This window comes from Paenibacillus radicibacter (genome assembly GCF_024721995.1).
Classification (GTDB): Bacteria; Bacillota; Bacilli; order Paenibacillales; family NBRC-103111; genus Paenibacillus_AM; species Paenibacillus_AM radicibacter.
Genome location: NZ_JANQBC010000002.1, coordinates 57,672 through 115,342 on the forward strand (window position 1 = coordinate 57,672; position 57,671 = coordinate 115,342).

A 57,671-nucleotide genomic window follows, 5' to 3' on the forward strand; every position below is an offset into this window, starting at 1 on the left:
AGTCCAACAATCGTCTGTGAAAGCGGCATAATCATACCACCACCAATACCTTGTACGGCACGGTAGGATACGAGCTGCTCCATCGTCGTCGCTGTCGCACAGAGGAACGATGCTCCAACGAAGATGACCATACCTAGTAAGTACATCCCGCGGCTGCCGAACATGTCGGCAAGCTTACCAACTATCGGCACGACGGTTGTGGATGTTAACATATACGCTGTTGTCACCCACGCAAACAAAGTTAATCCATTCAAATCTTCGATAATGGTCGGCATTGCCGTACCCACAATCGTTTGTTCCAAAGCACTAAAGAACATCCCAATAATAAGTCCGATTAGTACAATATTTCGGTTAATGCCTTTCTTTTCTGTCTTCATACGATCAGCTCTCTTCTCTATACATTATGAATTTGATTCTTGTTCACGCTGGTGTTCAGGGGCAACGATCCCATAACAGAGCAAATTCATCATTTGATCTGCAGCGTTCTGCGCCTGATGGATACCTTCACTTGACATCATCTTCGTAATAAACTCATTGATGCAAGCCATAAACATCATTATCATCTGTGGGGCAATATCCTTACGGATCGTCCCTTTTTGTTGCGCTCGAAAAATAAACAGTTCAAAATCAGGCATCATATGATCCCGTTGATAATCCATCGTTTTCTTTAATAGAAGCGGATATTCCGTCATCAACCCTTGGAAAAAAGCCTCATATTTCGTACGCAACTGCTTTTCACAGGAAAGCTTTGATATGATCTCAATCATATCGTCTGAGCTTTCAAATATCGCACGCATATGCATATGGTGTTCGCGAGCAACCTTCTCGCAAACCTCCTCAATCAAGCCTTCTTTGTTTTGAAAATATTTATAAATCGTCATTTTCGATACGGGAACTGCTTCAGCCACATCATCCATGCTCGTCTCACGGATACCTTTTTCGAAAAATAACTGACAGCCCTTTTCAAGCACTTGCTGTTTCTTACGACTCATCACACTCAACACCCTTGTAATATTTAATGGCGCAAAGTCCATTATAGCGGGATATGAATAATAATCAAGCTTTTTTTGTACTCAAAATGATTTTCAAGTACATTAATGACAAATTAAAAAGCTTTCAAGAATGCCGCGTTTCCCAAAAGCTTACGTAACTCACATTACTCATATGGATCTTTTTTAAAACAACGAAAGCCCTGCCTCTCTTTCATCCTTACGGTTCCTAGACCGTGCCAGTGAGAATTAAATCGATCTTACTTTGATTTCAGGGTGCTTTTTGTTCCTGCAGAATTGAAGTCATTGTGGAAGGGTCAAGCTTCTTATATCTTGCTTATTATTTGCGTGGTCGCAATATGGAGGAATAAAAAGTTACCTGTTACGAGTAGTAAAGGGGTTATTGAGTTCACTTGATATTCAATCATACAGGACAAAGCCTATATTGTCAACAACAAAAAAGGAGATCGCAATTTGCGTCTCCTTTGCTTCCTATCGCATCGTGTCGCCGCCTCTGGTAATTAGCCTTAGTACCAAGAAAATCGTCCATGGTAAGAAGCGATTACGACGGTATGCTAAATATCGACTGCCCCACTTGGGATCATACTTTTCTTTCTGCTCACGAATTTCACTGAAACTAATCGTAACTGACATATTATTGAAAAAGGCTGCCGCGATCCGTTCGGAAATGAAGGAATGATCTCGCTGCCCAACATTCGCAAGCGGTGCTAACCCTAGATTAAATCGGTGATAACCGACCTCCTTCGCCCATTCAAAGAGGTTCATGTACAAGACATCCGTGATCTCCTTGAGCTCATCTGGTGTATGCCTCATTAAGTCAACTGACACTTCATAAGACTGATACACAGGCATAATCGAAGCGAAAGCAACCATCTCCCCATCGGGTCTGCGCAAAGTCGCAATCGGCGCACGCTCTAGATAATCACGATCGAAGAATCCCATCGAGAATCCTTTTTCCTTTTTTTTATCCAAAAAGGCATCGGATACCCGTTTCATCTCCTCAAAGACAGCATCTTGGAATGGAGGCTGCACGACTTCAAATACGTAGCCTTCTTTCTCGTATTGCTCCCGAAGCAACTTCTGCTGCTTATACTGGCGTCCGCATTCACTAAATTTCTGTAAATCAACAAGCGCTTCCTCACCTAGCTTGAAGAAACGGAAACCAAGATCATGGTACATCGGCATTAAGCTGCTATGTGCTTGATAGAAAATCACATGATACCCATACCGATCCACTTTGTCTAAGAACAGTTCTAATAGACGCGGGAATGAGTCAGGATGACCTGAAGGATCACCTAGTACGATGAGACGGTTTCCTTTTCTTACAAATTGAAGCATCGCTTTCCCATCATGAGAGAGGAAAAACCGCTTATCTCCTAAGTAACCAAGATGACTAAGTACATTCCCGCCATTCTCCTTCAAGAACAGTTCTAGTCGTTCGAAGGAAGCCGGAACGCCTGGTACCATTTTGCGTCTTGTACGGTCAAACCAGTAGGAACCCACAACGATAAATACGACTGTGAACGTCATCGTCACACAAGTGATCATATTTAGACCCCAGAGTGGGATATAGACCAATGAATCGAAATCTGGATCTCCGGAGAGAACAAGCTCTGCAGTCGCCAGTGTAATGAGATAGAAAAAATACAACAAGAAACCGGCAAACGCCGCGTATATAACACTACCAATTATCGATACTTCAATTCGTACTCGATTAAACTGCTTACGAAGAAGGAACAGTAATAACCCTAATAATAACAAGCCAATTGACGTCTCTATGTACAAACCACGTAGAATACTAGTGATCGTAGCTCCAACTATTGCAACCATCGTCAAGAGATAAGCGCGCTGTGTTCGCTTATAGATCCCTTTTGTCATTGCAAGTATGATTAAAGCAAATGCAAGTGTCAGCCCCGAGGACATGTGAATGAACCAACTCGGAAATAAGAAATGAATACTTTCATCACGTTCAAGTGAGTTAGGTATTAACACGGTAAAGTATAGTGCAATACCACCAACAAAAGTTAGCACGGCGAGTGATCCGTCACCCAATTTTTGCATGAGAACACGCTGAATGGTCCAGAATACCCCCCACGCTTCCCTTGTTTGCTGCACGATCCCCTGTTCTTCCACATGCTTGACGACAACACCTGACATCTCGAATGCCGCAAAGATGAGGCCAAGTCCGAACGGGATAAAGTAATAAACCAGTCGATACAAGAGTAGCGCGGACAACACGACACCCTTATCAACGCCAAGCGACTCCATCCCGATGATGAAGATAAGATCAAATGACCCAAGACCGCCAGGTACTAAGCTGATCGTTCCAGCAACCGCTGCGACAACGAAAGCTCCTATTGCTTCTGCATAGCCAATGTTTACACCTAACAAACGAAGCATGACGTACGCAGTACTACCGGCTGTTAACCATTCAACAAACGACACTACGGTGTACATCAAAGTCGTCTTAGCAGATGCAGTAGCTTTTCCTTTCCATCTGGAGAGCAAGATATACACAGGTAAGAACAAGAAAATCCCGCTAAGTGCAATCCATAACCATGGACTAGAGTTAAGTACGGGACGAACAGGAAGTACATCAATTAGAACAAAGAAAGAAAGAATGGATAAACCACTAAGCAAGGATGGCGCCATCCAAGCGATCCCTTTAACCAATTGCCCGTTCTTCTGCTTTACATTGTCTCGATATAGCAGCGCCCGTAAACTTGCACCAGCAAGTCCACCAAAACCGAATATGCCGTTAAACGAGTTGGCGATCCACGACACTCTAAATATTTTGCCAAAAGATGCTTTCCCTTTGAGCGATCGAATCAGTATGTAATCATAAAAAAACATCGTAAATACAGCAATAGCACCGATCACTATTGCGAAGATGAACCCACCGCTCGGGATACTCTTGATTGCCCGAATTGCTTCACCAAGTGATAGACCTTCGAGTTCTTTTTTCAGATGGAAAAATACAAATACAATAATCGCAATCGGAAATAGAAACTTAAATAGACGCAACAAAGTACGTTTGGATAACATCTGCTGGCCTTCTTTCTGTGTGACTCGCACTTTGTAGTATACCCCATTGCCATTATGAATTAAACAAATAAGTTAGGCAAGCACCAACGATTAAACAATTGGTACCTGCCTATAGGGGTTTAAGTGATTGATTGTTACTTACGCCTCGTAACAGAACCTGAGCCAGAACTTGTCTTAGGTGGACTTGGTTTCTTCTCTGTTACCTTGAAACCACCACCACTTGAACTAGAACCACTTGATTTGGAACTACTTGAACTCGAGCTGCCTGAATTTGAGCTTTTTGAGGAAGAACTTGACGAATTGGATGTGCTTGATGAACCTGTAGAGCTTGATGAGTTGGTAGAACTCTTGTCATCTCTGCGGATAACCTTGCCCGTCGAATCTTTTGACGTATTCGGCGCAGGTGTTGATTTACTTTGTTCATCTGACTTCTTGAAGATGTTCGTCGTTGATTTATTCGAATCGCTGGAACTACTCGATCCTGTACTGTTGTTTGTTCCCCGCTTCGTAACGGAACCTTTACGATCCACTGTCATAGGAGGAGCTTGTTTCTTCTCTTCTTTTGTTGGAGTTTTATAAATGGTTTGCGGTTTATAGATATCCCTGCTCGTATATCCGCGATACTTACGTGCATGACTATCCCCGACAAAGTCGAACACTTCATCTAATATTTTTAAAGTAATATACGCTTGTAAGAAATCAGATGCGTAGTTGTTCTCAACATACGCTTTGTTATCTACTTCAATTAATGTATCTGTCGGTTTAGCAGGATCTTTCTGGATATTATATAACTTATCCGAGTAGACAAGGAACATTCGCTCCGGATCTTCTTTAGATATTTGCTGTGGTTTGTTCTGATCCGCAATTTCTTTAGCCACTCCAGGTACCGTCTTGTCTGGTGCCCGATATACATAAGATTGTTGGGATCCTTGCTTATTTACTGATTCCAGAGGGTAATTATCCTTTACCGGATCGCCGCCACAGGCGACAAGAAGCGGAAGCAGCAAACTAAAGACGAGCGTTAATTTCAAGGCATGTAACAGCCGTCTTGCCATTACGTTCACTCCCTATTTAATTACCACGGATCACTTTCACATCTCCTGGCAAAATCCATTCTCCTTCATACAGCATGAATCTGCCGTCCTGCCATTCCACGCGGAACAGTCTAGAGTTGTCAGATTGATACTGCCACACATACTGATCTCCACCTTGTTTGAACGGAGTTCTGCCATTGGTAACGACGAGTCCGGAGTACTGCTCTTCTAAGTAATAATTCGTTCCATCGAGTTCCATCGTTGTAGGCACTTCATCTGGCGAGTCCAGACGACCATCAATAGGAAGATACAAGGAATAGGTTAATTTCTCGCGTTCTTCAATATGCAAATAGTTAATCGTATTCCCATCTTGCAAAGTCAATACTACCGCATTACGCTGGCGATTCTGAACGCGTCCAACTACTTCATAAGTAACGAGTGACACTTCACAAATATCTCCGGGTACAAGGGACAGCATACTTTTTTCTTTTTTCGGCGGCTCTGGCTTTGCAACAAGGTTTTTGATGCGTTGAAATATACTCATGATAGGTCGCCCTTTCTACATGTTAATTGTTAGCTTACTAATAAATACGATGCGATAACCAGTGCACCGACAACGTGTAACGACCCGCCTAATAGAGCATGCGCGATCTTACCTTGTTTAGTACCTTCATCTAAGTTCAAGGCTACTGTCCACTTTAGTACGTTACGAATGATGAGTTCAAGTATAAGTAGGATGACAAATGAGACAACAGATGCGAGTACAGCATCCCATAAATCATTGGAACTGCGAATGGATTGACTCAATATATAACCCTGAGCAAACAACTTCATCACGAAACGAATTGCCACCGCAACATTCCCATTCTTAATTTCTTCCATGTCCTTATAACGAGTAAATAATGAATCAATCCCCATTAAGACAACCAAGAGAACAGCTCCAACTCCTGTCCACACAAGTGTTGCCAATATCGTCATCCAAGTCATGCGTTAAATTTCCTCCTTGAGCAAACTTCTTACTTAAAAGAAAAACGTCTTGCGACGTTTTCCCTGAATTTCATATTGTGTAGATTACTTTTGCTCGTATTGCTTCATAAGAGCTGCAAGCTCGTCATCTACTGCTTTGCCTGAACCAAGCTTTTCGAATTCATCATCAAGGGATGCGCCCTTAGCAGTCATCTCGTTACTTGCTTCTGCTTGTGCTTCCATTTGAAGCATTTTCTCTTCCATACGTTTAAGTCCAGAAGATGCAGTATCGGAACCAAGTCCTGACATCGCTTTATTGATTTCTGTTTGTGCTTTAGCAGCATTGTAACGAGCTACTAATGTTTCACGTTTATTTTTCATCTCAACAAGATCTTTGCGCATTTCATCAAGCTTCTTGCGAAGGTTATCTGCAGCAAGTTTGTTTTGATCGTAAGTCGCTTTGTACTCATTCATTTTTTGCTCGCAAGATTTCTTCTCTTCTAGAGCACGACGAGCAAGATCAAGATTTTGCGCTTGAGCAGCCATATGTGCTTGCTCTTCACGTTTTTTCACTAGAGCTTCTTGTTCTTCATAAAGAACTTTGAACTTCTTCTCAATAGCGATTTGAGCAGCTACTGCTTTCTCTGCATCTTCAAGATCCTCTTGCATATCACGAAGGTATTGATCTGTCATCTTGATTGGATCTTCAGCTTTCTCAATAAGTGAATATACATTAGATAGTGTTAAATCACGTAATCTTTTAAAAATAGACATGGTTTCATTTCCTCCTCGAGATGGTGTACTCCCTAATTTTGTTCTCCCTAATTGATACGTGCTCAGAAAAAATACGTTTCATTTTCACGCTAAAAAAATCTTCTATTATCATATCATATGGTGAATTTCGAGGATACAGTTTCTGTAAAATATTCTTTAGTGCTTAATTAATACAGGAAAACCGGCTTGCATAAACTGCAAGCCGGTTTCTATGAATGAAATCATTATGGCATATAAACTTTCGCGCCAGGTCCTAGATCTATACCTAAGAACATCCATAGGATCAACATTAATACCCATGCAATTGTGAACGCCACAGAGTATGGAAGCATCGTCGATACAAGTGTACCAATACCAATCTTCTTATCATACTTTTGTGCATATGCAATCACGACTGCGAAGTACGCCATTAATGGCGAGATAATATTTGTTGTGGAATCCGCGATACGGTAAATCAATTGTGTAAACTCAGGCGTGTATCCAATCTGCATCATAATAGGCACGAATACCGGAGCAAGCAAAGCCCATTTAGCAGATGCGGAACCGATAAAGATATTAATAATACCACAGATTACGATAAACACGAGGATAAGCGGAATGCCCGTTAGTCCCGTTTGAGTCAAGATCTCTGCACCCTTAATCGCAAGAACCATGCCCATGTTCGTTTCATTAAAGTAAGCGATGAATTGACCTGCCATGAAAGCAAGAACAATATATCCACCCATCGATGCAATCGTATCCGACATTTGCTTCGCAACATCTCTACCATTTCGTACCGTTTTCGTTACATATCCATATACAAGACCAGGAATCAAGAAGACGATTAAGATGGAAGGCACAAGATTTTTAATGAATAGCGAGTTACTAAATCCATTAGGGCTATGAAGCGGACCCCAGCTCGGTACAACAAGTAGGGACAAACCGAAACAAGTTACGATAAACGCTACAAGAGATAACCATAGTCCCTTTTTCTCAAGCGAAGTAATTGCTGTTACTTCTTCACGCTTAATCTCACCGTTATAGACACCTAATCTTGGTTCTACAATTTTATCTGTTACAAATGTTCCAACAATTGTGATTAGAAAAACAGATGCGCACATGAAGTAATAGTTCATCGCGACCGTAATATTTTCTGCATAAACCGGATCAAATGTAGCAGCCGCTGCTTTTGTTAGATCCCCAAGCAATGGATCGAGTGATGTTAATAGTAAGTTCGCACTGAAACCACCGGAAACCCCTGCAAACGCAGCCGATAAACCTGCAATCGGATGTCGTCCAAGACCTAAGAATAGAATCGCACCCAGTGATGTTAATACCACATAACCTGCATCAGCAGCCATGGATGACATAACCCCACCAAATACAAGAGATGCTGTCATCAATTGTTTCGGTACACTCGTTACGAGTGCTTTAAGTGCAGCTGCAATTAATCCTGAACGTTCTGCAACACCAATACCTAGCATACATACAAGCACGGTACCAAGTGGCGCAAATCCTGTAAAGTTCTTAATTGCGCTTTCAAATAAGTATTGAATTCCTTCTGTACTAAGTAGATTTTTGATCGCTAATGTTTCACCCGGTTTAACGGGATGCTCAACACTAATTCCCATTCCTGCAAAGATGGCCGATAGCACAATGATCGCTACAGATAGGAAGAAGAATAGCATGATAGGATCAGGTAACTTATTACCAATTCGCTCGACCATATCTAGGCTGCGCAAGACTAACCCCTTTTTGCGGGTAGTTGGTTGATTCTTAGTTGACATATTGCCCCACTCCTCCTCTAGTTGTTTTATCGTTGTTGTTCAGGGTTTATGATGTTATGGTTTTCACAATCGATTATTAGTATAGGGCAATTCATTTATAAAATAAAGTTATAATTGATTTGATATTTTTACCAGAATACCGATTTGTTATGAAAATAAAAAAGACGAAGCTCTCTTTTGTAAGAGAATTTCGTCAAATATAACATAATAACAACCAATTTTAGCGTTTACTCACAAACTCATCATAAGATCGAATGATAGGATAAGGAAGTGCATTCGTCCAGTCCAAATATTTCATAGCATGTGAGGTATTGAACATAACAACCGATTCATGAGACGAAATGCTTCCCGCTTCAACCAATTTGATTAAGCCAGCAAGTGTGGATGCGCCCTCTGGCGAAGATGAAATGCCAAGTCTCCCCATCATCTGCTGGGCGGCCGTAATTTCTTCCTTCGTAACAGCAACAACCTCCCCATTCACCTTACGTAGTATACGTACGATTAGTGAACCATCTGGAGGCTGAGGTACCCTTAGTCCAGTTGGTGCTGAAGTGACTTCTTTATTCAGACAAGCAGACTCATTCACATTTAGAAAAGCATCCACAATCGGTGTACATCCCTCTTCTTGTACAGATACAATGCGTGGGAACTCCCCGCTAACAAGACCTAATCCCTTCATTTCATGAAACGCTTTCCAAAGTCCAATAACCCCTGATCCGCCGCCTGTCGGATATATAATCACATCTGGCAGTTGCCAGTTTAATTGTTCAGCAATTTCATACCCCATCGTCTTCTTACCTTCAACACGACCGGGTTCTTTAAGTGTACCCACATTAAACCAACCCTCAGCTTCTCTTCCCTCTTCAATGATTCGCCCTGCATCATGAATGAAGCCATCTACTAAATACACGTGCGCACCATAATTACCCGATTCCTCGACAATTAGACCTGGACAATCCTTCGGAACGAAAAGGTAAGACTCCATATTTGCGCGTGCCGCATAAGCTGCTAGAGCAGACGCAGCATTACCATTAGAAGGTACTGTTACTTTCTTGATTCCTCGCTCATGAAGGAGAGATACCGCTACTGAGAAACCTCGTGCTTTAAAGCTGCCAGAAGGGTTCTGTTCTTCTCTCTTGACTGAAATCGAATGTATATTAAGAAACTGCTCCAGATTAGGCATTCGAAGCAGCGGTGTCCACCCTTCACCCAATGAAACAATTTTATCCTCATCTTGAATAGGTAGCATATCACTATAACGCCATAGAGAAGTAACTCTTTGTGACAAGGGAACGCTATTAAGCCTATGCTTGGCTCTTTCCAGATCGTATTCGACAAGCAATGTGCCACCACAATCACAACGCCCGATAAGCGCCAGTGGAATTTGTTTCCTGCATTCAGCGCAAACAAGCCAGCATTTGTTCATTTTATCCCTCCTGCATTTCTACGAAAAGTATACGATTTTTTTCCACCTCATTTAACGTATACAACAGCGGAAAATCGGAAACGGCTTAAACCTAAACCCTATAATTATTCCCCTCTTTGCCTAGAACAAGGGATACTTCCTCTTCATATATTGTTGCGAATAAGCCGTTTTCGTTAACAATATATAAGGGAGGCATTACCTTCGAATGCACCGTTTAATGTGTAAAGGGAAAATTCATAGAGCGACCGTCACACAAGCGGATTTAAATTATGTAGGATCCATTACAATTGATCGCGCTTTAATGCAAGAAGCCAATATTCTCCCATATGAAATGGTTCAGGTTACTTCACTACGCAATGCGACACGGTGGAAAACATATGCGATTCCAGCGCCACTTGGTTCAGGTAGAATATGTTTGAATGGCCCACCTGCACATCTATTTGATCCTGGTGATATTGTAATCATCCTCAGCTTAGGACTTTTCTCTGATGAAGAAGCAGTGCAATTAAGACCTCGTGTTGTTTTTGTCGATGAGCAGAATCAGATTACACGTGTGGAAGAGCATGATCTTGTCATCATTGAGCAGGAGGGGACTTCACCATGAGTAATGGAACTTGGAGTAAGTGGAGTAAACATCAAGTCCTACTTCGATCACCGTATGTTTCCAATCATTTACCTGATACGTGTCAATTCTCACAAGAAAATTTCCATGAAATGCTCAGTAAGCACCCGCAAATTATCTTAAAACCTTCAGCCAAAAGTGGTGGTATAGGGGTTATTCTAGTATCCAATTTGCATAATGGTAGTTTTCGAATTCATCGTGGTAGAAACATTCAATTCGTAAAAGGGGCAGATCATGTATTCAACATGTTGAAACCTGGTATTCAGATTCCTTATCTGATTCAATCTAGAATCAACCTTGCGGAAATTGGTAAGCGCCCTTATGATCTTCGTGTCATGGTCCAAAGACATACGCACAGCTCCGAATGGGTCGTAACCGGTAAGCTTGCTAAGATTGCAGGACCTGGTTTCATTATTACAAATACTGCCCGAAGCAGAGGTCGTGTCGCTTCCTTCTCCGAAGCAACACGTTTATCCAAAGTGCTCAATGGTCGTGCAATGCCTGTCATGCATGCGAGCGTCAATGAACTTTCCATCAAGATAGCAAAACAGCTGAGCACGGGTTACCCGAATCAGCGTATCATGGGGATCGATATTGGAATCGATAAAAATGGTACAATTTGGATTATTGAAGTGAACTTCACCCCAAGTACAGGCTTGTTCTTAAAGCTCAAGGATAAATCAGCTTATCAACGTATCATGCAGTACAAAAAGGGATAACGCATCAATCGCGTTATCCCTTTCTTTTGTCAAAATTAAAGTCGTGTACCTTTATTCTCAGCAACTGCACGCTGCCAATAGTAATGACCCACTGCAATATCAAATACTGCCATGCCCATAGGACTGAACAGTACCGTATCTTCCGGCTTCAAATCTTTAAACCCATCATGACAAACAATATCGATTAAGTTTGACGTGTCCGACTTTTGCAATCCTTTTTCAAGAGAGAGCCGCTCAATATCGGTATTCTCCCGACATACTTCCTCCCAATCATCTACAACAATTCGATCAACCTGCATAATGGCATCTGCTTCATAATCACGTAAAGACACGTGCAGAAGCAGCATGCCTGCTCTTGGTTTCTGATTGATATATCGCTTAGGTGCTGCTGTACATGTGATAACTACATCCGATTCTGCATAGACTTCCTCCCACGACTTTGCTACACTTACTTGAACGTTATAAACAGATTGTTCCTGGGTGACATCCACACCCCGAAGATCATGTATCATTACATGCGATACCGCCTCACCATAAGCCTCTAAACACATCTGAAGATGACTGCGTCCTATCGGTCCCCAACCTATAATTCCTATTCGTACAGACTGTGTTGGACGATTCGCTAGGCCATAATGTTTCAAGAACATACCACTTACAGCAGCTGTCCGAAGCACACTTAGGAGTGGTGTATTAATAATGGCTTGAGGCACACCTGTATCTGCTTCGTTCAATACAACAATACTATGTGCGCGTGGAAGACCATTGTGGATATTATCAGGAAAGCTAGCCACCCATTTCAACCCAGCCTGATGCACAGTTCCACCTACATACGCTGGCATTGCGATAATTCGATTAGTTGGATTCCCGTAGCGTAAGAACGGCTTTATCGGTTGAGCATACTTGCCTTGATCCATAGAATGCAGCGTATCCTCCATCACTTGGAACAAAGCTTGCCAGTCCACACCTAGCAGTTCCAAGTCTTTTTCCCCTAAATAATGCACATCGCTCCCCCTCCCATTGTTGAACTAAAAACTTGCACCCTCTATTTGACCAAAATGTGTTTTTATCCAAGATTCATCATAGATCGTATCCATATAACGCTCTCCACGATCAGGCAGAATCGCTGCACAAACAGCTCCATTCTCAATGTGTCGAGCATACTGCGAAATAGCTGCAATAACAGTGCCTGAAGAACCCCCAGCAAGTATCGATTCCTTACGTAACAATTGATAACAACCCTGAACACTATCACGATCATACACATGGACATAATCATGAACTGCCAGTTGTTCACTCAATGCAGGTTTGATTCCTGCACCAATACCTGGCAAAAGCCGTTTGCATTTTTCCTGATCAAAAATAACACTCCCAACTGCATCCACAGCAATCACTTTAGTTGTTAAGTGATGCGCATTCACATAATCCAGACAACCCCTAATCGTTCCGCACGTAGATACTGCACAGAACAAATAGTCGACCCGCCCCAATGTCTGCACAATTTCATGCATCGTATATTGGCTATGTGCAAGTGGATTCGATTTATTCGCATATTGATTCGGCCAGTAGGCATCAGGGATGCTATTTCGAATTTCCTGTACACGTGCAATACGAGCAGGTAGAAATTCACCTGTTACGGAATCTGGCTCAGACACAAGATCCACTTCTGCCCCATACGTACGTAGAATTCGAATGTTCTGTTCAGTGGTACGGGGATCAATGACACATATAAAGCGCAAACCTAGAAAAGCACAGATTTGCGCAAGAGAGATTCCTAAATTTCCAGAAGAAGACTCGACGATTGTTGCCCCAGGCTTAATTAAGCCTTCTTCATAAGCTGTTCTTAACATTTGTCGTGCAGAACGATCCTTAGAACTCCCCCCAGGATTCAACCCCTCAAGCTTGGCATATAACTCGTAATGCTTACCGTCGAACAATTTATTCAGTTTAACAAGTGGCGTATTTCCAATCGTTCCTAGTATGCCGTTTTCCCAGTCCATCTAGATCATCCTTCTTTTTCAAAAGAATTCATACTGGGATATTGTATTAATGCATTTGACTAGTTGTGTGTTCATTCATCTTGGGTGTAATAAAGCTTTTTACTTTTTACTGTACCTGAGAGCATCGTCCCATCATGTTCTACTGGGATGACCTGAATACCACCGATTAATCCGCCTCGAATCATCGATCCAATCTCAGGGATAACTTGTGCAAGTTCTTGCTCAATGACAGCAATCTGCTCGTCGAACATCGTGGATGATTGAATATACACGACCAAGACATTATTCTGAACCTGAACTCGCAATCTACCGTCCCCGATATGTCGATAGACGACTTCCTCAATATCATACAGACTGATTTTTTCACCATGCTTCAATTCCTTACCCACCCGCTTCACAATTGCTGAGAACGTCATTTGCGGTACGCCATCAATGACTCTTTCACGTAGGTCACGAACAACATCGTATGTCACATAGCGTATGGCTGGAAAATAGTCTCGGCACAGCGAAGTCACGACGAGTATGGACTCATCCGGTTGTAGTTGTTCTTCCATGTCTATATCCTTGGGTTGGATACCTTCCACCCTAATGTTTTCTGCTAATCTGTAACAGCCATCTGCATGGGAATAATAAGCCATCGTCCCGACCTCTATACAACCATACGTATCCATAATCGAATCCGGTGTAATTCCCAGTTCGCTTGCTGCGCGGATTTGCCATGCACGAGACGCAATTTCACCGACAAGAATAACTTTTTTAATGCCAAATTTCTTCGGATCAGGTGCATGTAAAAGAATCGCCTCTAATAGCGAAGGCATTGTATATAACAGTTCCGGACGGAACGACTCAAGCTGTGTGATGTGCTCCCCAACAGGGAGCTCGAATGAAATCGACATACACTCAAACCCTAGATGTGTAAACACATCGATTGCTGTACGAGCTGCATGTCCTGTTCCCATATCTGCTAAAGCCCGCTTTAAATTATCCCCCTGCACAAAGTCCGCATAAACCTTCGATTTCACTTGAAGATAATGTAGTTCATCTTGCTCGGAATATACAATACGTTTACGAGCTTTCCCGCTTGTGCCAGATGTTTGATACAAGTGGAGCCCTTCTAGAACCTCTGCCTGATAATAATGTTGATCCAAGATATCTGCTGTCATAAGTGGCAGCTCATTTATCTCCTGAATTTCACGGTTACTTATCATATTATTATACCAAGAAAAGCGCTGCTTCGTTCCCTTAATTTTTTGCTTCAAAATATCACCTGATAACATCGTGCTCCCTCCAATACTCACCGATTCGATATACTATATTATGTTCATGGTCAATAGGTAGTCACATAGTCACCTCCTCATTTGTCTACATACCTTAAAAGAAAGGCACATGTACAGAAAGTGAGGTCGATTTCTATAACATGAAGCGGAATTTTCGAAGTCATATTCCAAGCAAATGGAAGAAAACAAAAGCGCTTATTAAAGACGAATCCATTGCCGTCTACTCACCTCTTACACGTCTATATTCTCTACCTAATCTCAAGCAAATGCTAAATCAATTTGGCATGCTCTATATTAAGCCAGACACAGGTTCCAAGGGTATGAATGTAATGAGAATACAACGGATTAAACGCAATCGACATGTGCAATTGCATCATGATGACCAAAGCTTCACTTTCAAATCGATTAAAGATGCTGATAATTATTTAAAGCGATTCACGAGTAAGCGTACTTACTTGATTCAACAAGGTATCCGCATGCTGCGCAATCAGAATCGCCCCTTCGACTTTCGAGTCATGGTCCAGAAGAATAGCGATCATGATTGGGAACTAAGTGGAATATGCGGGCGGCTAGCCATGCCTAATCGTGTAGTGACAAATGGGAGTCAAGGTGCAACAATCCATACATTTAGAGAACTGATGCTGCCCCATCTCAAGAGAAGACAAGTGAAGGTATATCGACGTGAACTCGTTGATCTAGGAATGGCTATTGCCTATCAAATGGAAGACAATTTCCCTGATGTATGGGAAGTCGGGATCGACATTGGTATCGATCAGCAACTTGCCCCTTGGATATTCGAAGTGAACACACGTCCCGAGTACATCCCGTTCACTAAACTAAAAAACTTATCCATGTATCGTCGCATGAAGAGGAATGCTCGTTATGCCATGTCACTCGGATACAAGCGATATAATGTTCCATAAATAGATCTATAAAGAAAACACCTTCCACCAGCATTTTTGCTGCCATGGAAGGTGTTTAACATTTAAGCGTCTACTTTTACTTTATTATTAAGTTTAAACCATTTTTTCACATAAGGCATGATGTAGTAATCCACACCATATCGACCTGCATTAGCACTTCCGAGTAGTATGATGATGCCAAACAAGATCATCCATGGATTCGTCGATACGGTTCCGGCAAAGAGGAACATGAAGTTCATCATGAGTCCGAAGAATGTAGCAATTGCTGTTAAACCACCTACAATTAATCCAAGACCTACTAATAACTCCCCAACTGGGATAAGAATATTAATGACTTTCACATTCGGTAATGCAAAGTGTTCCAAGAACGCGGTAAAGTTGGGATAGACGAGCTCACTTGTCGCTTTATCCATAATAGGGTTTGTGATCGCATTCTTCAAGAATCCAGCTGCGTTAAACGCCTTATCACCGAACAGTTTACCAACACCACCCATGAACCATAAGTACCCCACGTATAAGCGGATAATCGTCAGTAATCCTGCAGCAACCCGATTTGTTCTTAACCATCTCGTCATTGTAACCACTCCTATGTGTATGATCTTTATCACACCTTTATTGTAATAAATTTCACATAGGTCAGATGTGAGAAATGTCACTCAATTATGAAATTTAGAGCAATAAAAATGGCAATCTTGTGAATAAAATCACAGGACTGCCGAATTAATAAATGCATAAATTAATTGCTACAACTTAGCTGTCGATACCCCGCCTTAGCAGCTGCTTGTCCACTACCGAAAGTCTCCATATAATCGTATTCCAATTGTGTAAACTTTCCTTGGCAATCTTTTCTGAAAAAGAACTTCACGCCGTTTGAACGCTTAATAGCAGCTTGATAGGCGGGTTTCTTAAGCACCCGACTTCCGCCAAGCGCATAATTGTTATACGTACTCTTTCCTATCGGAATCCCCTGGACGAAAGCCATAATACCGACATCATCAATCGTATTGTTCCATTCTTCTTGACTAATCGTTGGCAAAGTAAAGGTGTAAGCAGCACCATTTCTTTTTGCGACAACATTGGCATGATTCATATACTGCGATAGTTCAGCTTGAATACTATTCACGATCGTAATACGTCGTACTTGTTCGAACGTACTTGCATTTTGCAGTAATGCAATAGCGGGCATTAAGGACTTTATATCCCTTACATATCCTTCTCTCCATTCATTTTTACCTTTGTCATAGGCGGTTACATAATCATCGAGTGTAAATGAGAGCGAATTGCCCTGCTCATCTTGATACGCATACAACTTCTTCTCCGACCATACTTCTTTCACTTCAGGTTCACCCTTGGCATTACGATATTCTTCCTTCGACAGAATGTAGTAACCATCATAACCAATGACAACAACAACTGGAATAAAGCTGCGCAATACACCTTGACTGGCAGGATCATCTGCTACATCGAAGTTTGTATATAACGTATGGTAAAAAGCTTGCATACCCTGCTGCAAGTTCGTTCGTACTCGTTTTCCTGATTCATAACCCGACTCCAACGATTGTTTCTCATTCATGATTAACGCAAATGCACCATCATCAACCGCAGCATTTATCGCCGCATCATATCTTACTTTCAGATGCGTAATCTTACGCTGATCCTTCACGTTTATCTGATTGACCACCATGAACGGGAAAATGATAAACACGAAGAAGAGAACAAACTTAATAATCTTCATTGCGTACCATACCCCCATATGGGATCATGATCTTCGCACGTGCAGTATTGTCATTGTTAATAAAATCCCACATGACGGATGCTTGTGTCCGATTCGTGTTCAATAAGTTCACTTTGAAGTAATCACCAGTCGAGAGCTTGTACATTCGCCGTTTGTCATCTAGGGGGTAATTCTCATTAGGGAAAAGTTTAACCATGATCTGATCCGTAAAAAATTGATCATAGTCCACATTCGTATCATTCTGAAACGTACCCGGAAGCAAAGGATCCGTGTAGACCGGATTATACCGCTTATGATCATGCTGCATTTGAATATTGAACGTATTTCCCGTTGCATGAACCGCTTTCGAGAAGTCGTTGTACATGGTTGGAGTAATATACCCCTTATCCCTAACAGCGTCAACAAACTCTCGAACAGCAGTTATCGCCACTAAGCTAGAGATATCATCTTGTTTCTCAAACGTGTCTGCAAGTGGATATACGAAGAGCAGCAACAGCGCAATTAATAATGCAAAAACTTTAGATAAAGCATTCAATCCTCTTCACCTCGGGGTAGATTCATAATCGATGCGGATGAGTTCTCCCTTGGGACCACGCACTCTTTTGCTTACGTATTGCTTGCTACGATTAATCTTAGATAGATCAGCATGTTCGATCTTGATCGTCTTCGGATACAAGTGTCCGTCAACTTGAATATCCACTTGTAACTCTTCGATATGATAAATGCTCTGTAAGACCACACTGCTGTTAACTGTATACACATCCGACGGATTGAGCGTAGCTGCTACGTTGTGATCTAGTGTCTTTCCAGTAATGTAAGTTGTCTGAATCGACTTCTGAACAAACTGTACTTGATAAAGTGCAACCGTTAATGCTCCAATGAACACAACGGTTGCGAAGGCTTGCCATAGCATGGGTTTTAGGTTGGTATTCATGTTGATTAATCCTATTTTTTATGAAGTTTGCTGCTCAAAAATAATACCACGAATCACATTGCTCTTATCGCGTATAATCTTCGATTTAAACTTACCGCTAGGATTTACATATTGAGCAGATTTCTCATCATTGACGACATTTATATCTTTTATTACCGTAACTTTTTCGCCAACAATATTTCCATAATCATCACCTACTAAGGTCACTTCATTTTTATACCAACTACCATCAGTATTCTTACCTGTTTTTATTTGAATACCAAACTGTTCTTTGCTATTATACTTCCTCAGAGCATTCGTCACTTGATTACCCGAAATCACCGTATTGTCATACACCGTATAAGCTGTCTGCGATAGTTCCGTCTGAATATCCGAAAAGTTATTCTGTGCTGTCTTCGTTGCTTCTTGAGCGGAAATAAACAATACAACCCCAATTGTAATTAATGCGATTGCAAGGAATATCCCCGCCGCCATTACTAGTGCTTTCTGAGCATTACCCATCTTTCATCAATCTCCTTATTCTCATGAAATTTTATTAACCTGATCGTAATACACTGACATTTGATTAAAGCTCATTGCGACAAGCGGAATAACCAAGTACAAGAACACCAAGGCGTAAAGTGGCATGAATCCGATCATCTTGCCCCAGCTTGCCTTCGTATCAATCATCCGTTCATACTCTTGCTTGCGCTGCTCTTGGTAGAAGTTCCTTTCACTTTCCAAGTCATCGAATGCCTGGCGGATTGGAATTTTCTCTACGGCAAGCTGGAATTTCTCCACTGTTCTTGCAAAAGGAATGAATGGTGCATCTTCCTTCAGCTGCTGTAAAGCTGCATCTGCACCTGCTTCGTAATGAAGCAAACAATTGTGCAGGGGTTCTTTGAATACAGAAGCGAATCGTTCCATCGACTCCAGAATCGTTTCTACCGAAACCCGTTCCATCTCGCAAAATATCGCAATGACCGTATGGAATTGATCCACTTCATTTTTCATTTCCATAGCTAGCATTTTCTTTTGGAAGTAGAGCAGCCACATCGGGGCATAATACCCGATCCAGCCCATGAATAAAGCAATCAACACTTCCCACCATTTGAGGTATTCCGCATTTAACGCATTCATCTTGGTTACGATTCGATTAATCGCCTGATTGATCTGCACTTCATTATTTATCGGACCCGTAACATTAGTCTTCGATTCCTTCACAAGCTGCGATACTTGAGTGCGAGGATCACCGACTTGACCCTTTACTTCCTCCATAATTCGCTGGTCATACTGAGCGACTGACTTCGCCTCTTCATCTTCTTTCTCATTTAACTTGCCGAATATAACACCAGACTGAGAACCCGCTTGTACAATATTCGATTTAGCAAGTACATGCATCGAACCAAACAAAATAAGGACCATCACAAAGCTTGCGATGCCTAATGTAATTCGTCTAATAACCAGATACTCTAGCGTCAGTGGAGAGTTCGCTTCCTTCAGGAGCTGTTTGCATTTCTCATACTCTCTGGAGCTTCGCTGTGGCGTAAACCGCTCGGCAATCCATTTCATCGGTCGAATACGCTCTACGTACTGCTCCCAGATCTTCTTTTTCGTGGCTCGGACAAAGTTCTTTTCCGTGTTTTCCTGCATTTTGCGAAGCAAGATATAAGCGATTGCGATAATAACGAATATCAATATCTTAGTCATTAATCCAAATTTCCCGTTATAAAACTCCTCCATAGCCGGGAAATTGTTGCGCGCCCATATTTCAATAGGCGTTGTGAATAACACAGGGGCAATCGCAATTGCAGTTAATCCTTTTAACAAATAATTGAGCTTTTCGCGTTTCAGAATCTCAATCTTCAGTTCGTTCGTAAGCCGTGTAAGACCGTTTAAGAATAAGGAACCACTTGCAATCTTTTTATCTCCATACTCCGAAATCAGATAAGCAATGCTTGCAAACATTTTGAGAAATCGATTCGGTGCAACCTCATAATAGCCTTCAAGCTTCTGTTCCGGATTGTGAGCAGTTAATATTTCATAAATCTCTTTGCCATGAATCGCAGCTTCATAAGATGCTGTCTCTGACGCCTCATAAATGGATTCATCCACCATCCCATGATGTTGATAGTGATGTCTCACATCACCAATCAAATGCACCAACTGCTGTAGCAAGCGATCATCAATGCGATTGATAAAGGCATCGATAAGTATGCTGTTGAGGATAACCGTTCCGAGCAAGACCATCGCGATGAATGAAATACTCTGATTGAATAACAGCAATATCCCCACAATAGCAACCATTATACTTATACATATAATAGAGATCTTCATCGTCTGCCTGCGCAGCATGTACTCATCATAAGTGTGAATATGCGCTATGCGTCTACGAATTTTAAGTACATACCGATTGAGCAAGGGAATTTTTAATACAGTCACATAGCTGCGTTGCAACCACGTATTGAGCCATTGCTTCGTACTACTTCCTTGTGTCGGAGCAATTAGAGTTTGTGCGCGTCGCCATGAATCATAGGAACCTTGCTTGATTTGCCTTCGTTCGATCACCTTGAGGATAATAAGAATAAGGAAGAACAAGAAGATACACACACCGATGAGCAGCAGCAATATGTCTTTAACTGGCATCGTGCTCCCCCCAATGCTCTCCTACGAAGGCTTGGAATGCTTCTGCATCCGCCAATGACATCAACTCACGCATTTCGCGCTTGCTTCGCTCCGAGATCGGATGCTTCGTCACATACTTCCCATCCTCAAATTCAATAATGTTACGCGATTGGAACTGCTGGCGATCTGTGGAGCGTTTGAAATATTCCGTCATCGTCACCATAAAATGATCCAACTTCTCAGGCAACGCTGCTTCTTGTTTAAACTCCATTGGATACGGTGCGTCTTGATCAATCGGCACACATTCTGTGATTCGTTCAACATATCGTTTACCGTCAAAATCTCTTTTTAAATGAATATCGAAGTTAATAACACTGATGACTTGCTGTTCTGCTAATGTCTCGTTGTTAAACATTCCCGTCTTTAGTAGAGAGTTCCTTAGCGAGAACACCAAATCCTTAAACGTCTTCGCATGATGCGTGAATAACGTAAACAAGCTGGCAACCTGCGCCATCTGGACCATCCAAGCTGCAACAGGATCTGTCGCAACCTCACCGAGAATATTCACAGTTCCATCTGTCTTCTTCTGCACATCCAGTCCGTCCTGACCCGAAATCGTATCTGTCTCACGGAAACTTAAGATATTGCGTTCTTTGTATATTTTTCGCAAATGAAGTTCGAACGCAACTTCCTGCACCCGAATGTTGTACTTCGCACTAATATACGTAATCATCGCCATAAGGAAGGTCGTCTTTCCACTTCCTTGCGCCCCTGTAATGGCAGTAATTCGGCAGCCCTTCACCAAATATTTCACCAAGGAAATAATTAATTCCGCACCCTCATCTTTCACCAACTGTTCCAGAGTTGCATTCGGAATATCAAACTTCCGGACGAAGAACGCCCATGATTCTGCAAATCGAGGACGGACAACAACGACACGTGAACCGTCCTTCATTTCGTTAATCTTAAATCCATTCGACTCTGACAACTGCCCAGGTGCATTGTACTTATAGATGTTCTGACACACACGCTTGAGCTCCATCTCCGAGCCGAATGATAAGAACGCCAGATGGACCGATTTTCCTTTATAAAATAACCATACGCTGTCATGCGTCTGTGGAATCTTATGATTCATCTGTTTCGTATACATCTCAAATTCGGTTGTCTGCGTACTAAACGAACTTGGAATACCAGATACACCACCTGACACCCCGTCAATATTCATATCTCGAATATCATCAATAACCGAGAATCCCTTATAGTTCTGATAAATCCGCTGTACAATGATGTTCATTTTGTCTTCAAACGTTAAGTGCCTATGTACAGACCTATAGATCTTCTCAATCTCCTGACTCGTCACAACGTAGGATTCCGTCTCCCCATTCTCAATGAGCCATTTCGGTTTCACCAGATCATGCTTTTCTAGAAATACACTGAGTGCATCGAACTGATGTTTTTTCTTGTAAATATGTAACATGATCTCGAACTGGTCTTGAATCGTTAATTGTTCACGATTGTCAAACGGCATCACTTGCTCGATGTTCGTCTCATTCAGACCATAGGAATGCTGAAGTAAATCATAAATAAACGCCTTCACATACGTCTTTGCATTCAGATCACCATAACTGCATGTTTTGAGTGCTGTTTTCAATTCAAAGCGTTTATTCTTCCGGCGTATAAATTCCTCTTCAGACAATCCTAAGTCATATAAATTACTGCTCGTGATCTCACTTAACATCAATTTCACATTATTTGTCATGACATCGATCTTAAATTTATTCACATCTACCCTTGACTTTGGTGGTGTTCGATGATTTCCACTTAACTTTAGCCAGATCAATAATGCAGCCATACCGATCATGATCGCTATACCCATGAAGTTAATCCAATACGATGACACGTTTATCCCTGCCCTTCACTTAAGAGATCAGTATCTACTCCTAGACGGGATAACGTACCTCTCGCGAATCGTTGTACTTCATTAATAAAAAAGTAGTTCGGATGCCCTTTTTTCACATGCCGGTTCCGAACGAAGAAATCAAGCACTTGCTGATCATTCCACGCATCTAAGAATTCTGCACAATGCGGCACCGTATAGATTGGCTGCTTGTATTTAAAGCGTCTAGCGATATTGTTTACTGTATATTTCGAATGACGATCGTATTGCCCTAAGACAAGAACAAAGGGAACCTTCTCTAAGATTGGATGTCCCTCTCTCATGGCAAAGAATCGTTCCAACACATGAATGTTCTGATTCAGATTCACAACAATGAGATCCGATTCGAGCATCACTTGCTCGGTTAATGGATTCGTCAAGTCACTGTTTACATCGATCCAGATGTGATCATATTGCAGCTTGGCACTTCCCGTAATCTTCGGCATGATGTCCAGCATCATCTCATCGAATGCTTGTTGCTTCTTATGTGGTCCGACTAATAGATCCAATCGATCCTTCAATATTGGCAAAGTGTAATCTTTCATATTGTCAGCGGTTAATAGATTGCTTCGAGCGAGTCTCACCAAAGCTTCTATTCCCGTATTCGTAACATCCAGCAGATGTACATGCTCTTCAGCTTGCTGGTTCACGAATGCTGCTTCGAGCGTAGACCACCTGCCGCTTGTATGTGCGATCAAATTTGTCGTCATGTACTCAAGACCCGCGATTGTAGACAGCGCTATCAGATTTCCGGTTGTCGCTGCTTGTCCAGGGGCCATTCCCCAGCATGCAATTTGACCCATTAATGTCTCCCCTTCTTTATCCGTTTGAACGCAGACTTCATCTCTGCATAGGTCATTCCACTAATTTCCGTTGTCACATCAATTAATGTTCTCTGGTACGCTTTGGACAGTCGATTCAATCGCAAGCGATTGTGGTTCTGATTGTCGATACGCGATGCATAGTCCAATTCGTCGAATTCAATTTCGTAAAATTCACCTGACCAAGCAATAGGGTGGTGCCCTAACATTTTTTCAAAATATTCCGTATTTATCTGACAATCCACTGTATCTTTAATGATCGGAATAAATGGGGTATAACCCGACTGTTTGGGTAACACCGATTGTAAAATTTCCTCATTCACATGAATACAGCTCTTTTCATAATTCGTCACGTAGACACGCTCTGTATAATCTTGAATCGATATTCCTTCAAAAAATTCACGATGATTCGTATCGATCAAGATCGTATCAAATCCCGCTTCCGCAAGCAGAAGACCATCGAAGCGAACATGTTCCAAATAAGTTCTAACTTCAGCCCCGGTCTTCAACCCATACGAAACGTAAAAACCTTCATACTCGGTCATATCTCCATCCCCATCTATTCGAGGAACACTATACTTTAATTTCTGCTCAGTCGTGGCATCAATGAGTAATACCTTCTTACCCGCAGCAGCCAGTAGCGCTGAACTGTATAGGAGCAAGTCTGACTTCTCACATGCCCCTACAAACAAAATTTGCCTCATCACTTTCTCCTGCCTCACTTACGGATTCAATCGACTAGTATCCGATTCATTCATAATGGTTTCTTGCCTTTCTTGGCTATCTTGCACACCAACTGGACCTGGACTAAGCGGTAATCCTTCTCTCGCATTTCCACCTTGATTGGAAGGCGCTGTTTCTAAGCGAGATTGATTGGGCTTCGGGTTCTGATTTTGACTTGGATCTGAGCCTTGATTTGGATTTTGAGTTTGAGACTGTGATTGGGTTTGCACTTGATTCTGTGCCTGGGTCTCATGCTGCGCACGTCCTGACAATACGCGTGATTTTTGCGCTTCATCCATTTCACTCAAATCTTTCTCTAACTTCTGTCTCATGCGCTTCACAAGTTCATCCTTCGCACGCTCAAGCACATTCGGATCCGTTCTTAATAACTCAAGTACTTTCAAATTAGCCGGGTAATTCGTTATTGCAGCTTCCTGCATATATGGATCTACGTAACTTAACGCATAAATCTTTCCCCCTTGCAGATAAGCATCCACAATAGCACTGGAGAAGTTCAATATCTCAACTTCATTCATGTCATACCAGACGGTGTTAAGCGCAAGATCTTTCACTTTTTTCTTGGAAAGTACGATATAATCCTGACCTGTTGGAAAATTGATCCGAACATCCACGAAATCGTCTTTTTTGAGCTTACTTGGTAGGGTAATTACATTGAACTCTTGCGATCTAATATCTCGTTTAACGGGTCCTTCTTCAAAGAGCATCGGGGCTATAATTGGAGTTCGATCACTTACACTAATCTTAAGTACTTTACCTACTGCCAAATCGTTACTTGCAATTGCATTCACAGGTGCATGCTGCTCATCGACTTCAAGAATCGTTACATCTTCACTTGTCAGCGTCGTCCCAGCAGGTAGCTCTTTATTTGCAATAACAACACTTTGTTTCACGGCAGCCTTTTGCTGCTGCGCCAACTCTGCTGCCTTGATCTTCTTCTCATACTCATCTTGCAGTCGCTTTGTTTCCTTCGCATTGTCCAACCAGTTATAGGTGACAACTCCTGCCCCTACTAGCCCCATTGAAAGCGCACCTATCATCCCCGCTACAATTAAATTCTTCGTTCTTTGCCGTATGACTGACACAAACTTGATTCCCCTCTCTGCTTATAAAAAAAGAAACAAAAAAGCACGCATAAACCCCTGTTAGGTAGGTTTAAGCGTGCTTCGCTTTAATGGTAAATTATGTTTGATTTTCATTTACGTACTTAATCATACTGGAATCCCCACAAACTGTCAAACGATTATTCACCGCAATTAGTTGGTGGTGTTGCTTCACCAGATTCAACATCAATCTTATCGGAAATCGAATCACGAATCACATTAATAACAAGCTGTAGTAAGAAATTAATATCTTGTTGGGACTGTTGGAATTCACTTACAAGTGGAATACTATCCAATTCATCTTGAAGGCTATCAATTTCGCCTTCAATTTTCTCAACCATCGATACGTTTTGGAACGTCTCGAATGCTACGATTTCTTTTTGCTTTTTCTTAATTGCCGAGATTAGCGTTTGGATTCCTTCATTCGTAGAAATTTGTTTTTCCGCTTGTTGGAAGAACTTCACTTCTTGTGAAGTTGTAATCAGATCAGCAAGCTCTCTTGCTTTTACCAGAATATCCTCACGAACAATACTCTCTGTAACCGTGAACGTTTCAATTGTTTTACACGAAGACATCTCAATTTTTCTAGCCATTACTAAACACTCTCCCTGTTCATCCATCAATTATACCGTTTTTTGAAGCGGTGCTTCGACTAATTCTCCTCTTAAGAACCAAGTCTTCGCATCCGTAACTTGTAAATATACAATCTTACCAACTAACTCTCTACTGCCTGTAAAATGGATAAGCTTGTTCGTTCGTGTCCGCGCAGACAGTACGTTAACATCATTCTTGCTCTCACCTTCAACAAGAACTTCCATAACTTGCCCAATTAATGCTTCATTACTATCTCTACTAAATGCTGCAATCACTTCGTTCAAACGCTGTAATCGAGCCTTCTTCACTTCAACTGAAACATTATCTTCCATAGCTGCTGCAGGTGTTCCTTCACGCGGTGAATAGATGAATGTAAAAGCGAAGTCGAATCCAACTTCTTGTACAAGACTCATCGTCTCTTCGAACTGTTCGTCCGTCTCACCTGGGAATCCTACAATAATGTCCGTGCTTAACACCACATCCGGGATAACTGCCTTAATCTTGGACACAAGCTCTAAGTAACGCTCGCGTGTATATTTACGGCTCATCTTCTTTAAGATCTCCGTGCTGCCGGATTGGACGGGTAGATGAATATGCTCCATCAAGTTGCCCCTCTTGCCCAACACTTCAATCAGATGATCGTCAAAATCACGTGGGTGCGACGTCATGAAACGTACGCGCGGCACATCAATTTTGCGAATATCATCCATCAGATCTCCGAACAAATATTCAATATCTTCAAAGTCTTTACCATATGCGTTCACATTCTGACCAAGCAAAGTGATCTCTTTAAACCCAAGACGCGCCAGGTCACGTACCTCTGCAAGTACATCTTCAGGTCTACGACTGCGTTCTTTACCACGTGTATATGGCACGATGCAGTATGTACAGAACTTATCACATCCATACATGATATTCACCCATGCACGCATGCCTTCACGCTTCTTCGGCATATTCTCCACAATGTCGCCTTCTTTGGACCATACTTCAACGACCATTTCCTTGGAGAAATACGCTTCTTTCAGTAAAGACGGCAAGCGATGAATATTATGTGTACCAAAAATAATGTCTACAAACGAATGCTTCTGCAATATACGATTAACAACGGATTCTTCTTGAGACATGCAACCACATACACCTAGAATTAATCCTGGCTTCTGCAATTTAAGTGTCTTCAAATGTCCAAGCTCACCGAACACTTTGTCTTCCGCATTCTCACGAATTGCGCACGTATTAAGCAAGATCACATCCGCTTCTTTACGATCTTCCGTGCTTCGGTAGCCCATTGCTTCGAGCATACCTTTCATCGTTTCCGTATCATGCTCATTCATTTGACATCCATACGTTTGAATTAAGTAATGCTTGCCTATGCCTATCTCTTTATCCACATCTGGAATCTCAAAGTCATAATGAACCTTAATATCTTCTTTCCCACGTTTCTTCGCATCCGTTAGAGAAGGTGGTTGAAAATATTTAGAAAAATCCTTATCGGACTTTGGCTTTTGAGACACGCACCATTCCTCCTTTGTCACTTCAGAACGTACTCATAACTATCATTATACCATCTGATTAGGCTCGTTTTCAAAAGAAATCAGATAATATTGTGGCATAAAAAAGAACGGATCAGCATGGACATGTCAGTAGTAACTACTAACACGATCCAGCCAACCCGTCTTATTCATTTATCCACTTATTAACCGATAATTTCAGCCATATCGCCAGTTCTTACTCCAGCAGCATTGCCTTCATCTGTATCGATATGCATATCAAGTGCGAATTGATCAGATACACGTGCGATCACATCTTCAAATACGAGTGGACGAAGACCGTTCAAACGTACTTTCAAGATTTGTTGGTCTTTAATGCCCCATTTTTCAGCATCGCTTGTGTGGAAGTGAATGTGACGAGCTGCCACGATTACACCTTTGTCCATTTCAACTTCACCAGCTGGACCTACTAGTTTAATTCCAGGTGTGCCTTCGATTTTACCAGATTCACGAACAGGCGCTTGAACGCCTACTTTCATCGTGTCTGTCATCGCAATTTCAAGCTGAGACTCTTTACGAGCTGGTCCTAGAATTCTTACTTTATCAAAAGAACCTTTTGGTCCAACAACAGCTACAGTTTCTTGTGCCGCGTATTGACCCGGTTGAGAAAGATCTTTCATTGGAGTTAGTTGATAGCCTTGTCCAAACAATTGATCAATGTGTGCTTGGGAAAGGTGAAGGTGTCGTGCAGAGATACCAACAGGTACTTGTTTAGTTGTAGTCATAGTTGTCCCATCCTTATCTTTGTATAATCGAATAATTCAAGTATGGAGTCTTACCTCCTTTTCTATTCTAAACAAATTTACATCTAAAGTAAACCAAAGCTCATTAAACACAAAAAGCGTGTGGAATGATCCACACACTTCTGTGCCATACTTTATACGAACTCAGCAACGAGTTTTTGGAAGTCAGCTTCGGAAATTTTAAGGTCTTGCTTCGCAAGTCCTTCTTCCTTGAAGTTCGGAACGGAAGCATCATAGCTAGCACGCTCTTTGTTTTGATAGATAATACCTGTAAGCATACCGTTAGTTTCCATCAACTTGGACATCGCCATTGCACGGTTGCTAGAATCATAATCAGGAATACTTTCTAGATCAACAACGTTCTCTTTGAACCAGTCGTAAGTGTTCACTTTGTTGAACGTTACGCATGGGCTGAATACGTTGATCATAGAGAACCCTTTATGTTTCATACCTTCTTCAATTACAGCTGTAAGCTGCTTGAGGTTGGATGAGAACGATTGTGCTACGAACGTTGCACCTGCAGCAAGTGCCATTTCAAGCGGAGCTAATGCTTGCTCGATCGTACCTGCTGGAGCACCTTTCGTCTTGAACCCTTCCGCACTACGCGGAGAAGGTTGACCTTTTGTCAAACCGTAAATTTGGTTATCCATTACGATGTACGTCATATCGATGTTACGACGAATCGCATGAACCGTATGACCCATACCGATTGCAAAACCATCACCATCTCCACCAGAAGCAATTACAGTAAGCTCGCGGTTAGCCATTTTCAGACCTTGTGCGATTGGCAATGAACGACCGTGCACACCGTGAAGACCATATGCATTAATATAACCAGAGATACGACCAGAGCAACCAATACCAGATACAACTGCAAGACCTTCAGGCTCTAAACCTACGTTTGCTGCTGCTCTTTGAATTGCCGCTTGAACGGAGAAATCTCCACAACCTGGGCACCAGTTCGGTTTTACATTATTACGGAAGTCTTTTAAAGTTGCCATAATTACTTCAACTCCTTACAAGCTTGGTGAATATCGGATGGTAAGAATGGATTACCATTATATTTCAAAACATTCTTAATTTTATCTGCATAACCTGCGTTTAACTTGATTAAGTTAGCAAGTTGACCTGTCGCGTTATTTTCGACAACAACAACGGTTTGTGCTGCGTCTAGATAAGGTTTCAATTCTTCTGCAGGGAACGGGTGAAGCAAACGTACTGTTGCATGGTTAGTTGTAATACCATCAGCTGTTAGACGACCTCTTGCTTCGTCAATTGTACCACCTGTGGAACCCATACCAATGATAAGAAGTTCTGGCTTCTCGTGTGGAGCGTCCACAAGGATCGGGTTATTTACCTTCACATGCTTCATCTTCTCCATACGCTTATCCATCATCTTCTGACGGTTAACAGTGCTCTCAGAAGGACGACCCTCTTGATCATGCTCAACGCCTGTCACGTGGTGGATACCGTTCTTCATGCCTGGAATTACACGTGGAGAGATACCATCTTCTGTGAACTCATAACGTTTGAACAGCTTGTTCTCTTCATTCGCGGGTGCTTCAGTAATAAGTGCTCCACGATCAATTACAATTTTGTTGTAATCAAGCAATTCTGAAGATTGTTTACCCAAAGAAAGCTGCAAGTCTGTTACGACGATAACTGGGCATTGGAACTTCTCAGCCAAGTTAAATGCTTCGATCATATCATAGAAACATTCTTCAATCGTACTAGGCGCAAGAACGATCTTTGGAATCTCACCATGTGTACCATTGATCATAGCGTTGATATCGGATTGCTCTTGTTTTGTTGGAAGACCTGTACTTGGACCACCACGCTGCGTATCTACAATTACTAGCGGAGTTTCCGTCATACCTGCAAGACCGATAGCTTCCATCATTAGAGATAGACCAGGACCTGCTGAAGCTGTCATTGCACGTACACCACCGTAGTTAGCGCCGATTGCCATTGTTACAGCTGCGATCTCATCTTCTGTTTGAATCACTGTACCATTAAATTTAGGTAGAGCTTTGATCAAATATTCCATAATTTCAGACGCTGGTGTAATTGGGTATGCTGGCATGAAGCGACATCCCGCTGCTACAGCACCAAGTCCGATAGCATCATTACCGATAATGAATAGCTTTTGCTCACCATCAGCAGGCTCCAAACGGAACTCTTCTAGTGGACCACCAGCTAATTCTAGTACGAATTCTGCACCTTTGCGAACAGCTTCGATATTTTTCTCGATTACAGCTGCACCTTTACGGCCGTACTCTTCTTCAACCGCTTTGTTGAATACTTCAAGAGGCAATCCAAGAAGTGCCCATGATGCACCAGAAGCAGCCATGTTTTTAAATAGGGAAGTTCCTAGCTCTTCAGCAATTGCTGTAATTGGCACTGGGAACAATCTAGCATTAACGCCTTCCGGCAATGTTGGATTAAATTTCGCATCTGCAATTACAACGCCGCCTGCACAAAGCTCATGTGCATTCAAATCGATTGTTTCTTGGTCAAACGCTACTAGAATATTTAAGTCATCAGAAATCGAACGAATCGGTTTAGTGGAAATCCGAATCTTGTTGTTTGTATGGCCCCCCTTAATACGCGATGAGAAATGACGGTATCCATACAAGTAATACCCCAGTCTATTAAGTGACGTTGAAAAAATACGATCTGTACTTTCTACACCCTCACCTTGCTGACCACCGATCTTCCAAGACAACTGACTAATCACCTTACGTCCTCTCCTTTTAAAAAAGCAGCTATGTTTGATTGACATGACAGAAAACTTCAAAAACTAGATTTAATTTAGTTATTAAAATATTAAGAACATGTTTCAACTGAATTTTAGTGCTTCCACATGGAAAATGCAAGCATTTTCAACCATCTTATTAGATAGAGTTTTTAGATTGAAATGATCTAATTTCGAGATCGTTTCAATTCCTATCCTTTGGTAGATTTTTATGTAAATAACGCATCCAGTTTTTATGTAAAAAGCCTTCTACTTCCTCTTTTTGATACCTTTTGTAGAGTTCTTCCGCCAAATTCTGGTAATCACCTGCATTCAATAGCCCCGGAATAAATTGAGTGATCCCATCGAAGTCTGCACCGAAACCGATATGATTCACACCACCTAGAGCGCAAACATGATCAATATGTTTCAAAATATCTTTAATAGAGACCGTCTTCTCATTCGTCACAAAATACGGTACAAAATTAAGTCCCATGATACCATCTATACGGATAAGCTCCTGAATTTGATCATTCGTTAAATTCCGCTGGTGCTGACAAATTTGAATCGCATTTGAATGCGAAGCAAAGAACGGTTTCGTCGACGCCTCTGCAACATCCCAGAATGCCTTCTCCGATAAATGTGATACATCAATCATCATGCCCAGTTGGTTGCATTCCTTTACAAACTGTCTACCTAAAAGTGTAAGTCCACCCTTACGTGGTTCATTCGCTCCATCTGCCGCCCAGTTGGCATAATTCCAAGTTAGACCGATTGCTCGTACACCTAATCGATATACCGTGCGTAACAGCATAGGATCACCCATTAACGTGTCCGCGCCTTCAATTGTAAGTAGTGCCCCTCTCTTACTACTCGCCATCACAGCAGCTAAATCCTGCCCGCTACGTACAACATGAAATTCAGGGTGACTTGCCACCTGTTCGTAGAAGAGATCGATATATTGCAACATGTGGTGGAACTTGTGATTCGGCATCTCATCATCAATAAATATCGCAAATAGCTGCAGCTTCACATCCCCTTCTGCCAATAAAGGTGCGCTTGCTTGCATCTTGACTCTATCACTATCAAATCGTGTTTTGGGATCTAAGAAAAGTTTAAGTATTGCATCACAATGACCATCAATAATCATATGTATCCATCCTCTCATGAGTAAAATACAAAAAGAAAAGCCCTATTCTGGGCTTATTAACATCATACACCAAATTACGGTTTATTAGACATGCTCTTTATCATAAAGACTTGTTTGTTTAACGTGGTTCCACAATCAGTTTAATAGCCGTCCGATCTTCCCCATCGATCACAATATCTGTAAAAGCCGGTACACAGATTAAATCAACACCACTAGGCGCCACGAATCCTCTAGCAATCGCTACAGCTTTAATTGCTTGGTTAAGTGCCCCAGCGCCAATCGCTTGTAATTCAGCTGCTCCTCGCTCTCGCAACACGCCAGCTAATGCACCTGCAACAGAGTTTGGATTGGATTTTGCTGAAACTTTTAATACCTCCATGGAAAAGGACCTCCCCGAATAGGAATAAACTCCATTATCAAAACTTATTCCTCGGAAGGCACAATCATTCCATCTTCTACGCGAAAATAAATTCATCCTCATCATAACGAATCAATTGGGAGGACTCACACGCACCCGTCACATCATTAAAGTCAAATACAACAGCATGGAAATGCCATTTGCCTTCATCAACAACAAAGCGAACAGGTAGCTGTGTCTCGAATTTATACAACACTGCATTACGCTCCATTCCTAGAATACCATCACGCGGTCCAACCATCCCAACATCTGTTACATAACCTGTTCCTTGCGGCAAAATACGGTTATCGTTCGTCTGCACGTGCGTATGTGTCCCTACAACCGCTGAAGCACGACCATCTAAGTGCCAACCCATTGCAATTTTCTCAGAAGTTGCTTCTGCATGGAAATCAACAAATGCAAATTTGTATTGGCCTTTTTCATCTTCCAGAATTTCATCCACCTTACGGAACGGACAATCAATTGGAGGCAAGAACGTTCTACCTTGTAAATTGATTAGCAGAATGTCGCCTACTCTTGTCTTGATCTTCGTATATCCACGTCCTGGCGTCCCTGGAGGGAAATTCGCAGGACGAATCATTCGCTCTTCATCATCAATAAACTCAAAAATTTCTTTCTGATCCCAAGTATGATTTCCCATCGTTATTGCTTGAATGCCCATCGAATAGAAATCACGTGCAATAGCAGCCGTTATCCCACGACCTGCAGCTGCATTCTCACCATTGGCAATAAACACCGCATTCGGGTAACGATCTTTCAAACTCGGAACGACAGCTTTGAGTGCCTTACGTCCCACTGAACCTACTATATCTCCAATAAATACAACTTTAATAACCATTCACCCCTACATGTTCGCTCAAAAAAAATGAAAAGTGGCATTTAGCCACTTTTCTAGTTTAAATCATTTATTTTGCGTATTCAACCGCACGCGTTTCGCGAATAACCGTCACTTTAATGTGACCCGGATAATCGAGTTCTTCCTCGATCTTCTTCGTTATATCACGAGCTAAGCGGAAAGCTTCCGTATCATCAATCTTCTCTGGGTGAACCATGACACGCACTTCACGACCTGCTTGAATTGCGTATGATTTCTCAACTCCATCGAATGATTCAGAGATATCTTCGAGCTTCTCCAGACGCTTGATGTACGTTTCAAGCGTTTCACGGCGAGCGCCTGGTCTTGCTGCAGACAATGCATCTGCCGCTCCAACCAACATTGCGATAACCGATGTTGCCTCCACATCACCATGGTGGGATGCGATTGCGTTAACAACGACAGGATGTTCCTTGTATTTCTTACCAATCTCAACGCCGATTTCAACGTGTGAACCTTCCACTTCGTGATCAAGCGCTTTTCCGATATCATGCAGAAGCCCAGCACGTTTCGCCAAAGTTACGTCCTCTCCGAGCTCCCCAGCCATCAAGCCAGATAAGTAAGCTACTTCCATGGAGTGCTTCAGCACGTTTTGTCCATAACTTGTTCTGAACTTTAGACGACCTAAAATTTTGATGAGGTCCGGATGTAAACCATGTACGCCAACTTCAAATGTTGCTTGCTCTCCGTATTCACGGATACGCTCATCAACTTCTTTGCGTGATTTCTCCACCATCTCTTCAATGCGAGCAGGATGAATACGACCATCCGCAACCAATTTCTCGAGTGCATTTCTTGCAATTTCACGTCTGATTGGGTCAAAGCCAGATAGGATTACTGCTTCTGGCGTATCGTCAATAATCAGATCGATCCCTGTTAATGTTTCAAGTGCACGGATATTACGGCCTTCACGACCAATAATACGACCCTTCATTTCTTCATTCGGCAATGTCACAACAGACACTGTCGTCTCGGCAACATGATCTGCAGCACAGCGCTGGATCGCCATCGTAATGACTTCTCTAGCTTTCTTATCGCCTTCTTCTTTCGCCTGCGTTTCAATTTCTTTAATCAATTGAGCGGCTTCATGACGAACTTCTTGCTCTACTTTTGTCAAAATAATATGTTTAGCATCGTCCATCGTTAAACTGGAAATACGTTCCAATTCAGTCACTTGTGTCCGGTAAAGCTCATCAATTTGCGACTGCGTTTCTTCGATTCGCTTTTCTTTGTTGGCAACTTGTTCTTCTTTACGCTCAAGAGATTCTAATTTTTTATCCAAAGATTCTTCTTTTTGCAACATTCGTCTTTCTTGACGTTGAATTTCATTTCGACGCTCACGAATGTCCTTTTCAGCTTCGGTACGGAGCTTATGAACTTCATCTTTAGCTTCTACAACCGTTTCTTTCTTAAGTGCTTCTGCTTCTCTTAGAGCAACTTCTTTAATTTGTACAGCAGCATGCTCAGCACTAGAAATTTTCGCTTCTGCAATAGACTTACGGATAAAATAACCAATCCCACAGCCAATTACGCCAACAACGGGAATCGCGATCCACAAGATTACAGTAATGTCCATCATGTACACCTCCTCGTTGGTTTCTCCAAGGTATTCGCTTGGGACCTTAGGTCTTTAAATACGGTTTTCAATTGTTTTTGTTAAAAATCATTAAAATGCACCCAATATGATTGCTGTGCACTTTTGCTTGTTCTCTCCTAAAGGTAAAAATTGGCGTTTCTTACCTTTAGATCACCAAAATCATAAACAGCTATGAATTTGATTAATAAAATATACACTTTCATTTTAGCTTTTGTCGAAGAAGCTTGTCAAGGGAAGTTGACAGAGTCATTAATCATCGAATCCAGATTCCTCAAGGGTTTGCTGTGAGACCTCTCTGATGACTCGATTCACAACGCCCTGCACATAGCCTCGTCGCAGCAAATAACCCATTGTCTTGCGCTTTTTATCGATATATTCACCGCTTGCACTGCGCCATTTCTTAGCTCCTAGTGCTAGTGCACCTTCGTATTCATCATCCTCGTCAATACTCTCCATCGCCCCAGCAATCTCATTTTTCCCTAGCCCTTTCGCTGCTAGTTCTTGTCGAACGAAGTTTCTTCCTTTTCGACCAAAATTGACACGATGGTCTGCCCATTGCTTTGCGAACGCATTGTCATCAATATAGCGATGCTCTTTCAGCCTATCAATCGCTTTATCTGAACATTCACCTTCATAACCCTTTTCTTTCAGCTTGCGCCTTACTTCCTTCTCTGAACGCGGCCCCCGGCCTAGGTACAAGACTCCAGCTAAATACGCACTGTGCTGCTCTTCTTCCTGCATAATATCTATCATTCTTGCTGCATCAATAATGGTTCCTTTGAAAAGATGATGCTTGATCATGATATCTTCATGTATAGCGAAGGCAAACTCTTCGTTCAAATAAATATTGAATCGATGTTTATTTTTCTTCTGCAGTTCCACCTTCGTAATGGTTGATTGTTGATCAGTACTTGTCCATTCCATCCATCGTACTCCATTTCCATATGATTCAAATTTAATGCTATATCTAATAACGAAAGCACCTTTTCATAAAGAAAAGGTGCTTGTCGATGCTACAATTTATTCTTCAAACTCCAAATCAAGATCTTCGTCCTCATCTTGATCCAACTTTGAATTTGTTGGAGCAGCGTTTAAGCTGCTGTTCTCACGAATTCTCTTCTCTATCACATCAGCAATATCCTTATGATCTTTCAAGTATTGCTTCGCGTTCTCACGACCTTGACCAAGTCGCTCATTGTTGTATGAGTACCACGCACCACTCTTATTCACGATATCCATCTCAGTTGCAATATCGATCAAGCTACCTTCTTTGGAAATCCCTTCACCGTACATGATGTCCACATCAGCCTGCTTAAATGGAGGCGCAACCTTATTCTTCACAACTTTAATACGTGTGCGGTTACCTACCAAGTCATTACCTTGCTTAATCGCTTCTACACGACGAATATCGATACGAATCGTAGAATAGAACTTGAGTGCACGACCACCAGGAGTCGTCTCTGGGTTACCGAACATCACACCAATCTTCTCACGAAGTTGATTAATGAAGATTGCAATAACATTGGATTTATTAATCGCACCCGAAAGCTTACGAAGCGCTTGAGACATCAAACGAGCTTGCAAACCTACGTGGGAATCCCCCATGTCGCCTTCAATCTCTGCCTTCGGAACGAGTGCAGCTACAGAGTCCACAACGATGATATCGACTGCACCACTGCGTACGAGTGCTTCAGCGATCTCAAGTGCTTGTTCCCCTGTATCCGGTTGGGAAAGTAGTAGGTCATCAATATTGATACCTAGCTTGCTTGCATACACAGGATCAAGCGCGTGCTCCGCATCGATGAATGCTGCTTGTCCACCACGACGTTGCACTTCTGCAATCGCGTGTAAAGCTACTGTTGTTTTACCTGATGATTCAGGTCCATATATTTCAATAATTCTTCCGCGTGGGAATCCACCAACACCTAATGCGATATCAAGTGCAAGAGAACCACTTGGAATAGTTTCGATTTGTGAATGTGCAGATTCTCCAAGTCTCATGATGGAGCCCTTACCGAATTGCTTCTCAATCTGGCGCAATGCCGATTCTAATGCAGCGCTACGATCTGCCAAAATAGTCACTTCCTTCGTTTCGTTTATATATACATGATAACTTCTTTTTAACGTCTTGCCAAGTGTTTTTTCGAACATACATTCGTTTTTTATTCTAGAATAAAAAAACCGTAACAAAGTTAAACTTTGCTACGGTTCCTCCGTTAACGGTAATGTTATTATAGCTTGTTTTCCAAATAAATACAATCCATTACTTATTAGCAAGCCGTTTCCACAATTGATACATCGCACTTTTCACAGCACGTAAACGAATCCCGTCTCGATTGCCAATAAGCTTAAGCTTTACAGACTGTACACCGCCTTGATCATCTGCAATCCCTACATAAACCAGTCCGACAGGCTTTCCTTCGGATTCCGATGGACCCGCAACACCTGTGATTGAAATAGCAAAGTCACTACCAGTCACAGCTTTCATACCTGCCGCTAAACTTTCAGCTACTTCAGCAGACACCGCACCTGGAGCATCTGATCCTTCGAGTAAATTCATCGGAACACCAACTAGCTTATGCTTCAGTTCATTCGTATAACAGATGACACCGCCCTTAAACGTCTTAGAGCTCCCAGGGATGGCTGTAACCATTTCCCCAAGCAAACCTCCGGAACAACTCTCAGCGGCTGTAAACGTCTTATTCTGCTGCTCTAGCAGGGCAAGCACAGCTTCTTCTAATGTAATATTTTGATCCGCATACAGATGATCACTTAGGCGGTTACGTATTTCAGCTTCAACAGAATGAAACTTGACATTTGCATCTTCTTGTGTCCATGCTCGCGTCGTCAAGCGAATTGCAACCTCCCCTTCTTTTGCATAGGGCGCAATCGTGGGATCAGTCTGTTGTTCAATTAGGTCAATTAATCGATCTTCCAGCGCCGACTCCCCAATGCCTGTAAACTTCAGCATTCGAGATTGTAAGGGCACCACATCACCCATCACACCGCGCAGCCAAGGAACTGCATGATTCGCGAACATCGGCTTCATCTCACGTGGAGGTCCCGGAAGCACGACATAATGTGTATCGCCATTAGTCAAACAATTGCCTACTGCCAAGCCATTCTCATTGAGCAAAGGATCACTCCCTGCTAACATCAGCGCTTGGCGTTTATTGCTTTCAACCATATGTATGCCGCGTGAAGCGAACATCTCTGTAATTTTAGTCATCGAAGCTTCGTGCATTTCCAGCTCACGACCTACAAATTTGCCTAGAACATCTTTGGTAAGATCATCTTGTGTCGGCCCAATTCCGCCCGTACAAATGACGAGGTCAGCACGGGTGGAAGCAAGCCTAAATGCCTCCATCACCCGCGCCTCATTATCACCGACAACCGTTTGAAAATATACGTCGATTCCGAGTTCTGCCAATCCTTGAGACAAATACTGGGCATTCGTATTTACAATCTGCCCGAGTAATAGCTCCGTTCCTACAGCAATAATCTCTGCTTTCATCGCGGCTCTCACTCCACTTCACACATTTCAATTATCCATTAAGCGTTGGAAAAATCGAGAACATGTTTATTTTTTACAAAATAATCAATACCCGAGTAAACCGTTACAACCGCAGCAAGCCATGTCAAAATCATATCGACTGGAATTCCGATAAAAGTGAACGGAAAATTGTTAATCAATACAGCGATAATCGCTGCAATTTGAATAATCGTCTTCAGCTTGCCCCACTTACTCGCCGCAATAACACTGCCTTCAAGAAGCGCAATTTGGCGCAAACCATTCACTGCAAATTCGCGTGAAATGATAATGATGACAATCCAAGCATCGATTTTATCCATTTGCACAAGCGAAACAAGCACAGCAGTTACTAGCAATTTGTCAGCAAGCGGATCAAGCAACTTACCTAAGTTCGTCACCATCTTCTTCTTGCGAGCAATATAGCCATCAAGCGAATCTGTGCTCGCTGCAATGATAAATATAAGCGCTGCAATAATTTGATTGTACGTAATCGTGAAATCTTCACCGATATGAATGTCCGGGAACGTCACTTGAACTAATAAGAAAAACATAATGATCGGTACAAGAAAAATTCTTGCGATCGTAATTTTGTTCGCTAAATTCACGTCAATACCACCCTGACTAGTTTTACTTTACAACAGTATAATACATGCCAAATAGAAGTGTCAAAAAAGTGAAAACCCCTTGAATCAAGGGGTTTTTCGACTATTCATAACTATCGGAAGTTTGTAAATTGTAAATCTAGCGATAGATTCGCTCCGCGAAGTAAAGCCATGACTTGTTGCAGATCATCCTTACTTTTTCCAGTTACACGAAGTTGATCGCCTTGGATTTGGCTTTTTACCTTAAGCTTGGAATCACGAATAAGAATATTCATTTTCTTTGCGTTATCTTGGTCAATCCCTTGCTTTAGCTTCACACGTTGACGTACTGTAGCAGCTGAACCAGACTCCACTTTACTGTAGTCTAAGTTTTTAAGCGGAATTCCACGCTTCGCCATTTTGCTGTGCAAAATATCAATTACATTCTGTAATTTAAAGTCATCATCAGAGACAATGACGAGCTCTTCTTTTTCAATCGTAATCGAACTCTTGCTGTTCTTAAAATCGAATCGTGTCTCAATCTCACGAGTCGCTTGGTTCACAGCATTCGTTAACTCCTGCATATCAACCTTGGAGACAATATCAAATGAACTCTCTGAACTCATTCTCCATACACCCTTTCTAATAACAATAAATCAATTAGCTGCTCGGAAGTAAATTAAAGCGGAAGTTCTTCACAAGGTTATCTTTTTTGATTTCAACAGGTACTCCATTTACAGAAATCTCCACGTCATTCGAGTTACCAAGTGTAATCAGTGCTGCATTGTCAACATCCCAAGTCTGTGACTGTCCAGTTTGCAATGTGTCGCTGAAGATCGTCTTAGTCTTGCCCTCTACATCCGCAGATTTCACTTGCATCCAAACCGGATTTCCAGCGACTTTGATCGTAACTGAAATTTTGTCCACATTCTTAACATTGAACGTGTCATACTTCCCTTGTTTCTCCGCTGGAATTAATTCTACTTTAGGAGGAGTCGGGGTCGGCGTAGGTGTTGGCTGAGGCGTTGCCGAAGCATTTGGACTTGGCGTTGGCGTTGAAGCATCTGCCTTATCCGTAATTTTGTTTTGTTGATTAATATCAGTCGTGCCTCCACCGCTGCTTACTTTATAATAATAAATAATAGCAAGTATAAGCACGATAAAAGAAATAACTAACACGGTAGATGCCAGTCGGCTCCACTTCTCTGTATTTCTCATCACCGAACGGCGTCGCGGTTGAATGGTCGGTTCACTTGATTCCTCAGCAGCCGACTCTGGAGAGCTTAAACGAAACAAATTAAGCGCCTCTTGCGGATCGATCCCTACTGCCTCTGCATAACTCTTAATAAATGCTTTTACATAGAAACTGCCCGGTAATAACTTGTAATTACCTTCCTCAATCGCCTCTAAGTAACCTTTACGAATCTTCGTAATTTCTTGTAATTCTTCCAAAGACATTTTACGTTGTAATCTGGCTTCGCGTAACAGTTGACCTAATTCAGACACAAACTCACCTCCTTATTTAATTAACATATGGCTCATTTTAGAAAGGATCTACGCTATACGTGATATTTTCGTAGTTGATTTCTTCATCTGGTGTATTGCGTAATTCAATAAAATAATCAAAATCATCATACGTATAGCTGGATTCTCTTATAAAAATGTCAGGATGCTCAATGACTTTCGTCGACGGCATCGCCATAATAGTTTGCAATAAATCATGATGTTTCTCATTGGAACGAATTGTGGAAACAATTCCATCAATAATGAAGATGTTATTAGGTGACATCTCATCTTCTGACATTTGACTGCGCACAGTTTGGCGAAGCAATGTTGAGGATACGAATGTCCAACGCTTATTGGAACACACACTGCCGGCGATAATGGATTCAGTCTTCCCTACACGTGGCATTCCGCGCAAACCAACAACGTGATTGCCGTCTCTTTTGAAAATTTCACCAAGGAAATCAACAAGTAGACCGAGCTCATCACGCACAAAGCGAAATGTCTTATGATCGTCAGAGTCACGTTCGATATATCGGCCATGTCTAACTGCCAAGCGATCTACCAATTTTGGTGTACGAAAGGCATTTATGGTTATATTATCAACCTTATTTAACATTTTACCCATAAGTTCAATTTTTTCTTCATCGCTTGTCTGCAAGATCATACCACGAGTACGGTCTTCCACGCCATTAATCGCGACGATATTAATATCAAGCATCCCCATAAGCGAAGCAATATCACCTAGCAAACCAGGGCGATTCTTGTGAATTTTGTATTCCATATACCATTCTTTTACTTCTTTAACTGGTTTCATACCCTTCAAATCCAACATGATCACCCATTTCTCGACAGTCATATCCTAAATTCAACACATCTACCCATTATTCTACAATATTCCTGCGTGAACTGCATTATTTTCATAGAGGAAGAATTTAACTCAGTTTCAGTTCTTTCAATTCATTTGCATTATATGACTTTTTACCAGATTTCCATGCTTGATCACTTAATGTCTGCACACTATTTTTCAAAATTTCATCCCAATTCAGATTCGCTGTAGAAGCATTCACGTTCATTACAGGTGTACCGATTGCTTTTAATTTCTGAATAACACTTGCATCAGCTGGTGCATAAAGTACTACCCATTCGGAACGATGGCTGGAAATTTGGAATTTCAGTTGTTTAAGCCACTCTGGATTGTTATCAAGCAATACAATATGATCTGCCTCTTCAGATGGCGCCCATGCAGATGGAATCGGTTTCGATGCGGTTGTAACCCATTCGATGGATGTACGCGCAGCAATCTTACTTTCCACCCAAGCCTCCACTTGTGTTTGTAATACAGAAGTATCTACATACTGTACAACTAGATTCGGATGATCTTGAATCGCATTGTTATCCGCATTTGCCTGATCTTGAAGCAAGGTCCACTTGTTCTGAGTCAGCTCCGTTGATGCTTGAACTGCTGATGGTACGAGATCATTCCCGATGACATAAATATAATCATACGTCTTTTCCTTCATTTTCTTCTTCACGTCTTCATTAATATCAGGCATATCCTGCATCCAATCATATGTAATTTGATGCGCTTCACGCCAATTAGGAAGAGCTGTTTCAACAGACGTTTTAATAGCAGGATTAATATTCGGACTTGTAACAAATAGAACAGATTTTTTACTCGCTAAGAGCTCCGGACTAATGGATGGAAGCCCTCGTCCTTCACACGCAGTTAATAGACTTATACATAATAGAATCATACCTATTAGAACGATTCTCGATTTTCGCATTTGCATTTTCATGATCCTTTCCATACAAACATACAAAGCCCCCAAGAAGGGGGCTTTGAGCCCAGAACTTATATTAACCTTTATCAACCATTCTCACCATTAGCTTAGCGATTGATTTCTTCTCATCATCATCCCCAGCATCCCACAGTTGTTTAAGTACGCGTTCTTCTGCATTCTGTGGATCCACTTTATCAGCGAGAAAATCACCAATGTGATAAGCGACTTTAGAAATCATCTCTTCGCTCATCCCAACTCGTTCAGCTTGTTCTACTCTGTCACCAAGAAATTGTTTCCATTTATCAAACACAGTTAATACGGTTTCTGCCATGTAGACTACCTCCAGTTTGGATTCAATATGAACCATCTTAATATTTACATCCAACTGAAGATCTATTCCGAACAATACCCCTACTATAACATACTCAGAACCGATTCGAAACTTTTACGTCAGCCATCCACCATTAGGCGAAATGACTTGTCCCGTTATGTAACTTGACTCAGGTAATGATAGGAAATATACGAGTGAAGCAATCTCATCAGGTAGTGCAAAACGGCCAAGCGGAATATCACTTTCTATGGCTGCTTGCTCGGATTCATCGAACGTGGACATCATGTCCGTCTGAACTGCACCAGGAGCTACCGCGTTTACGGTAACCCCAGATGGTGCTAATTCTTTCGCTAAAGCTTTTGTAAATGCATTTATGCCGCCTTTGGCAGTGGAATACACCACTTCACAGGATGCCCCCGATATGCCCCAGATCGATGATACATTGATGATTCTGCCATACTTTTGTGCAATCATCGCAGGCATGAATGCTTGTGTACACAGGAATGGAGCTTTCATATTCACATCAATGACGTGGTCCCACTCTTCTTCCGTCACATCTGCGAGCATGCCATAATGCGAAATACCTGCATTGTTCACCAGAATATCTGGCATCATACCATGGCTTTCAATCTTATCTTTCATTCGCAGAATTTGCTCTTTGCTTTGTAAATCTGCGGATACCGTTAATACTTTAACCCCGTGTTTCATACAAGCTCGGGCAACTTCGTTCGCTGCCTCATGAGATTGCAAATAATGAATAATGACGTTCAGCCGTGCAGAAGCAAAGCGCTCCGCAATTGCAGCTCCTATCCCTCGAGAAGCTCCCGTAATCAGAACAGTCTGCTCTGTAAATGGCTTACCATCATAATTTAATGCTGTCATTCTTAATCACTCCGAACAATAGAAATTGCGAGTCTCTCCCACTCAAAATGCTCATTAAATCGCTTCATCACGTCTTCAAGCTTCATGTTCTCGTAGACGCTTAAGATTTCAAACATATCGATTCCATTAAATAAATACTTTGTAAACTCACCAGCAATCGCTTCAGGTGAATTCATCATTCGTAGGAATGACCCAATTTTTTTCTTACGGCTTCTTTCAAAAGATTGCTCACTGATCCCTTGTTTCTGCACCGCAGTCACCGCATCCTTGATTTTGGAAATCAACAAATCTGGATCTCGCGTTTCCCCGCCAAACACAGAGAATGAATAGTCCGCGGTAATGTTGTATTCATGTCCAAAGCTATCTGAGATCAAATTCTCATCATACAAGCTCTGATAAATCGGCGATGAGCCTGAGAATAACACATCAAGCAGCAGCTTTGTCGTCAATTCCCTTTTTAGAAGTGGCGTACCTTCTTGATTGAGTGGTACTTCTTTAAAGCCGATTAGGCATTTTGGCAATGAAACAGGTAATTTAATTACTTTTTTCGGAGTATGAACTTGATCTGGCTCTGGATCGAAGAAATGTTTAATCTCGCCTTGCGGTTTGAATGTTTTCTTCGCTTGATTCTGTTCAACGAACTCCATCACTTCATTCACATCAATACCGCCAACAACAAACAAGACCATGTTGCTAGGATGGTAGAACGTATAGTAACAATTGAACAATGTGTCTTTCGTAATTTTAGAAATGGATTCAATCGTTCCTGCAATATCAATATGAATCGGATGCACTTTGTACATCGCCTCAATTAATCCGAAATACGAACGCCAATCCGGATTATCTTGATACATCTTGATCTCTTGCCCGATGATTCCCTTCTCCTTCTCCACGCTCTCCTCCGTCCAGTACGGTGACTGTACAAAGTCAAGTAAGGTTCCTAAATTGTCCAGCACATTGTCCGTTGCAGTAAATAAGTACGATGTACGGTCAAAGCTTGTGAAAGCATTGGCTGATGCACCTAGTGATGCAAATTTATTAAAAACGTCGCCCTCTGGCTCCTCAAACATTTTGTGCTCAAGGAAATGAGCAATGCCATCAGGTACTTGAATTGGCGTATCTTCGCCAACTGCAAAGTGATTATCGACTGACCCATACTGCGTAGTGAAAGTCGCATATGTTTTTTGAAAACCTGCTTTTGGCAAAATATAGACACGAAGCCCATTATCCAGCTGCTTCGTATATAGCGTCTCATCCAAGTGTGGATATGGAATGCTGCGCATGTTAGGCATCCCCCTTTTGATCGCGAAGGAAATATATCGTATCTAGCTCTACTTTAGTGGCAATATTGCGAATGGCATCCGCATTTACTCGCTTAATTGATTCCAGCAAAGAAGCTACTGTACGCTCTTTACCTGATAATACCGCATTGAAGTCAAATGAAATCATCTCAAACGCAGAATCCTGTACTTCGCGCAAATGATTACAAAGCATCGCTGCCGTCTGCTCAATTTCAGATGGTGTTATCTCGCCTCTCTTCATTACTTCTAGCTGGTTCTTAATAATCTCAACTGCCTTATCGTATTTATCGATTTCAATTCCGGATTGAATAGACAAGATCCCTTTATGGCCATCTACACGAGAAGAAACGTAATACGCAAGCGAATTTTTTTCACGAACGTTAATAAACAATTTGGAATGTGGATATCCACCAAGAACACCGTTATACATCAAAAGTGCCGGATAATCCTCATCGCTATATGACGTATGTACGCGCAGCCCCATGTTCAGCTTGCCTTGGCCCACATCTAATTTTTCAACGACTGTTCGCTCTTGAACTTTACGTTTAGCTGGCACTTGCATCTGATACGATACAGGTTCGCCTGCTTCGATATGGAAAGCTTGCTTCACATAATTCTCAACTTCTGACAACGTTGTATTCCCTACTACATAAATATCGATAGGCGCTTGTCTTAGCCACTCTTTGTAGTAGGTAAACAAGGAGTCTGGTGTAATGGATTCCAAGTCCTTAATGCTGCCAAGTGGATGCAGTCGATACGGCTCATCTTTGCACATTTCCTCTAAGCAGCGTTCAGCCGCATAGCGTATCTTATCGTTCACGATAGCTTCAATACGCTTTTGCAATGAAGATTTCTCAGCTTCTACATACTTATCTCGAAAATTCCCATTTTCCGTTGCAGGCTTCGTAACCGCATTCCCGATAAAGTTAAGTCCTTGCTGCAACAACGATTCATTAGACGAGACAAATCGATCGTTAATAATGTCCATCCGGAACTGAACGATTTGATAATCCCCGCGCTTATAAATATCAAAGCCAAATCCCGCTCCATACATATCATCTAGACGTTCACGGAATTTTTGAGTTTCAGGCAGTTCTTCTGTCCCTCTACGTAATACAAAAGGAGTGAGCGCAGTCGGCGTTACCGTTTCCTCATCTAAAGGTCGCCCCACATATACAGATATTGCGAATGTTTTAAAACGATTTGTTGGCAGCACATGAACTCGAATTTTCCCAACAGTACTTCGTTCAAAAGTTAAAGGTTTCACACTCATTCTCCCTTCTTAACTCGTTATAGAAACATCTATCCTTAGTATATTCATACAGAAACAGAAGAAGCAACCATTAGGTTACTTCTTCGCTGTAATTACTCCGATATTCCTTATTTTTAGCGACAGAAAATGTGTTGTCCGATTGTTTTGAACTGAGGTCGGCTCCAGATCCATTTCGAAGTAGCTGTTTTCGGATTGAAGTAGTACAAGCAACCGTCTGATGGATCCATACCGTTAATAGCATCGAGTACAGCCCGCTTCGCTGTATCATTGGGTGTAAGCCAGATCTGACCATCTGCTACTGCAGTAAATGCAAGGGGTTGGAATATCACACCATGAACTGTATTCGGAAAGCTTGGTGAATCAACACGGTTCAGAATAACTGCTGCTACCGCTACTTGACCTTCATAGGGCTCACCACGAGATTCCCCATATACCGCATTTGCAATTAGTTTAATATCTTCGTCTGAAAAACCACGATGACCTGTTTTCTTCACATCACCTTTAGGTTCTTCATTCTTCGATCCTCCACCATTGTTTGCTGACTGCCCCTTCGTGCTTGTATCCCCGCTTGGCTTCCATGCTTTGGTAGCTTCCCAAAGTTTCACCTTCGTCTTACCACCTACAATCCCGTCAACCGACAATCCAAACTCGCTTTGGAACCACTTCACAGAATTCAATGTAGTACTGCCAAAATCACCATCGATTTTCCCATAGAAAAACCCTAAATGCTTCAATCTTCCTTGCAACTCGTAAACATCAGATCCCTTAGTTCCATACTTCACAATTTCTTTAGAAAATGTCTCTTTGGAACTAAACAATGATGTCATTTGTACCCCTGCAAATAAAGCAAAAACGATACAAATGGTAACAATTATTATCCGTTTGTTCATGACTTAATCAACCTCTCATTCGTGATTGCTACCTGATATGGCTTATTATGAGAAAGGCTGACTCGTCTTATGCAAAAAAAACACTCCCGAGGGAGTGTTTTTCTATGAAGAGATTCGATTATGGTTAAATTGTTCCAATGACATCAATACTTCCCGCGGCTTGCTACCTTCACTAGGGCCTACAATTCCTTTTGCTTCCATGTAATCCATTAGCCTTGCTGCTCGTGTATAACCGATACGCATTCGACGCTGCAAAAGGGAAGATGATGCTTGTTTGGCTTCGACCACAATCTGAACCGCTTGCTCAAACAATTCATCTACCACATCATGTATCTGATCTGAAGTCTCTTCAACCTCTGGAACCAGTTCTTCCCTATAGTTCGCCTTTTCTTGCGTACTGACGAAACTCACAACGGATTCAACTTCCTGATCAGATAGGAATGCCCCCTGCACACGAACAGGTTTAGAAGCGCCCACTGGAAGATACAACATGTCCCCTCGACCAAGCAGCTTCTCAGCCCCAACCATATCAAGAATCGTTCTGGAGTCCACCTGTGAGGACACACCGAATGCGATACGGGAAGGAATATTCGCTTTGATTACCCCTGTAATAACATCAACTGACGGTCGTTGTGTCGCGATGATTAAGTGAATTCCCGCTGCACGAGCCATTTGCGCTAATCGACAAATTGCATCTTCCACATCGTTAGCTGCAACCATCATAAGGTCGGCAAGCTCGTCCACGATTACAACGATATAGGGCAGCGGAGCTTCTGTACCGCTCTCTGTAAGCATCGCATTGTATCCTTCAATATTACGCGTTCCGCTTTTGGAAAACTGCTCGTATCTCTTTTCCATCTCGGATACGATTTTCTTCAGAGCAAGCGACGCTCGTCTAGGATCGGTAACAACCGGTGCGAGCAAATGAGGAATACCATTATATACATTCAATTCGACCATTTTAGGGTCAATCATCATGAACTTTACTTCATTGGGCTTCGCCTTGTATAAGATGCTTGTAATAATCCCATTGATACATACTGACTTCCCTGAACCTGTAGCACCTGCAACGAGCAAATGCGGCATCTTCGCTAAGTTGCCGACGATCGGTTGACCGGAAATATCCCGTCCTAGTGTAATCGACAAGCGAGAGGCAGCATCTTGAAATGCGGATGTCTCCATCACTTCTCTCATCGTCACAATGGAAACCTCCGTATTCGGCACTTCAATTCCAATTGCCGACTTTCCAGGAATCGGTGCTTCCATCCGAATGTCTTTAGCTGCTAAAGCTAGCGCAATATCGTCTGTGAGCGATACGATCCGACTAACTTTCACACCAACATCAGGCTGAATTTCATAACGTGTCACAGCTGGTCCGCGAACAACTTGAAGCACTTTCGCACGAACACCGAAACTTTCAAGTGTTGCCTCTAGTTTCTTCGCATTAGCCATGAAATCCGTATCTGAACCTTTCGTGGATTGCGGTTTTGCTAAGATGTTAAGGGAAGGCATTTCGTAAGGTGCGAGAACTGGAACAATCGGAGCTCCTCCATCTACACCATCAGTTGAGACTTGTGTTTGCTGCAACGGTTGTACTTCCCGCTTCACCACAGTCTCTTCCATGTCAAAGTGATCTTCATGATCCGTAAAGTCATGAATCAGAGGACCTTGTGCCTCATCATTTGCTTGAACTCGCTCTTCTGTTTTGGTTACAGCTGGAGCCTGATACATAACCTTTTCTTCGACAACTGGACTAGATGGCATATAAGCCGCCATGAATTCGTCATCTTCTTCGTCTTCATCACTAAACGCTGTACGCTTTGTTGTGCTCGAACGATCAGGTTGCAGCGCTTGCAGCCAGCTGTTCTTCTTCTTGACAACCGGCTTTAAGAACTCTTCATCAAACTCATCATCAATCGGTATGTATGGAGTGGGGGCAGTCTTCGTGTTCGTTGCCGCAGCTGATTTATTCTTCGCTTTAGCATTCACCTTACGTTCACGCAGCCATAACTGAAACTTTTGCCTAAAAGTGCCTCCAACACCCTTAAAACTAACTCTCATCTTCGAACCTAAATCGACGACAGACCAACCTGTTGCAAGTATGACCCCGATAATGTATAACACTATCTGAATCACTTTGGCTCCTGCATTATCGAACAGGAAGTAGAATAACGCATATAGCGCTGCTCCAAATAAACCGCCGCCAATATCATGACGCAAAATATCTTCGCCGGTAAGCGTTGGCTGCAATCCATCCATTACAGCATTCCAAGTGCTTGTCCAAATCATAGAAGCTGTGAAGTCCCCATTTGGATACAACTGACTAAATAGGTGGATGTGATAACTCACAAGTAAACCGAATATAAAGAGTACAATCCCGGCTTTACGTGATGTTCGATATTTAGGCCAAGTTCGCCGAATCATTGCATACAAAGCGATGTAAATAAAAATGAGCGGTATGATAAAATCCCATTGACCAATCAGAACTCTGCATAAATATTTCAGTGTGTGACCAACATGTCCTTGATCTGCCAACGAAATAACAGAAAATGTCAGAATTAGAATGCCATATAATTCAAAAAGCAAATCTCGTGTTAATTTCTTATTGCCCCTTTTTTTTCCTTTTCTGGCCATTTTCTCACCTCCATTTATTAATTATACCATAGTTTGGATAATGAGAATACGGGTAAGGGGAACGAGTTTTCGTATTTATTGTCGAAGTGACACGAGTGCTCCTGGCGAAAAATCGGGATTTAGATACATCTGAGGGTCAGGACTGTATATCCGAATAATTCGTCCCATTCCAAGTTCAACCGGTTCTACCTGCATCTGAATGCCACTGACTTGAGTAACATAATACGTTGGTACATAATCTTCAAATCCATCCCAGATCTGATCTTGAGGAACTACCGAATAATGAATCATAACACCCTCCTATTCTCTTCCTTGTTTCCGCCATTCTTTGATTTGTTCTTGCAGTTTACTTATGGCATCCCCTATGCCTCCGACAGCATCAATCAAGCCATGTTTCACGGCATCTGCACCAATAACGGTTGTTCCAATATCCCTCGTTAGCTCTCCTGTTTTAAACATGAGATCTTTAAACGTACTTTCCGATATATTCGAATGCTTGGTCACGAATCGAGTAACACGGTCTTGCATTTTATCCAAGTAATCAAAAGTTTGCGGAACACCAATTACGAGTCCATTCATCCGAATTGGATGGATCGTCATTGTCGCCGTCTCAGCAATATAGGTATGCTTGGCACTTACTGCAATCGGAACACCGATGGAATGACCGCCCCCTAATACCAACGTGACAGAGGGCTTCGATAACGTAGCAATCATCTCTGCAATTGCAAGTCCTGCTTCCACATCTCCGCCTACTGTATTTAGGATAATAAGTACGCCCTCAATCTTCGGATTCTGTTCAATCGCGACTAGCTGCGGAATAATGTGTTCATACTTCGTTGTCTTATTCTGTGGCGGTAATACCATATGGCCCTCCACTTGACCAATCACGGTCAAACAATAAATATTGCTTTCTGCTGGTAAGGAACCGATATTGGCTTGACCCAATTGATTAATTCCATCGACTGCAATCTTTTTCTGATCCTCAGGACTTTTCTGCTCATTCTTCATTGGTGCTGTTCGTGCACCACCTGTTTCTTTCTTTGCCACCATATTCCCTCCCTATGTTTAAATCTTCCATAGTATGAGGTGGAGCTACTCGATTCATGCATATCTATACAAAAAGCTCCCGAGACTTTTCGTCTCAGGAGCTAACTTGTTCTTGGTTCAGTTATGGGTTTCGTTCAAGTGACTTTCGTAGCTAGACTTCCATAATAATTGGAAGAATCATCGGTCTTCTACGGGTTTGCTCATATAAGAATCGTCCGAGTGCATCTTTCACATGTGTTTTGAGAGATGCCCACTCATTTACGTTATCGTTCATTAATTTGTTCAATGTATTCGTTACGATGCGATTTGCTTCATCCAAAAGTCCCTCTGATTCACGAACATATACGAAGCCGCGGGAAATGATATCTGGACCAGACAAGATCGTGCCGTCTTGTTTACTTAGAGTTACAACCACAACAAGAATACCGTCTTGAGATAGAAGCTTACGATCACGTAGTACAATGTTACCAACATCGCCTACACCAAGACCATCAATCAAGATGTTACCCGCTTGTACTTTACCTACTTTACGAGCGACTCCACCTTGGATTTCTACCGTGTCACCGTTATCTACAATGAAGATGTCTTCTTTCGGGATACCAACAGACTCTGCAAGTTTCCCATGCACACGTAGCATCCGGTACTCACCGTGAATCGGAATGAAGTACTTCGGACGAATCAAGTTTAGCATTAATTTAAGCTCTTCTTGAGAACCGTGTCCAGAAACGTGTAGACCTGTCTTGGAACCTGGACCGTAAATTACGTCTGCACCGATACGGAACAACTCATCTACTGTACGTCCAACATAACGCTCATTACCCGGAATTGTTGTTGCTGAGATAATAACTGTATCTCCTGGCAAAATATCAATCTTACGGTGCGTATTGCGCGCCATACGAGTTAACGCTGACATTGGCTCACCTTGTGATCCTGTGGATAGGATTACAACGCGATCCCCTGCAAGACGATTCACTTCCTCTGGCTCGATTAACATACCGTCTGGAATGTGTAAGTAACCCAATTCCGATGCGATTGACACGACATTCACCATGGAACGTCCAATGACAGTCACTTTACGCTTCGTCGCTTCAGCAGCATTGAATACTTGCTGAATACGATGAATATTGGATGCGAATGTAGCAAGAATTACACGCTGCTTCGCTTTACGGAAAACATCCTCAATTTCGACCCCAACACTTTTCTCAGAACCCGTATATCCAGGTCTTTCTGCATTTGTAGAGTCAGATAGTAAACAAAGTACGCCTTTGCTACCGATCTCAGCCATACGATGCATATCCGCAAATTGGTCATTAACTGGCGTCTGATCAAATTTAAAGTCACCAGTATGAACAACTACGCCTTCTGGAGTATCCAAAGCAACCCCAACGGAATCAGGGATACTGTGGTTCGTTCTGAAGAACGATGCTGTGATTGTTCCCATATTAAGTACGGAATCTGCGTCAATCAAAACACGTTTTGTTTCGCCAAGCAGATTTGCTTCTTTAAGCTTCATTTCAACGAGTCCAAGGGTCAGCCTAGTTCCGTACACGGGTACGTTAAGATGCTTCAACACATAAGGCAAACCACCAATATGATCCTCGTGTCCATGCGTTAAGATGATACCGCGAACCTTATCTTTGTGTTCTAGTAGGTATGAAATATCAGGAATAACCACGTCAATACCGAGCATGTCCTCTTCCGGGAACTTCAATCCACTATCCACCACAACAATATCATTCGCGTATTGTACAACATACATATTTTTACCAATTTCGCCTACGCCGCCCAGAGCGAAAATGGAAACTTTCTCATTATTCTTCTTAGACAAAATAATACCTCCTCTTATATTTATTGCGACGATCTTAATATGATGAAACCGAACCCAGTCACTTGCCACCATTATACAGGAAAGGAAGAAGCAAATACAAGTTAATGTCACTAACTCATATTTTCCCCCAAAAAACAAAACCGATGCCATAGGCATCGATTGTGCTTCAAGCCAATGTATACGAAACCATTCCTGTTCTTACTATGACAACAAAGACGCTATGTAATCGCCTTCTTGCTCATTTAATGCGATAAGTGGCAATCGAACTCCACCTACAGGAATACCTTTTAAGTTCAATAAATGTTTGACAGGACCTGGACTTGGGTACTTGAAGATCCCAGTAAATACAGGCTGGCATTGTCCATGCAACTTAGCTGCTTCAATTATGTTACCGCCAAGGTATGCTGTGATCATCTCTTTCATTTGTTTTCCGATTACATGTGAGGCAACAGATACAACCCCATGACAACCTATGCTAAGTGCAGGTAATGTCATTGTATCATCTCCTGTGTATACGCGGAATCCTTCCGCAGACCCACTTACAATGTTCGTTAATTGTTCAACACCAGCGCAGTCTTTCGTTGCTACGATGTTTGGAATTTGCGACAACCGGATCGTCGTGTCTACATCAATGTTAACTACAGAGCGGCTTGGAACGTTGTACAAAACAACGGGAATATTCACAGACTCCGCGACAGCTTTGAAATGCTGATACAAACCCTCTTGTGACGGACGGTTGTAATATGGAGCTACAAGTAGTAATGCATCTACTCCACGCTTTTGCGCTTCTTGAGATAAATGAATTGTATGAGCAGTTGAATTGGAACCCGTTCCTGCAATGATTTTGCAGCGACCATTCGCAAGCTCAACTGTTTTTTCCCATTGCTTTAGTTTCTCATCATCAGTTAGAGTAGGTGACTCACCTGTTGTTCCACAAATAACGAGAGAATCACTTTTTTGTTCCTCGATTAAATAGTCCATTAGTGGACCTACTTGTTCCCAATCAATTTGACCATTATCGTTAAACGGGGTTACCATCGCTGTAATTAATCGACCGAATTCCACAATATTCTCCTCCTAAAATTGTGTTAGTCAAGTATATTTAATGCCTTGCCTTTATTTATGCAAATCAAACTTTCGATGCAAAGCACGCACGGCTTTACCCATGTCATCGTGACGAACGAGCACCCAAATCGTTGTATTCGAATCTGCAGATTGAAGTATTTGAATATCTTCTAACGTGAGCGCTTCGACAATATGTGCCATAATACCGGGCACACCATTGATACCTCCACCGATCACAGCTACTTTTGCACATGCTGACATACATTTAGGCGAATATCCTAAATTCTGAAGTAAAGCAGTAGCCCGCTCCGCTTCATGATCAAATACCGTATATACAACTCCAGATGGATTCACGTTAATGAAATCAACTGAAATATCATTCTGCGCCATCGTCTTAAACACTTGCAGTTGTAAATCATATTGCCCCTCAGTTGAGGAAACTTGAATTTGTGTTACACCAGCTGTATGAGCAATACCTGTTACGAAGCGATCTGGAACCCAGCTCGGATCTTTAATCGACAACATATCCATTGAAGTAACAAGTGTACCCTCATCTTTGGAAAATGTGGAACGTACACGTACCGGTACATTCGCTTGCATCGCCATCTCAACTGCGCGTGGATGAATAACCTTGGCACCGTTGTAAGCCATATTGCAAATTTCGGTATAGCTCACTCGAGTTAGCGGCTTCGCATCCTCAACAATACGCGGATCTGCTGTTAAGATTCCATTCACATCTGTAAAAATATCGACAATTTCAGCACCAATTGCCCCTCCGATTGCCGTTGCAGAAGTATCACTTCCGCCTCGACCAAGCGTCGTCAATTGACCTGTTTCTGTCATGCCTTGGAAGCCTGTAACAATAACAACTTTATCTTGCTTTAGATATTGATGAATTGTGGTAGGATCAATTGACTCAATCTGTGCATTCCCAAACACACTGTTCGTTTGAACTCCCGCTTGCCCACCTGTTAGTACAACAGAAGAGATGCCTTCAGCATGAAGAATGGAGCATAAATTCGTCGCTGATATCATTTCACCACAACACAATAGCATATCTTTCTCTCTTGCTGGCAATGCGTTACCGCTTTGCGCAACTAAACCCAAAAGCGTATCAGTCGCATAGGGATCGCCCTTTCTTCCCATTGCCGATACAACCACGACAAGCTTGTATTCTTCTGCTAATGCGTCTTTGATATGTTCTAATACGTGTTGTCTAGCATCGGCTGTAGAAAGGGAAGTGCCTCCAAATTTTTGCACAAGAATGCGCATGGATCTCCCTCCAAACTTTGTATAATTTATGATTAATAAATAATTATTCTTGCTCTAATGCAATATATTCCGCGATTTGCACAGCGTTCCACGCTGCACCTTTAAGTAAATTGTCCGATACAATCCACATGTTTAAGCCACGAGGATTGTTTAAATCACGTCGTACTCGACCCACGAACGTTTCCAGCTTACCAGCAGCTTCCGTTGCAAGTGGATACAGTTGCTCCGCAGGATTATCTTGTAATACGATTCCTGGTGCATTCGCTAACAATTCACGTACTTCATCAAGCTCAAAGTCGCTTTTCAATTCAACATAAACCGACTCCGAATGACCATAAACGACAGGAATGCGAACGCAAGTCGTTGTTACCTCTAAGGATTCATCATCCATAATTTTCTTCGTTTCATTGATCATCTTCATCTCTTCAAATGTGAACCCATTATCCGTGAATTTATCGATTTGTGGGATCGCATTAAAAGCAATTTGATGTTTCACAGGTAAAGAGGATACTGGCAATATCGCCGGTGTCACATCATCTCCTGCTATAACGTCCTTCGATTGTTTAAGCATTTCATTAATCGCATTTTGACCTGCACCAGAGACTGCTTGGTAGGTTGATACGATAATTCGTGACATGCCAAAACGGTCGTAAAGCGGCTTCAGCGCTGCGACCAATTGAATCGTAGAACAGTTCGGATTCGCAATAATTCCTCGATGTTCGTTAATTTTATCCACATTTACTTCAGGTACAACAAGCGGTGTATCAGGATCCATACGGAATGCACTTGTATTATCAATACAAATCACACCACGATCGATAGCATGAGGAATTAGTTCTCTTGAAACATCCCCACCAGCTGAGAAAAGGGCTATTTCAACACCGTCAAAACTTTCAGGCTTTGCTTCTTCTAGTACGATATCCTGGCCGCCAAATGAAATCACTTGACCCGCAGAACGTGCAGAAGATAACAATTTGAGTTCATTAATGGGGAATTTACGTTCACTTAGCAGTCGAATGATTTGCCCACCAACTGCTCCTGTTGCGCCAACTACTGCTACATTGAATAATTTGTTGTTTGACATGCATCTCTCTCCCCTAACCATCAAGTAGGAATGATAATATGAAATCTATTCCACTCTTCCTATTGCTGTAGAAGAATGAAATAGATTTATGAGTGAATATCTCTTTAATAATTATAACGTTCGATTAGCATGGGCTGTAGTTGTTTACCTTCAAGTGCTGCTTCACACGTTTCCATAACCAGATCCATTCGAGCTACGAGTGAATTGGCTTTGACATGAGGTGCATCTTGCCCAAAAGGAACAAAGTAAATGTTTTTCGTAATTAATAATTTTGCGATATTCGTCGAATTAAGTCCAAGACCATCATTCGTTGAGATAGCCAGAACGAGTGGACGACCATTACGCATTTGCGCTTTAGCAGCCATCAGTACAGGACTCTCTGTCATCGCATTAGCAAGTTTGCTCGTTGTATTCCCTGTGCATGGTGCAATAACCATAACATCAAGCAGCTTGGATGGACCAAGTGGTTCTGCTTCAGGAATGCTAGAGATCAGTTCATTGCCTGTAATCGTCTTAATTTGTGCAACCCAATCCACTGCGTTACCAAAACGTGTATCGGTTGTCATAATAGAGTACGACACGATTGGTATGACATTTGCTCCACTATCAACAAAACGTTGAATTTGCGGCATGATTTCTTCCAAAGTACAATGCGACCCCGTCAGTGCAAAGCCGACTGTTTTTCCTGCCCAATTCATTGCGCACCATCCCTTTTGATCAAGTCTTCTTCAATGAGCTGACAAAGCGTATTCGCTATGATACGTCCAGCTGATTTAGGAGCGACAATACCGGGAAGTCCTGGAGCCAGAATAGCCTTAATTCCTCGCTTTTCAGCAAAGCGAAAATCAGTGCCACCGGGTCTAGAAGCGAGGTCAATAATGACGACGCGATGCGGAATATTGGTAATAACTTGTGCTGTGACTATCATAGTCGGAATTGTATTAAAAAGCAAGTCAATATTGGCTACTCGCTCATATAAATCCTTGATGTAGAAGGGTGTAAAGCCCATCTCGGCTGCCCGTGCATAATGCTCTGGACGCCTTACTCCTACAAGTACATGTGCACCTAATCCTTGAAGTGATCTCGCCATTGTAATTCCAGTTCTACCAAATCCTAGAACCATTGACTCTGAACCATGGATCGTAAAATCCGTGTTCTGAATTGCCATCATAATGGCTCCTTCAGCTGTTGGAATCGAATTGTAAATGGCAACATCATCACGTTCAAACAGTTCAATTACGTCAATACCATACTGACTACACAGTTTCTTTAAATAAGGCTTCGCCATTCCTGTATATACTTTCGCATGTGATGGAAGTTTCGCAATGTGCTGTTCTTCGAGTATCATCTCACTTTTCGAAAAAATGGACTCCACCTTACCTTGATCATCTGTGCCGACCGCAGGCAGAATGACAATATCTTTACCTGCAAGCACATCCTCCTTCATGTCCACTTTGGTCATTCCGTTATAGTTTTGTTGCAAATTATCAAAGCCAATTAGCGTAATCGTTGCATCAAGTTCGCTTAATTTTTGAATTACCTCAAGCTGCCTGGCATCGCCGCCAATAAAGGCT

56 protein-coding genes (2 of these 56 cut by a window edge) are annotated in these 57,671 nt (G+C 42.0%); 3 read left to right on the forward strand and 53 right to left on the reverse strand.

Features of this window, described 5'->3' with window-relative positions; genetic code table 11:
• The 9 genes from NV379_RS05380 to NV379_RS05420 all read right to left on the reverse strand — a co-directional run.
• A protein-coding gene (locus NV379_RS05380; RefSeq protein WP_258206266.1) for an MDR family MFS transporter crosses the window boundary here: on the reverse strand, positions 1 to 377 show its 5' portion. It extends 1,219 nt beyond the left edge of the window; only the first 377 of its 1,596 coding nucleotides appear in the window; the start codon lies at positions 375 to 377; its stop codon lies off the left edge, out of view.
• Between the two features lie 24 nt (positions 378 to 401).
• Entirely contained in the window at positions 402 to 992 is a 591-nt protein-coding gene (locus NV379_RS05385; protein WP_258206267.1) for a TetR/AcrR family transcriptional regulator, read from the reverse strand.
• 489 nt (positions 993 to 1,481) lie between these two features.
• Complete coding sequence (gene mprF, locus NV379_RS05390) at positions 1,482 to 4,085, reverse strand: bifunctional lysylphosphatidylglycerol flippase/synthetase MprF (protein ID WP_258206268.1); 2,604 nt, start codon at positions 4,083 to 4,085, stop codon at positions 1,482 to 1,484.
• 104 nt (positions 4,086 to 4,189) lie between these two features.
• Positions 4,190 to 5,110: a DUF4247 domain-containing protein gene (locus tag NV379_RS05395; protein WP_258206269.1), complete on the reverse strand. Its 921-nt coding sequence runs from the start codon at positions 5,108 to 5,110 to the stop codon at positions 4,190 to 4,192.
• A gap of 16 nt (positions 5,111 to 5,126) precedes the next feature.
• Positions 5,127 to 5,633, reverse strand: coding sequence for a DUF4178 domain-containing protein (locus NV379_RS05400; RefSeq protein WP_258206270.1), 507 nt, complete (start codon positions 5,631 to 5,633; stop codon positions 5,127 to 5,129).
• A gap of 29 nt (positions 5,634 to 5,662) precedes the next feature.
• Positions 5,663 to 6,076 (reverse strand): DUF350 domain-containing protein, encoded by a 414-nt coding sequence (locus tag NV379_RS05405; RefSeq protein ID WP_258206271.1) that lies wholly within the window; start codon positions 6,074 to 6,076, stop codon positions 5,663 to 5,665.
• An 84-nt stretch (positions 6,077 to 6,160) separates the two neighbouring features.
• Complete coding sequence (locus NV379_RS05410; protein ID WP_258206272.1) at positions 6,161 to 6,829, reverse strand: PspA/IM30 family protein; 669 nt, start codon at positions 6,827 to 6,829, stop codon at positions 6,161 to 6,163.
• Positions 6,830 to 7,053: 224 nt separating this feature from the next.
• On the reverse strand, positions 7,054 to 8,595 hold the full coding sequence (locus NV379_RS05415; RefSeq protein WP_258206273.1) for an AbgT family transporter: 1,542 nt from the start codon (positions 8,593 to 8,595) through the stop codon (positions 7,054 to 7,056).
• Positions 8,596 to 8,815: 220 nt separating this feature from the next.
• On the reverse strand, positions 8,816 to 10,021 hold the full coding sequence (locus NV379_RS05420; RefSeq protein WP_258206274.1) for a threonine synthase: 1,206 nt from the start codon (positions 10,019 to 10,021) through the stop codon (positions 8,816 to 8,818).
• Positions 10,022 to 10,226: 205 nt separating this feature from the next.
• Between NV379_RS05420 and panD the strand changes: the two genes are divergently transcribed.
• Together panD and NV379_RS05430 are read left to right on the forward strand one after the other, a co-directional pair.
• On the forward strand, positions 10,227 to 10,625 hold the full coding sequence (gene panD, locus NV379_RS05425) for an aspartate 1-decarboxylase (RefSeq protein WP_258206275.1): 399 nt from the start codon (positions 10,227 to 10,229) through the stop codon (positions 10,623 to 10,625).
• Complete coding sequence (locus tag NV379_RS05430) at positions 10,622 to 11,362, forward strand: YheC/YheD family protein (RefSeq protein WP_258206276.1); 741 nt, start codon at positions 10,622 to 10,624, stop codon at positions 11,360 to 11,362. The genes panD and NV379_RS05430 overlap by 4 nt, the downstream gene beginning before the upstream one ends.
• A gap of 35 nt (positions 11,363 to 11,397) precedes the next feature.
• Here NV379_RS05430 and NV379_RS05435 read toward each other — a convergent pair whose 3' ends face one another.
• From NV379_RS05435 to NV379_RS05445, 3 genes are all read right to left on the reverse strand, one after another.
• Positions 11,398 to 12,363, reverse strand: coding sequence for a 2,3-diaminopropionate biosynthesis protein SbnB (locus NV379_RS05435; RefSeq protein ID WP_258206277.1), 966 nt, complete (start codon positions 12,361 to 12,363; stop codon positions 11,398 to 11,400).
• 24 nt (positions 12,364 to 12,387) lie between these two features.
• Positions 12,388 to 13,359, reverse strand: a complete 972-nt coding sequence (gene sbnA / locus NV379_RS05440; RefSeq protein WP_258206278.1) for a 2,3-diaminopropionate biosynthesis protein SbnA — start codon at positions 13,357 to 13,359, stop codon at positions 12,388 to 12,390.
• A gap of 71 nt (positions 13,360 to 13,430) precedes the next feature.
• Positions 13,431 to 14,636 (reverse strand): phenylacetate--CoA ligase family protein, encoded by a 1,206-nt coding sequence (locus tag NV379_RS05445; protein WP_258206279.1) that lies wholly within the window; start codon positions 14,634 to 14,636, stop codon positions 13,431 to 13,433.
• Positions 14,637 to 14,776: 140 nt separating this feature from the next.
• On the opposite strand from NV379_RS05445, the gene NV379_RS05450 reads away from it, so the two are divergent.
• On the forward strand, positions 14,777 to 15,559 hold the full coding sequence (locus NV379_RS05450; protein ID WP_258206280.1) for a YheC/YheD family protein: 783 nt from the start codon (positions 14,777 to 14,779) through the stop codon (positions 15,557 to 15,559).
• 62 nt (positions 15,560 to 15,621) lie between these two features.
• Here NV379_RS05450 and NV379_RS05455 read toward each other — a convergent pair whose 3' ends face one another.
• From NV379_RS05455 to dpsA, 41 genes are all read right to left on the reverse strand, one after another.
• Positions 15,622 to 16,134 (reverse strand): DoxX family protein, encoded by a 513-nt coding sequence (locus NV379_RS05455; RefSeq protein WP_258206281.1) that lies wholly within the window; start codon positions 16,132 to 16,134, stop codon positions 15,622 to 15,624.
• Between the two features lie 161 nt (positions 16,135 to 16,295).
• The gene (locus NV379_RS05460) at positions 16,296 to 17,294 is read right to left on the reverse strand and encodes a hypothetical protein (RefSeq protein ID WP_258206282.1); all 999 of its coding nucleotides are present in this window, start codon (positions 17,292 to 17,294) and stop codon (positions 16,296 to 16,298) included.
• The gene (locus NV379_RS05465; protein ID WP_258206283.1) at positions 17,281 to 17,829 is read right to left on the reverse strand and encodes a hypothetical protein; all 549 of its coding nucleotides are present in this window, start codon (positions 17,827 to 17,829) and stop codon (positions 17,281 to 17,283) included. Before NV379_RS05465 ends, NV379_RS05460 begins: the two co-directional genes overlap by 14 nt.
• A 6-nt stretch (positions 17,830 to 17,835) precedes the next feature.
• Positions 17,836 to 18,228 carry a hypothetical protein gene (locus NV379_RS05470; protein ID WP_258206284.1) on the reverse strand — a complete coding sequence of 131 codons (393 nt, stop codon included), beginning with the start codon at positions 18,226 to 18,228 and terminating at the stop codon, positions 17,836 to 17,838.
• Positions 18,229 to 18,246: 18 nt separating this feature from the next.
• Positions 18,247 to 18,729, reverse strand: a complete 483-nt coding sequence (locus tag NV379_RS05475; RefSeq protein WP_258206285.1) for an ABC transporter permease — start codon at positions 18,727 to 18,729, stop codon at positions 18,247 to 18,249.
• A 21-nt stretch (positions 18,730 to 18,750) separates the two neighbouring features.
• On the reverse strand, positions 18,751 to 20,853 hold the full coding sequence (locus NV379_RS05480) for a hypothetical protein (RefSeq protein ID WP_258206286.1): 2,103 nt from the start codon (positions 20,851 to 20,853) through the stop codon (positions 18,751 to 18,753).
• The gene (locus NV379_RS05485) at positions 20,843 to 22,708 is read right to left on the reverse strand and encodes a P-loop NTPase family protein (RefSeq protein ID WP_258206709.1); all 1,866 of its coding nucleotides are present in this window, start codon (positions 22,706 to 22,708) and stop codon (positions 20,843 to 20,845) included. The genes NV379_RS05480 and NV379_RS05485 overlap by 11 nt, the downstream gene beginning before the upstream one ends.
• Before the next feature lie 26 nt (positions 22,709 to 22,734).
• Positions 22,735 to 23,571: a chromosome partitioning protein ParA gene (locus NV379_RS05490; RefSeq protein WP_258206287.1), complete on the reverse strand. Its 837-nt coding sequence runs from the start codon at positions 23,569 to 23,571 to the stop codon at positions 22,735 to 22,737.
• Positions 23,571 to 24,293: a hypothetical protein gene (locus NV379_RS05495; RefSeq protein ID WP_258206288.1), complete on the reverse strand. Its 723-nt coding sequence runs from the start codon at positions 24,291 to 24,293 to the stop codon at positions 23,571 to 23,573. Before NV379_RS05495 ends, NV379_RS05490 begins: the two co-directional genes overlap by 1 nt.
• Positions 24,294 to 24,311: 18 nt before the next feature.
• On the reverse strand, positions 24,312 to 25,415 hold the full coding sequence (locus NV379_RS05500) for an SAF domain-containing protein (RefSeq protein ID WP_258206289.1): 1,104 nt from the start codon (positions 25,413 to 25,415) through the stop codon (positions 24,312 to 24,314).
• A 158-nt stretch (positions 25,416 to 25,573) separates the two neighbouring features.
• A complete protein-coding gene (locus tag NV379_RS05505; protein WP_258206290.1) occupies positions 25,574 to 26,026 on the reverse strand; it encodes a YlbF/YmcA family competence regulator in 453 nt (150 codons plus the stop codon).
• Positions 26,027 to 26,056: 30 nt separating this feature from the next.
• Complete coding sequence (gene miaB / locus NV379_RS05510) at positions 26,057 to 27,538, reverse strand: tRNA (N6-isopentenyl adenosine(37)-C2)-methylthiotransferase MiaB (protein WP_258206291.1); 1,482 nt, start codon at positions 27,536 to 27,538, stop codon at positions 26,057 to 26,059.
• 182 nt (positions 27,539 to 27,720) lie between these two features.
• A complete protein-coding gene (gene pduL / locus NV379_RS05515; RefSeq protein ID WP_258206292.1) occupies positions 27,721 to 28,299 on the reverse strand; it encodes a phosphate propanoyltransferase in 579 nt (192 codons plus the stop codon).
• A 152-nt stretch (positions 28,300 to 28,451) separates the two neighbouring features.
• Complete coding sequence (locus tag NV379_RS05520) at positions 28,452 to 29,318, reverse strand: 2-oxoacid:ferredoxin oxidoreductase subunit beta (protein ID WP_258206293.1); 867 nt, start codon at positions 29,316 to 29,318, stop codon at positions 28,452 to 28,454.
• A gap of 2 nt (positions 29,319 to 29,320) precedes the next feature.
• Complete coding sequence (locus tag NV379_RS05525) at positions 29,321 to 31,054, reverse strand: 2-oxoacid:acceptor oxidoreductase subunit alpha (RefSeq protein WP_258206294.1); 1,734 nt, start codon at positions 31,052 to 31,054, stop codon at positions 29,321 to 29,323.
• 202 nt (positions 31,055 to 31,256) lie between these two features.
• A complete protein-coding gene (locus NV379_RS05530) occupies positions 31,257 to 32,219 on the reverse strand; it encodes a dipeptidase (RefSeq protein ID WP_308860249.1) in 963 nt (320 codons plus the stop codon).
• Between the two features lie 100 nt (positions 32,220 to 32,319).
• Positions 32,320 to 32,580 (reverse strand): stage V sporulation protein S, encoded by a 261-nt coding sequence (locus tag NV379_RS05535; protein WP_005550495.1) that lies wholly within the window; start codon positions 32,578 to 32,580, stop codon positions 32,320 to 32,322.
• A gap of 76 nt (positions 32,581 to 32,656) precedes the next feature.
• Entirely contained in the window at positions 32,657 to 33,451 is a 795-nt protein-coding gene (locus NV379_RS05540) for a TIGR00282 family metallophosphoesterase (protein ID WP_258206710.1), read from the reverse strand.
• Between the two features lie 73 nt (positions 33,452 to 33,524).
• A complete protein-coding gene (gene rny, locus NV379_RS05545) occupies positions 33,525 to 35,069 on the reverse strand; it encodes a ribonuclease Y (RefSeq protein WP_258206296.1) in 1,545 nt (514 codons plus the stop codon).
• Between the two features lie 270 nt (positions 35,070 to 35,339).
• A complete protein-coding gene (locus NV379_RS05550) occupies positions 35,340 to 36,014 on the reverse strand; it encodes a regulatory protein RecX (RefSeq protein WP_258206297.1) in 675 nt (224 codons plus the stop codon).
• Between the two features lie 96 nt (positions 36,015 to 36,110).
• Positions 36,111 to 37,163 (reverse strand): recombinase RecA, encoded by a 1,053-nt coding sequence (recA, locus tag NV379_RS05555; RefSeq protein WP_308860251.1) that lies wholly within the window; start codon positions 37,161 to 37,163, stop codon positions 36,111 to 36,113.
• 190 nt (positions 37,164 to 37,353) lie between these two features.
• Entirely contained in the window at positions 37,354 to 38,604 is a 1,251-nt protein-coding gene (locus tag NV379_RS05560; RefSeq protein WP_258206299.1) for a competence/damage-inducible protein A, read from the reverse strand.
• Between the two features lie 38 nt (positions 38,605 to 38,642).
• Positions 38,643 to 39,227, reverse strand: a complete 585-nt coding sequence (gene pgsA / locus NV379_RS05565; RefSeq protein ID WP_258206300.1) for a CDP-diacylglycerol--glycerol-3-phosphate 3-phosphatidyltransferase — start codon at positions 39,225 to 39,227, stop codon at positions 38,643 to 38,645.
• A 110-nt stretch (positions 39,228 to 39,337) separates the two neighbouring features.
• Positions 39,338 to 39,829: a YajQ family cyclic di-GMP-binding protein gene (locus NV379_RS05570; RefSeq protein WP_258206301.1), complete on the reverse strand. Its 492-nt coding sequence runs from the start codon at positions 39,827 to 39,829 to the stop codon at positions 39,338 to 39,340.
• Positions 39,830 to 39,863: 34 nt separating this feature from the next.
• Positions 39,864 to 40,709, reverse strand: coding sequence for a helix-turn-helix domain-containing protein (locus NV379_RS05575; protein WP_258206302.1), 846 nt, complete (start codon positions 40,707 to 40,709; stop codon positions 39,864 to 39,866).
• Positions 40,710 to 40,746: 37 nt separating this feature from the next.
• Entirely contained in the window at positions 40,747 to 41,523 is a 777-nt protein-coding gene (locus NV379_RS05580) for a DUF3388 domain-containing protein (RefSeq protein ID WP_258206303.1), read from the reverse strand.
• A 118-nt stretch (positions 41,524 to 41,641) separates the two neighbouring features.
• The gene (locus NV379_RS05585) at positions 41,642 to 42,493 is read right to left on the reverse strand and encodes a hypothetical protein (RefSeq protein WP_258206304.1); all 852 of its coding nucleotides are present in this window, start codon (positions 42,491 to 42,493) and stop codon (positions 41,642 to 41,644) included.
• Positions 42,494 to 42,566: 73 nt separating this feature from the next.
• Positions 42,567 to 42,821 (reverse strand): DUF3243 domain-containing protein, encoded by a 255-nt coding sequence (locus NV379_RS05590; protein WP_258206305.1) that lies wholly within the window; start codon positions 42,819 to 42,821, stop codon positions 42,567 to 42,569.
• Between the two features lie 114 nt (positions 42,822 to 42,935).
• Complete coding sequence (ymfI, locus tag NV379_RS05595) at positions 42,936 to 43,703, reverse strand: elongation factor P 5-aminopentanone reductase (protein WP_258206306.1); 768 nt, start codon at positions 43,701 to 43,703, stop codon at positions 42,936 to 42,938.
• Positions 43,704 to 43,705: 2 nt separating this feature from the next.
• Entirely contained in the window at positions 43,706 to 44,986 is a 1,281-nt protein-coding gene (gene yfmH / locus NV379_RS05600) for an EF-P 5-aminopentanol modification-associated protein YfmH (RefSeq protein ID WP_258206307.1), read from the reverse strand.
• A gap of 1 nt (position 44,987) precedes the next feature.
• Entirely contained in the window at positions 44,988 to 46,277 is a 1,290-nt protein-coding gene (gene yfmF / locus NV379_RS05605) for an EF-P 5-aminopentanol modification-associated protein YfmF (protein WP_258206308.1), read from the reverse strand.
• 113 nt (positions 46,278 to 46,390) lie between these two features.
• The gene (gene sleB, locus NV379_RS05610; protein WP_258206309.1) at positions 46,391 to 47,167 is read right to left on the reverse strand and encodes a spore cortex-lytic enzyme; all 777 of its coding nucleotides are present in this window, start codon (positions 47,165 to 47,167) and stop codon (positions 46,391 to 46,393) included.
• A 102-nt stretch (positions 47,168 to 47,269) separates the two neighbouring features.
• Entirely contained in the window at positions 47,270 to 49,801 is a 2,532-nt protein-coding gene (locus NV379_RS05615; protein ID WP_258206310.1) for a DNA translocase FtsK, read from the reverse strand.
• 75 nt (positions 49,802 to 49,876) lie between these two features.
• A complete protein-coding gene (locus NV379_RS05620; RefSeq protein WP_258206311.1) occupies positions 49,877 to 50,092 on the reverse strand; it encodes a YlzJ-like family protein in 216 nt (71 codons plus the stop codon).
• A 9-nt stretch (positions 50,093 to 50,101) separates the two neighbouring features.
• Positions 50,102 to 50,809 (reverse strand): ClpP family protease, encoded by a 708-nt coding sequence (locus NV379_RS05625; RefSeq protein ID WP_258206711.1) that lies wholly within the window; start codon positions 50,807 to 50,809, stop codon positions 50,102 to 50,104.
• A 190-nt stretch (positions 50,810 to 50,999) separates the two neighbouring features.
• Entirely contained in the window at positions 51,000 to 52,676 is a 1,677-nt protein-coding gene (locus tag NV379_RS05630) for a ribonuclease J (RefSeq protein WP_258206312.1), read from the reverse strand.
• Between the two features lie 201 nt (positions 52,677 to 52,877).
• Positions 52,878 to 53,741: a 4-hydroxy-tetrahydrodipicolinate synthase gene (dapA, locus tag NV379_RS05635; RefSeq protein WP_258206313.1), complete on the reverse strand. Its 864-nt coding sequence runs from the start codon at positions 53,739 to 53,741 to the stop codon at positions 52,878 to 52,880.
• A 51-nt stretch (positions 53,742 to 53,792) separates the two neighbouring features.
• The gene (gene dapG / locus NV379_RS05640) at positions 53,793 to 55,013 is read right to left on the reverse strand and encodes an aspartate kinase (RefSeq protein ID WP_258206314.1); all 1,221 of its coding nucleotides are present in this window, start codon (positions 55,011 to 55,013) and stop codon (positions 53,793 to 53,795) included.
• 43 nt (positions 55,014 to 55,056) lie between these two features.
• Complete coding sequence (locus NV379_RS05645; protein ID WP_258206315.1) at positions 55,057 to 56,097, reverse strand: aspartate-semialdehyde dehydrogenase; 1,041 nt, start codon at positions 56,095 to 56,097, stop codon at positions 55,057 to 55,059.
• A 104-nt stretch (positions 56,098 to 56,201) separates the two neighbouring features.
• On the reverse strand, positions 56,202 to 56,795 hold the full coding sequence (locus NV379_RS05650) for a dipicolinate synthase subunit B (RefSeq protein WP_258206316.1): 594 nt from the start codon (positions 56,793 to 56,795) through the stop codon (positions 56,202 to 56,204).
• Positions 56,792 to 57,671 carry the 3' portion of a dipicolinate synthase subunit DpsA gene (gene dpsA / locus NV379_RS05655; protein WP_258206317.1) on the reverse strand. The gene runs 20 nt beyond the window's last position, so only the last 880 of its 900 coding nucleotides appear in the window; the start codon falls outside the window, past its right edge — the gene reads right to left on this strand; it ends in the stop codon at positions 56,792 to 56,794. Before dpsA ends, NV379_RS05650 begins: the two co-directional genes overlap by 4 nt.

Bases quoted from the DNA above. Each gene is read 5' to 3' on its own strand.
- NV379_RS05430 (WP_258206276.1), top strand. From the start codon at position 10,622: ATGAGTAATGGAACTTGGAGTAAGTGGAGTAAACATCAAGTCCTACTT.
- NV379_RS05395 (WP_258206269.1), bottom strand. From the start codon at position 5,110: ATGGCAAGACGGCTGTTACATGCCTTGAAATTAACGCTCGTCTTTAGT.
- yfmH (WP_258206307.1), bottom strand. From the start codon at position 44,986: ATGCGCAGCATTCCATATCCACACTTGGATGAGACGCTATATACGAAG.
- NV379_RS05445 (WP_258206279.1), bottom strand. From the start codon at position 14,636: ATGTTATCAGGTGATATTTTGAAGCAAAAAATTAAGGGAACGAAGCAG.
- NV379_RS05470 (WP_258206284.1), bottom strand. From the start codon at position 18,228: ATGAATACCAACCTAAAACCCATGCTATGGCAAGCCTTCGCAACCGTT.
- NV379_RS05410 (WP_258206272.1), bottom strand. From the start codon at position 6,829: ATGTCTATTTTTAAAAGATTACGTGATTTAACACTATCTAATGTATAT.
- NV379_RS05415 (WP_258206273.1), bottom strand. From the start codon at position 8,595: ATGTCAACTAAGAATCAACCAACTACCCGCAAAAAGGGGTTAGTCTTG.
- pduL (WP_258206292.1), bottom strand. From the start codon at position 28,299: ATGACTACAACTAAACAAGTACCTGTTGGTATCTCTGCACGACACCTT.
- NV379_RS05550 (WP_258206297.1), bottom strand. From the start codon at position 36,014: ATGGAATGGACAAGTACTGATCAACAATCAACCATTACGAAGGTGGAA.
- NV379_RS05615 (WP_258206310.1), bottom strand. From the start codon at position 49,801: ATGGCCAGAAAAGGAAAAAAAAGGGGCAATAAGAAATTAACACGAGAT.
- NV379_RS05645 (WP_258206315.1), bottom strand. From the start codon at position 56,097: ATGTCAAACAACAAATTATTCAATGTAGCAGTAGTTGGCGCAACAGGA.
- NV379_RS05620 (WP_258206311.1), bottom strand. From the start codon at position 50,092: ATGATTCATTATTCGGTAGTTCCTCAAGATCAGATCTGGGATGGATTT.
- NV379_RS05475 (WP_258206285.1), bottom strand. From the start codon at position 18,729: ATGGGTAATGCTCAGAAAGCACTAGTAATGGCGGCGGGGATATTCCTT.
- sleB (WP_258206309.1), bottom strand. From the start codon at position 47,167: ATGAACAAACGGATAATAATTGTTACCATTTGTATCGTTTTTGCTTTA.
- NV379_RS05460 (WP_258206282.1), bottom strand. From the start codon at position 17,294: ATGAAGATTATTAAGTTTGTTCTCTTCTTCGTGTTTATCATTTTCCCG.
- NV379_RS05455 (WP_258206281.1), bottom strand. From the start codon at position 16,134: ATGACGAGATGGTTAAGAACAAATCGGGTTGCTGCAGGATTACTGACG.
- NV379_RS05625 (WP_258206711.1), bottom strand. From the start codon at position 50,809: ATGAAGAATGAGCAGAAAAGTCCTGAGGATCAGAAAAAGATTGCAGTC.
- sbnA (WP_258206278.1), bottom strand. From the start codon at position 13,359: ATGGACTGGGAAAACGGCATACTAGGAACGATTGGAAATACGCCACTT.
- dapG (WP_258206314.1), bottom strand. From the start codon at position 55,013: ATGCGCATTCTTGTGCAAAAATTTGGAGGCACTTCCCTTTCTACAGCC.
- NV379_RS05485 (WP_258206709.1), bottom strand. From the start codon at position 22,708: ATGGGTATAGCGATCATGATCGGTATGGCTGCATTATTGATCTGGCTA.
- NV379_RS05650 (WP_258206316.1), bottom strand. From the start codon at position 56,795: ATGAATTGGGCAGGAAAAACAGTCGGCTTTGCACTGACGGGGTCGCAT.
- NV379_RS05520 (WP_258206293.1), bottom strand. From the start codon at position 29,318: ATGGCAACTTTAAAAGACTTCCGTAATAATGTAAAACCGAACTGGTGC.
- rny (WP_258206296.1), bottom strand. From the start codon at position 35,069: ATGGACATTACTGTAATCTTGTGGATCGCGATTCCCGTTGTTGGCGTA.
- NV379_RS05385 (WP_258206267.1), bottom strand. From the start codon at position 992: ATGAGTCGTAAGAAACAGCAAGTGCTTGAAAAGGGCTGTCAGTTATTT.
- NV379_RS05585 (WP_258206304.1), bottom strand. From the start codon at position 42,493: ATGCGAAAATCGAGAATCGTTCTAATAGGTATGATTCTATTATGTATA.
- panD (WP_258206275.1), top strand. From the start codon at position 10,227: ATGCACCGTTTAATGTGTAAAGGGAAAATTCATAGAGCGACCGTCACA.
- NV379_RS05400 (WP_258206270.1), bottom strand. From the start codon at position 5,633: ATGAGTATATTTCAACGCATCAAAAACCTTGTTGCAAAGCCAGAGCCG.
- NV379_RS05590 (WP_258206305.1), bottom strand. From the start codon at position 42,821: ATGGCAGAAACCGTATTAACTGTGTTTGATAAATGGAAACAATTTCTT.
- NV379_RS05450 (WP_258206280.1), top strand. From the start codon at position 14,777: ATGAAGCGGAATTTTCGAAGTCATATTCCAAGCAAATGGAAGAAAACA.
- NV379_RS05580 (WP_258206303.1), bottom strand. From the start codon at position 41,523: ATGAAACCAGTTAAAGAAGTAAAAGAATGGTATATGGAATACAAAATT.
- NV379_RS05505 (WP_258206290.1), bottom strand. From the start codon at position 26,026: ATGGCTAGAAAAATTGAGATGTCTTCGTGTAAAACAATTGAAACGTTC.
- NV379_RS05495 (WP_258206288.1), bottom strand. From the start codon at position 24,293: ATGAGGCAAATTTTGTTTGTAGGGGCATGTGAGAAGTCAGACTTGCTC.
- NV379_RS05530 (WP_308860249.1), bottom strand. From the start codon at position 32,219: ATGAGAGGATGGATACATATGATTATTGATGGTCATTGTGATGCAATA.
- NV379_RS05420 (WP_258206274.1), bottom strand. From the start codon at position 10,021: ATGAACAAATGCTGGCTTGTTTGCGCTGAATGCAGGAAACAAATTCCA.
- yfmF (WP_258206308.1), bottom strand. From the start codon at position 46,277: ATGAGTGTGAAACCTTTAACTTTTGAACGAAGTACTGTTGGGAAAATT.
- NV379_RS05405 (WP_258206271.1), bottom strand. From the start codon at position 6,076: ATGACTTGGATGACGATATTGGCAACACTTGTGTGGACAGGAGTTGGA.
- NV379_RS05570 (WP_258206301.1), bottom strand. From the start codon at position 39,829: ATGAGTTCAGAGAGTTCATTTGATATTGTCTCCAAGGTTGATATGCAG.
- NV379_RS05490 (WP_258206287.1), bottom strand. From the start codon at position 23,571: ATGGGTCAAATTGCATGCTGGGGAATGGCCCCTGGACAAGCAGCGACA.
- NV379_RS05560 (WP_258206299.1), bottom strand. From the start codon at position 38,604: ATGAAAGCAGAGATTATTGCTGTAGGAACGGAGCTATTACTCGGGCAG.
- NV379_RS05480 (WP_258206286.1), bottom strand. From the start codon at position 20,853: ATGCCAGTTAAAGACATATTGCTGCTGCTCATCGGTGTGTGTATCTTC.
- ymfI (WP_258206306.1), bottom strand. From the start codon at position 43,703: ATGACAGCATTAAATTATGATGGTAAGCCATTTACAGAGCAGACTGTT.
- NV379_RS05535 (WP_005550495.1), bottom strand. From the start codon at position 32,580: ATGGAGGTATTAAAAGTTTCAGCAAAATCCAATCCAAACTCTGTTGCA.